The sequence below is a fragment of the Micromonospora matsumotoense genome, assembly GCF_050951065.1.
Lineage (GTDB): Bacteria > Actinomycetota > Actinomycetes > Mycobacteriales > Micromonosporaceae > Micromonospora > Micromonospora matsumotoensis.
Genome location: NZ_CP192025.1, coordinates 1 through 56,047, shown reverse-complemented (window position 1 = coordinate 56,047; position 56,047 = coordinate 1). Strand labels below are relative to the sequence as shown.

Below are 56,047 nucleotides of genomic sequence, written 5' to 3'. Positions count from 1 at the left end.
TGACCAGGGGGCTTGTTCGCTCGCGCCACCCCCGCGCCTGCACCGGCAGGCGTTCCCGCCCCGGTGCCCACCGGGTCTGCACGTACAGGATCCCTGGACCGGGGAGGTCGGGCCGCGCAGCCCGCCCCTAGGCCAGCAGGCGTTCCTCGTCCGGCAGCAACCGGATGCCGCCGCGCCGACACACCTCCGCCAACCGCTCACGCACCTCGGCGGAGCCGCTGCTCGCGGCCAGCCCGACCAGGGCCTCGACCACGTCCCGCCGGTCCTGCCCGGCCTCCCCGGCGGCCACCGCCACCGCGAACCACTCCGCCGCCAGTTCCCGGTCCCCCCGCTGCTGCGCCACGGTGCCCTCGATCAACGCGCACACCCCCTCCTCCGCCCGGACCGGCCCACCCCCGGCCGGGCGACCCGCGGCCGTCCCCGCCTCCATCCCGGGCCGGGCCCCGGACGGCCCCGGACGACCGTCGCAGCGCAGCTCGGCGAGGACCTCGGCCGCCTCGTCCACCCGGCCCGACCGGGCCAGCGCCAGACCCACCGTGCCGAGCACCCGCCGCCGGTGCCCCGGGTCACCCACCCCGACCAACGCGGCGACCACCCGTCGACCCTGCTCCACCGCGTCGCCGTGGCGGCCCTCCAACCGGGCCACCTCGGCCAGGTCGGCGCGGGCCAGCAGGCGCAGTCGGGGCTCCCCGCACTGGGCGGCCAGCCGGTCCACCGCGGCGAGTCGACGCCGGGCCGCCGGTAGGTCGCCGAGGCGGATCTCGTGCCAGGTCAGGTGGTGCTGGGCCACCGCCATGTCCCGGGTCCGGCCATGCCGGGTGGCCAGCGCCAGCACCGCGTGCGCCTGCTCGGCCGCCTCGTCGTACCCGCCGGTGGCGACCAGCAGGGTGCCGAGGACGGTCCGTGCCGCCAGCTCCCCGGCCACGTCGGCCCGCCCGGCGAGCACCGCGAGCGCGGCGCGGGCGGCGGGCAGTTCCTGGGCCGCCGCGCCGTGTTCGGCGGCGAGCCGGGCCACCCCGAGCAGCGCCCACGCCCGCAGCACCGGATCGGCGTCGGCGGTACGGGGGTCCGCGAGCAGCCGGCGCAGCCACTGCCGACCGCTGACGTCCCGTCCCCGCATCCGCCACCAGCGGGTCAGCCTGACGGCCAGCCGCAGCGCGGTGACCGGGTCGTCCCCGGCGGCGTGCGCCAGCGCCGCGCCGATGTCCCCGGTCGCCTCGTCGAGCCGACGTGCGGCCGTGGGCTGTCGCGCCCCGACCAGGTCCGGCGTGGTGCGGGTCACCAGCCGGGTGATCACCACCGCGTGCCGGCGTCGCATGGCGGTCAGCTCCCCCCGGCCGGCGGCCTGCTCGATGGCGTACTCGCGCACCGCGTCGAGCAGGCGGAACCGCAGCGGCCCGGCACCCCCGACGCTGAGCAGGCCCAACTCGACCAACCGGTCGAGCAGGGGCACCGGATCGACCACCGCCGCCGGGTCCCGGTCGACCTCGTCGGCGAGCAACTCTTCGGCCAACTCCACCGACCACCGGTTGGCAAAGACCGAGAGCCGACGCAGGGCGGCCTGCTCCCCGTCGTCGAGCAGCCGGTAGCTGGTGGCCACCGCCTCCCGCAGGGTCACCGCCACCGCGGTCCGGGCCGGTTCGGCGGTACGGCCCGACGGTGCGGCCTCCCAACCCCGGCCGCCGAGTTCCGGGCCGGCCAGGTCGAGCACCCGGTCGCCGTACCGGTCGAGGAGTTCGGGCAGGTCGAGAATCCGTCCCCGGGCCGCCATCAGCTCGATCGCCAGCGGCAGGCCGTCGAGCCGACGGACCAGCGCGGTGAGGGCGGGCAGCTCCTCGGGGCCGGGCGGTTCGGGGCGGACCCGGGTCAGTCGGGCGGTGAACAGGGCCGCCGCCGGCCAGCGGGCCAACTCGTCCGGGTCGACCACGTCGGCCGGGGGCACCTCCAGCGGGGCCACCGGGCGGACGAGTTCACCGGGGAGCCCGACCGGGTGTCGTCCGGTCACCACCACCCGCAGGGTGGGTACCGCCGTGACGAGCAGGTGCAGCACCTCGGCCACCGGGTCGGGGGCCCGCTCGACCGCGTCCACCAGCAGCAGCGCCGGGCGGCCCCGGAGTCGGGCGGCCAACTCGGCGAGCCGGGCCGCGCCGAGCACCGCGCAGGCCGCGGCGAGCACGTCGTTGCCGTCGGAGCCGCTGCCGACCAGCACCCCGGCCACCCCGCCGGGGTGGGCGTCGGCCACCGCGTGCGCCACGGCCAGGGCGAGCGCGGTCTTACCCACTCCGGCCAGGCCGACCAGGCTCAGCACCGGGGGCGAGCTGTCGCCGGTGAGCAACCCGGCCAGCTCGGTCAGCTCCCGTTCCCGGCCGATCAGCGCGACGGCCGGGGGGAGCGCCATCGGCGTACCCGGGAGGTCGAGGTCCCGCAGGACGGCGCCGACGACCGGTCGGTGCGGCAGCCTGGCGGTGTCCCGGCCGGTCGGGCCGACGACGGCCTGGCCACGGGCACTGGCCAGGAAGCCGGTCCGGGCCGGGCCGGTCAGGCCGAGCGCCCCGGCGATCAACTCGGCGGTGGTGCGTTGTGGCCGGTGCGACCGGCCCCGCTCCAGGTCACGGACCGTCCGCACGCCGACCCCGGCCCGTTGCGCCAGGTCGATCTGGGTGAGACCGGCAGCCAGGCGGTGGGCCCGCACCAGCTCCCCGATCGGGGTACGACCACCCGCGCCGGGCAAGTGATCATGATCCGGGGTCATGGGCAGGAAGAGTACGGACGGGATACGACGCCGGGCAGCCCTTCGTCGGCCTACTGACGAAGGGCTGCGGATACCCGACAATTCGCCGTTGCCGCGCCGCGCTCCGCCCGATCGGGCGGTACGGTCACATGCCCAGGTCGCGAGCGATGATCATGCGCTGCACCTCGGACGTGCCCTCGCCGATCTCCAGGATCTTGGAGTCCCGCCAGAACCGGGCCACCGGGTACTCGTTCATGAAGCCGTAGCCGCCGTGGATCTGGGTCGCCTCCCGGGCGTTGTCCACCGCGACCGTGCTGGCGTGCAGCTTGGCGATCGCCGCCTGCCGCTTGAACGGCTCACCGGCGAGCATCCGCGCGGCGGCGTCGTAGTAGGCCAGCCGGGCGGTGTGCGCCTTCAGCTCCATGTCCGCGATCTTGAACTGGATGGCCTGGTAGTTGCCGATCGGCTGACCGAACGCCTGGCGTTCCTTCGCGTACTTCACCGACTCGTCGACGCAGCCCTGGGCGAGGCCGACGGCGAGGGCGGCGATGGCGATCCGACCCTCGTCGAGGATCCGCAGGAACTGCGCGAAGCCCCGCCCCCGCGCGCCGAGCAGGTTGGCCGCCGGCACCCGGCAGTCGTCGAAGGTCAGCTCGTGGGTGTCCGAGGCGTTCCACCCCACCTTGGAGTACGCCGGCGCGACGGTGAAGCCGGGCGTCCCGGACGGCACGATGATGGTGGAGAGTTCCTTCGTACCGTCCGGGTTGGTGCCGGTGACGGCGGTGACGGTGACCAGGGCGGTGATGTCGGTGCCCGAGTTGGTGATGAACGCCTTCGACCCGTTGATCACCCACTCGTCGGTCGAGGGGTCCAGCACCGCCCGGGTCTGGGTGCCGCCCGCGTCCGACCCGGTGCCCGGCTCGGTCAGTCCGAACCCGGCCAGCGCCTCACCGCTGAGCAGCTTCGGCAGCCACCGCTCCTGCTGCGCGGCCGTACCGAAGCGGAAGATCGGCATCGCGCCGAGGGAGACCGCCGCCTCCAGGGTGATCGCCACGCTGGAGTCGACCCGGGCCAGCTCCTCCAGGGCCAGGCAGAGCGCGAAGTAGTCGCCGCCCATGCCGCCGTGTTCCTCGGGGAAGGGCAGGCCGAACAGCCCCATCTTGCCCATCTGCCGGACGATCTCGTACGGGAAGGTGTGCTGCTCGTAGTGTTCGGCGATCACCGGGGCGACCGCCTCGCGGGCGAAGTCGCGCACGCTCTCCCGCAGCGCCTCTTGCTCCTCGCTGAGCCGGAAGTCCATCGGTTCCTCCTGTACGGGTACATCCCCCCGGACGCTCGTGACGCCGGGGACGGCGGATCGGGTGGGCGGCCGGTCGGACCGGGGATGACGACGGGGTGACGGGTCGGGCCGGGACCGGGGTGACGACGGGGGTGGCGGGTCGGGGCCGGCCGGTCAGACCGGGGTGACGCCGTGCCGGCGGCGGGAGAAGTGCCGGTCCTTGCTGCGGGCGGCGGTGAACCGGCGGACGAGGTCGGCGCGCAGCTCGTGCGGCTCGACGATCGCGTCGATCACCAGCTCGCTGGCGAGCCGGACCACGTCGATGTCCCGCTCGTACTCGGCCCGCTTGGCGGCGACGAAGGCGGCCCGCTCGGTCTCGTCGACGATGGCCGCGATCTTGTTGGCGTAGACGGCGTTGACGGCCGCTTCGGCGCCCATCACCGCGATCTTCGCGGTGGGCAGGGCGATCGTCGCGTCCGGCTCGAAGCCGGGGCCGGCCATCGCGTAGAGGCCCGCGCCGTACGCCTTGCGGACCACCACACAGATCTTGGGTACGGTCGCCTCGGAGATCGCGGTGATCATCTTGGCCCCGTGCCGGATGATGCCCTGCTTCTCCACCGCGCTGCCGACCATGAACCCGGGCACGTCGGACAGGAACAGCAGCGGCACGTTGAACGCGTCGCAGAGCTGCACGAACCGGGCCGCCTTGTCGGCCGAGTCGACGAAGAGCACGCCGCCCTTGAACATCGAGTTGTTGCCGACCACGCCGACGACCTCGCCGTCCAGCCGGCCGAACCCGATGGTCAGCTCCTTCGCCCAGAGCGCCTGGATCTCCAGGAACGAGCCGTCGTCGAGCAGGCCCTTGACGTACCGGCGCATGTCGAACGCCTGCCGTTCGCTGACCGGCACCAGCGCGGCGAGATCGACCTTCTCCGGCGCGGCGACGGCCGGCGCGGCCGGCGGCTGCTGCTGCCAGTTGGACGGCAGGTAGGAGAGGTAGTCCTTCACCACGTCGAGCGCGTCGGCCTCGGTCTTGCACAGGAAGTGGCCCACGCCGGACTCGGCGCAGTGCACCCGGGCCCCGCCCATCGCCTCCAGGGTGGTCTTCTCCCCGGTGACCATCTCGACCATCCGGTCGGAGCCGAGGTACATGCTGGCGTTGCCGTCGACCATGGCGACCACGTCGCAGAACGCCGGGATGTACGCCCCACCGGCGGCGCTCGGCCCGAACAGCGCGCAGACCTGCGGGATCGCCCCCGAGGCCCGGACCTGGTTCCAGAAGATCTTGCCGGCGCCGCGTCGACCGGGGAAGAGGTCGACCTGGTCGGTGATCCGGGCGCCGGCCGAGTCGACCAGGTAGACCATCGGCACGCCGGTGGAGTAGGCCCGTTCGATGATCCGGATGATCTTCTCGACGGTGCGCGCGCCCCAGCTGCCGGCCTTGACCGTGGAGTCGTTGGCCATCAGGCAGACCGGCCGGCCGTCGATGGTCGCCGTGCCGGTGACCACGCCGTCGGCGGGCAGCCCCTCGGCCAGGGCGTTGGCATAGAGGCCGTCCTCGACCAACGAGCCCTCGTCGACCAGGAGGGCGACCCGTTCCCGGGCGAAGAGCTTGCCCTTGCCGGCGTTCGCCGCGTGGTATTTGTCGGCTCCGCCGGAGCGGGCCCGCTTGCGTAGCTGCTCCAGTGCCGCGCCGTCGAGCGTCACGCCGACCCCCTCGCCCCGCGCCTCGTGGACGCACCCGACCGCCGTGCCGCCGACGCGATGATGGACGCGCCGACCAGCCTGAACGATCGTTAGGTTAGCGCATCCGGGCCCCGGCGGGCCACCCGACCGACTTCCGCCCTGGATATTGATACTCAACTATCAGTATGGCTAGGCTCCTGACACCCCCTCCGGATTGGAGTGAGTCATGAACTCACGCATCAAGCGCCTCGCCGTCGCCGCCCTGGCGACGGCGACCGCGACCCTCGGCCTCACGGTCGCCAACCCCGCGCCCGCCTCCGCCGCCATGACCATCTGCTACAACACCAGCCAGGCGCCGAGCTACGCGGGCATCGCCAACCAGGCCGCCTCGATCTGGAACAACGCCACCAACAACCTGACCCTCACCGCGAACTGCGGCACCAACCTGCGGATCTACCAGATCACCGGCGGCGGCTCGTACGCCCAGCGCACCAGCCTCGGCAACGGCCGGGTCTACATCGACACCCAGCAGGCCGCCCAGTACAGCCCGCTGCGGATCATGACGCACGAGATCGGGCACATCCTCGGCCTGCCCGACAACTACAACGGCAACTGCGCGATCCTGATGTCCGGCGGCAGCGCCGGCACCAGCTGCACCAACCCGTACCCGAGCACCACCGAGGCGAACCGGGTCAGCAGCCTGTTCGCCGGCACGCTCAGCGCCACCGACCGCAGCAGCGGCACCGGCAGCCAGATCTTCCGGGACAGCTGGCCGGGCCTGCTCACCGTGGGCTGATCCACCGACCGGTACGACGGAGGGGCCGGCACCGCGCCGGCCCCTCCCGCCGTCCGGCACGGCCCGGTTCCCGGGCGACGCCGACACCGTCGGTGCCACCCGCAGGCCGATGCCGCCGTGCCGGCGCGACCGGGTCGACCGGGTCAGCGGGCGGTCAACCGGGTACGCGGCCCGGCCCGGAGCACCCCGGACGGCAGCCGCTTGCCCAGCAGGCCCTCGGCCAACTCGGCGACCCCGATCAGGGCGTCCAGGTCGATGCCGGTGTCGATGCCCATGTCGTGCAGCATGTGCACCGCCTCCTCGGTGGCCAGGTTCCCGCTCGCCCCCGGCGCGTACGGGCAGCCGCCGAGGCCGCCGACGCTGGCGTCGAACTCGGTGATCCCCAGCTCCAACGCGGTCAGCAGGTTCGCCAACGCGGTGCCCCGGGTGTTGTGGAAGTGCAGCAGCACCGGCACGTCGGCCTCACGGTCGCGGACGGCGGTGACCAGCTCCCTCACCCGCCGGGGCGTACCCATGCCGGTGGTGTCGCCGAACGCGACCCGGTCGGCGCCGTCGCGGACCACCCGCTCGACGATCCCGGCGACCCGCGCCGGGTCGACGTCGCCCTCGTAGGGGCAGCCGAAGCTGGTCGCCACGATCACCTCGGCCCGCGCCCCCGCCCCGTGCAGCAGGTCGATCAGCACGGCGATGTCGTCGAGGGACTCGGCGGTGGAGCGGTTGACGTTGCGCCGGTTGTGCGTGTCGCTGGCCGAGACCACCACCTCGATCTCGGTGAAGCCGGCGGCCAGCGCCCGCTGGGCACCCCGGGTGTTGGGCACCAGCGCCGAGTAGCGCACCCCCTCCACCTTCCCGGCCCGCCGCCACACCTCGTCGGCGTCGGCCATCTGCGGGATCGCCAACGGGTGCACGAACGACACCGCCTCGATCCGCCGTACCCCGGTGCCGGAGAGGGCGTCGAGCAGCCGCACCTTGGCCTCGGTGGGGATCGGCTCCTCGTTCTGGAGGCCGTCGCGCGGCCCGACCTCCCGGATCGACACCGCCGCTGGCATCTTACTCATGGTCACCTCGCTGTGACGTGGGGTCGCCGGGGACTCGTCCCGGGCCGCCGCCCCTCGTGGGGACGACGACCGGCGACGCCGGACGACCGGTGGCCCCTCCAGGGAACCACCACGCCGCCCACCGCCGCCACGCCACCGGCGGGTGTCGGGCCACCGGCGGGTCTCGGGCCGCCCTGTCGGGCCGAGCCGACTGTCGGGCCACGCCGGCACCCGGGTCGCCGCCCCGACGACCCCTCCCGCCCGGCGGTCACCGGCCCGACGACCCCTCCACCAGCTCGGCGGCGCTGCGCACCACCGCGACGACCACGCCCGCCCAGGCCACCGCGTCCTCCCGGCCCAACACCAGCGCCATCGCCACCGCACCCTCCGCGAACAGCGACATCGACCGCAGGTGCCGGCCCGCCCGACGACGGTCGAGGCGCGGACGCGCGCCGTTGGTCAGTCTTCCGCTTCCCATGTTCTCCGCCCCAGGACGCTTGACCGGCGATGGCGTCTCCACCGCCCGGGTGGTGCGTCCGGCTCCCGCCGCACGTCCGACTGCACGTGCGGCGACGGAACCGGTCGTACGAGGGGGACAACGACGGGTCGGGTCGCGCCGCACGCCGTTCTGGCCGGGCAGGATCGGGCGGGCGGCCAAAGTGGAACGTTCGACGACGGCTGCGGCGGCACCGGGCCCGGGCGCGTGCCCGGACCGTCCTACCCGGACGGTCCCGCCGGCCCTACCCGGACAACCACCCGGCCAGAAACTGACCACGGACACAGGCCGGGACACTCACGATTTGCTGATGGAGGGTACGAATACCTTCCCGAGGCAGACGGCTCCGCACGAAAGGTCCCCCATGGCCCCCCACACCAGCACGCCGTCCCCGGCCCGGGGGCGGCACCAGCGGCACTGGCTCGTTCCGCGCGAGCACCTGGCCGCCGGCTACGCGGCCCGGTACGGGTCGCCAGCGGTGTCCGAGTACGCCCTGGCCGTCCGCGACCTGGTCGAGCGGGCGCCGGAGATCGGGGCGGTCGACACCTGGAGCAGGCTGGCCGAGCGGATCTGCCGGAACCGACCGGGCCGGGACCGGGACACCTGGCGCAAGCGGCTGTCCCGGCACTTCACCACCGAGACGAAGGGCCCGCCGTGGCAGACCGTGGTGCTGGTGGTCGAGTGCACCGTCGCGGCTGCCGACCGGGCGGCCACCCTGAGCCGCTTCGAGCGGCTCTACGAGGCGGCCCGGGGTGAGCCGCCGACGGACCGTCGACCGACCGATGTCCGGCGCCACCCGCACAGCCCCGGGCCGCAGCCGACCGCTCCCGACGGGGCGACCCCCACGGGCGACGCTGGTCGGCTCATCGCCCAACTCCGCTCGGAGAACGCCGTGCTGCGGCGTACGCTGGCCGCCCGGGAAGCCGAGAACGACCTGCTGCGCGCCACCATCAAGGCCGCCGACAGGACGACCCCGAAGGGACGCCCCCACCGACTCCTCGACGGCGGCGACCGCCCGGAGGACCCGCCGGGACGGGAGGCGGCCCTGCTCGACGGGCTGGCGCGCAAGGACCGCAACCCCGGGCACTTTCCCGCCGGCCCGACGTCGACCAACGACGCACCGGCCGGCCGGCACCGTCCGCCCCGGATCGATCCGGTGACCCCCCGGATCGACGTCATCGGCACCCCCACGCACCGCCCGGTGCCGCGCCCGCACCTGCCCGGTGGGGTCCGGCCGACCTGACCACGGGGTCCGGGCCGGCGGACCCCGTGATCCCGGACGGGGTCAGCGCATCCGGCCGACGATGCCGGTGTCGTAGTCGCCGGAGACGAACTCCTCGTTGTCCAGCAGCTCGGCGAAGAAGGGCAGGTTGTTCTTCGGGCCGGCCAGCGCGAAGGCGGCGACGGCCGACCGGGCCCGGGTCAACGCCTCGGCCCGGTCCGCGCCGGTGACGACGAGCTTGGCCAGCAGGCTGTCATAGAACGGGGTGACCGTGTTGCCGGCGACGTAGCCGGAGTCGACGCGTATCCCCTCGCCGGTCGGCTCCACCCAGGTACCGATGACGCCGGGGCCGGGCAGGAAACGCAACGGGTCCTCCGCGTTGATCCGCAGCTCGATCGCGTGCCCGCGCGGGGCCAGCGCGTCCGGGTCGAAGGTCGGCGGCAGGCCGGCCGCGACCCGCAACTGCTCCTCGACCAGGTCGATGCCGTAGACCAGCTCGGTCACCGGGTGCTCCACCTGGAGCCGGGTGTTCATCTCCAGGAAGAAGAACTCCTGCGTGGCGGGGTCGAGCAGGCATTCGACGGTGCCCGCGTTGCGGTAGCCGACCGCCTCGCCGGCCCGCACGGCGGCGGCCAGGAACCGGGCCCGCAGCTGCGGTGACACCGCCGGGGAGGGGGACTCCTCGACCAGCTTCTGGTTGCGCCGCTGCACCGAGCACTCCCGCTCGCCGAGCGCCACCACCCGGCCGTCGGCCAGGCCGAGGATCTGCACCTCGACGTGACGCACCCGGGGGAAGTACCGCTCGATCAGCACCGAGCCGTCGCCGAACATCCGCTCGGCGAACGCGCGGACCTTGTCGTACCCGGTGCGCAGCTCGGCCTCGTCGGCGGCCACCTGCATGCCCATCCCGCCACCACCGGCGGCGGCCTTGACCATCACCGGGTAGCCGATCTCCGTGCCGGCGGCGACCGCCGCCGCCAGGTCCGCGGCCGGCTCGGTGGTGCCGGGCGCGACCGGCACCCCGGCCGCCGCCATCAGGTTCCGCGCGTTGATCTTGTCGCCCATCGCGGTGATCGCGTCCGCGCCGGGCCCGACCCAGATCAACCCACGGTCCCCGACGGTACGGGCGAAGTCGGCATTCTCCGACAGGAAGCCGTAACCGGGGTGGATCGCCTGCGCACCGGTGGTCTCGGCGGCGGCGAGGATCGCCTCGACGTTGCGGTAGCTCTGGGCCGGGTTCGCCGGTCCCACGCACACCGCCTCGTCGGCCTCGACCACGAACGGCAGGTCGGCGTCGACCTCCGAGTGCACCGCGATCGCACGGATGCCGAGCCGCTTCGCGGTACGGATGATCCGGCGGGCGATCTCGCCCCGGTTGGCGACCAACAGCGACTCGATCATGTTTCCTCCAGCGTCCAGGGGTAGGGACGGTTGCTCGACGTCCAGGGGTGAGGACGGATGCCAGGAAACCACGATCGGGTCGTCGGTCACGACTCGGGCGGGAGTGTCGGGGGTGGCCCGGGGCGGGGCAGGTGCTCCGGTCAGGAGTCGGTCTCGGCCAGCAGGGCGGCCAGCGCGGCGGCCCGCAGCAGTGCCGCCCGACGCCGCCGGTCGACCTCGCCGCCGAGGAACGGGGTGGAGTTCATCAGGCCGAACGCGGCGTGCGCCAGCACCCGCGCCTCACCGTCGGGCAGCCCGGGGTGCAGGGCGGTCAGCACGGTCACCCACTCCTCGACGTACAGCCGCTGGAGCTTGCGGATGCGGCGGCGCGGCTCCTCCGGGAGACGGTCCAGCTCGTGCAGGTGCAGGGCGATCACGGCCGGGTTGGCCAGCGCGAAGTCGACGTGGAAGTCGATCAGCGACTCCAGCGCGCCACGGGGGTCGCCGGGGCGGCCGGCGGCCCGGTCCCGGCCGCCGTCGAGCAGGCCCTCGCTGACCGGGATCAGCGCGGCGGCCAGCATCGCCTCCTTGCCGGCGAAGTGGTGGTAGAGGGCGGGACCGGTCACCCCGGCCGCCGCGCCGATGTCGTCCATGGAGACCCCGTGGTAACCACGGGCGGCGAAGAGCCCGACCGCGATCTCCAGGATCTCGTCGCGCCTCGACCGGCGCCGGCCCGCGCTGCCCGCGCTGCCTCTAGCCTGCTGCCCCACAGTCACCAGGCAAGCGTAGACCTCGGGGCGGACACCGGGTGCCCTCGGTTACCCGCCGGTTCACCAGGCGGACAGTGCCCGGTCGGCGCGCACCGACGTTGATCGCCGGACGGCACGGCCCAGCGCCCCTAGCCTGGAAGGGAAGACATGCCGGAGGGAGGGCGCGATGAGGGTACGGCTGCCGGACCGGTCGCTGCTGCTCGCCGCGGGCCTGCTGGTCGGTGCCGGGATCTTCGACCTGCTGGCCGGGATCGGCGACGTCGGCAGCGGCGACGTGTACGCCTCGCTGCACGCCGACGGGCTGGTCTTCTACGACCTAACCGGTTGGGCCGGGCTGCACGTGGCGAGCGGAGTGCTGCTGGTGCTGACCGGCCTGGTCATCGCGCTCAGTCGGGGCCGCTGGGTCACGGCCGCCCTGGTGGTCGGGGTGGCGGTCGTCGTCGTCCACCTGCTGTTCGCGCCGTACCACCCGATCGAGGCGTTGATCGTGGTGGGGCTGACCCTGGCGGCCGTGCGGCTGGCCGTCCGACACCGCCGTGGCACCCGGGTCAGGCCGGCTGACAGACCCTCCCGGTGAAGGACGGGTCCGGCTGACGTCTGTCGTTCCAGGCCGGATTGATCCGGATCGCCAGCGGGGGCGCCTGCCAGCCCGCTCCGAGCTGCTGGAGCAGCGGATACTCCTGACGTTTCCGGCTCTCCGGCACCCCGGCGAGGAAGTGGATCAGACGGTCCTGGACCAGCGACCGACCCAGCAGCCCGCCGTGCACCCCGGGCGTCTGGAAGACCGGGATGCCGGTGTAGTCGCCGGGTGGGGCCTCGGTGGCCGTGGTGGTCGGCAGGAAGGCCATCATCCGGACGCCCGGCACCGGGCACATCAACTGGTTGCGGTAGAACGGCGCGTTGTCCAGCAGGGACCGGATGAACGGTTCGTCCGGGCCGGTGCCGGTCCCGCCGAACACGTCGACCACCCCGAACAGGGCGCGCAGTTGCCAGCCGGTGACCAGCCCCCAGCCGTGGGGCGTCCCGGGCGGCGGATAGTAGGCCCGCCCCGCGTTGATCAACGGGCTGAACATGACCAGGGTGTCCACCGCCGCGTGCGGTCGCTGCGCGAGGTAGGTGCGGGCCAGCATCGCCCCCTCGCTCTCCCCGATCAGGGCGACCGGCCGACCGGTACGCCGGTGCAGCCGGTCCACCTGGGTCTCCAACAGCGCGGCCCCGCTCTCCAGCGACCGGACGGTGTCCCCCGGCTGGTAGGGCAGTGGTCGGCCGTCCCCCGCCAGCCCCCGGTAGGAGAAGTGCTCCACGTTCGGATCGACGGGCGGGGTGCCGTCATAGGCGGAGCTGTGCCCGGCGAGGACGATCACCGCGTGCCGGACGTCCGCCGGCAGCCGCTGACTGAGCACCACCTGCTCGATCGTCACTCCGGTCGGGACGATCTGCACCAGCGGGGGAATCGCCAGCGGGACGGCGAGGGCCAGCAGGACGGCGATCGGGGTGGCCGGCACCCGGGCCCAGCGCACCCGGGGGGTCAGCACGGCGACGTGCACGGTGCGTTCCCAGAGCAGCCCGTTGGCGATCCCGGCGAGCGCCGCGACCGGCACCGTCCACCAGCCGGGGACGCTCCAGCAGAGCGCGCCGGCCACGGTGATCACCACGAAGTTCAGCAGCGACCAGCCGACCAGGGCGATCGGCGGCAACCCGCGCCACCAGGGCTCGACCACCGCAGCCCGTTGCAGGAACGGGGCGAGCAGGAACATCGGCAGCAGTGAGGCCAGCAGCACCCAGGAGAGCGCGACCACCGAGGCCGCCACCGAGATCAGCGCCCACGGCGAGACCAGCACGGTGACCACCGCGGACAGGGCGAGGTTGCGGCCGAGCAGCCAGCGCAGGCCGGGTCGGGCCGCCTCGGCGGGCCAGGCGAGCGCGACCAGCCCGGTGGTGAGCAGCCCACGGAACACGATCAGCAGCAGCAGCCCGACCAGGAACTCGGGCCACGAGTCGTGATAGACGTACAGCCAGCGCAGGTCGTGATAGCTGTCGTACGGCCAGACGGCGGTGACCTGGGAGGACAGCCCTTCGGCAGCGACGAAGCCGAAGTGGACCAGCAGCACCGCCTCGATCGCCGGTGGCACGGCGGCCAGGGCGCACAGCGCCAGCAGGCGGGGTCGCGGTCTACGCACGCCCTCTCCTCACCAGGTAACCGGGGCTCCCCTAGCAGGTTCCCCTGCCCGACGACCGCGTGTCGGGTTTACCGCCGAACTACCGCCGACCGGCTCACCGCTCGTCCCCCTGCCGGAGGGTCGTCGCGCGCTGCTGGAGGCCGGCGAGCCGCAGCGCGATCCGGCGGCACCCCGGACACCGCGCGCAGCGCCAGGTCCCGCAGCGGACGGCCGGCGGGCGGCAGGGTGGCGAGCCGGGTCAGCCGGGCGGCGAAGCCGACGACCTCCTCGGCGGGCGGCCGCCGGGTGGCGGCGTAGTCGTCCAGCACAGTGTCGGGGTGGCCGGCGAGGACGTCGCCGAGGGTGACACCGAGGGCGACCGCGTCGCAGATGCCGAGGTTCATCCCCTGCCCGCCGGCCGGGCTGTGCCCGTGCGCGGCGTCGACGGCGAGCAGCGCCCGGCCGTGCCGGTAGTGGTCGGCGATCCGGTGGTGGACGCGGAACCGGGAAATCCAGAGCACGTCGGTCAGCCGGTCCGGCCGCCGGGTCGGGCCGCGTTCGTCGAGGAGCGCCTGGAGTCGGGCGGCATCCGGGTCGCGGGGCGCGTCGGCGACGGCGGCGACCGCCCCCGCGGCGTCGTGGTCCAGGCCGCCGGGCCGCAATTGGGCGGATGTTGCGGTGTCCCGAGGCTGGGATACCGCAACATCCGCCCAGGCGCGACCCAGCCCGGCGCGACCCAGCCCGGCGCGACCCGGACCCAGGCCGGGCGCGGCCGGGTCGTCGGGGTGGGTGGTCAGCCGGCCAGGCCACCGGGCTGGTCGCCCCTGACCACGGGGGCCCGGACCAGGTTGCCCCACTCGGTCCACGAGCCGTCGTAGTTGCGCACCTGCGGGAAGCCCAGCAGGTGGTGCAGCACGAACCAGGTGTGGCTGGACCGCTCACCGATCCGGCAGTACGCCACCACGTCGTCGGCCGGGCTCAGCCCGAGCTGGTCGGTGTAGATCGCCCGCAGCTCGTCGGCCGACTTGAAGGTGCCGTCGTCGTTGGCGGCGGACTTCCACGGCTTGCTCACCGCGCCCGGGATGTGCCCGCCGCGCAGCGCGCCCTCCTGCGGGTAGTCCGGCATGTGCAGCATCTCGCCGGTGTACTCGCCCGGCGAACGGACGTCGACCAGCGGCCGACCCGCCGCCACGTGCGCCATCACCTGCTCCCGGTACGCCCGGACCGGCGCGTCGTCGCGCTGCGGCACCGGATAGTCGGCACGCGGCCGGGCCACCTTGTCCCGGGTCAGCTCGCGCCCCTCGGCGACCCACTTCTGCCGGCCACCGTCGAGCAGCCGGACGTCGGCATGCCCGAACAGGGTGAACACCCACAGCGCGTACGCGGCCCACCAGTTGAAGTTGTCGCCGTAGAAGACGATCGTGTCGCCCCGGTCGATGCCCTTGGCGGCGCACAGCTCGGCGAAGCTCTCCGCGTCCAGGTAGTCCCGGGTGACCTGGTCGTTCAGCTCGGTGTGCCAGTCGACCTTGACGGCCCCGGGGAGGTGACCGGTGTCATAGAGCAGCACGTCCTCGTCGGATTCGACCACGACGAGACCCTCGTCGCCGAGGTGCTCGGCCAACCACTCGGTGGTGACCAGCCGCTGCGGGTCGGCGTACGACTGGAGGCGGGGATGCGGATCACTCGGCACAGACATGATCCCCAAGTTACGCCGGAATCCGGGGCGTCGACCGCCAATGGGACCGGACCGGCTCGGCCGACCCGCCCGGACGCGACCGTGCCCCACCAGCCGACGCACCCGTCGAGCGGGCCGGGCAGACCATCCCCGAGGAGCCGGTCAGATCGCGTCGCGCTCCACCGACCCGCCCGGTCAGGCGCGACGGTGGACCAGGCGGCCGGCGACGACGGTGGCGAGGCAGCGGCCGTCGTCGGCGAAGACGGCCAGGTCGGCCCGGCCGCCGACAACGAGTGCAGGGGGTCGTACCGCGTCGAGGACGGCGACGTCGTTGCGGGCCGCCGCCGCGCGTACCGCCGGGTCGGTGAGGTGTGCGGCGAGCACCGCGCCGACGCCCGACCGCAGCAGCGCGTGCACCCGTTCGCGCGGGCTGGGGGCCGGCGGCAGCGGCCCGTCGTGCACCAGCGCCGGCCCGAGGGTGCCGGGCCACCGCCGCACCCGCACCATCGGGTACGCCTGCGTCAGCTCCCCGGTCGGGCCGACCGCCTCGATCCGGTCACCGTCGACCAGCACCGCCCAGCCCGACAGCGGCCCACCGTCGCCCGGGACCGGCTGATCCGACAGCGGCCCGGCGGAGACTGAAGCCGGCCGGTGCGACGACGCATCGACGTCAGCCGAGGCCGGCTGGTCCGGCGGCGGCCCGCCAGAGACCGGCACCGCCCGGCCCGACAGCGCATCGTCCCCCGACGTCGCCCGGCCCGACAGCGCATCGTCCCCCGACGTCGCCCGGCCCGACAGCGCGTCGTCCCCCGACGTCGCCCGGTCCGACAGCGCATCGTCGTCGCCCGGCACCGGCCGGACCGGTGGCGGCTCGTTGTCGTGGGTGAGGCGCAGCAGGGGGGCGGTGTGCAGGGTGCGCACGGTCAGTCGGCCAGCGGGCCGAGGATCGGGCGCTTCGCGGTGACCGTGTCGCCGGAGGACCGGCCGGTGAGCCGACGGGTGATCCACGGGGCCAGGTGCCGGCCGACCCAGCTCAGGTCGGCGGCGCGGGCGGCGAGCCAGGGGGTGGCGGCCGGGTGCTCCGGCACCATCAGCCACTCCTCGTCGCAGCCCACCCCGAGCGCGGTCAGCACCTGGCCGGCGACCCGCCGGTGCCCGGCGGCGGACAGGTGCAGCCGGTCGGGGCTCCAGAGCATCGGGCTGAGCCGGAACGTGTCGTCGGAGAACAGGTCGATCAGGATCGCGCCGTGCCGCTCGGCGATCTCGCCGATGATCCGGTTGATCAGCGCGATCCGGGGTGAGACGAGGCGCTGGCCGGGCAGCCGGGCCAGCACGTCGGCGAACCGGAAGAGGATCACGTCGGCGCCCCCGGACCGCAGCCGGCCCACCACGGCGTCGAACCGGGTGGCCAGCGCGTCCGGGTCGAAGGTACGGCGCAGCACGTCGTTGCCGCCGGCCGCGAAGCTGACCAGGTCGGGCTTCATGGCGAGCGCGGAGGGCACCTGCTCGGCGACGACACTCGGGAAGAGCCGGCCCCGGATGGCCAGGTTCGCGTAGCCGAAGTCCGGCCCGGCCTCGGCAGCCAGCCGGGTCGCCACCAGGTCCGCCCAGCCCCGGTAGGTGCCGTCCGGGTAGGCGTCGTCCATGCCCTCGGTGAAGCTGTCCCCGACCGCCACGAAGCTCTGCCAGCGCACGCCGCCCCCTCATGCCCTCGTTGACTGCGGCGACCAGTCTGTCACCGGCCAGCCTTCGCCTGCCGCCGCCCACCATCCGAACGTGGCCCAGGTCATCTCCCGCCACCCCATACCCTTGATCCACTCACCTGCCGCACCGTTGATCCACCCACGGGCGACGTTGATCCCCACCTTCCGCACCGTTGATCCCCCACCATCCGCAAGGTTGATCCACTCACCCGGACCGACGTTGATCCACTCGCACGGGCCGACGTTGATCCACTCACCTGAGCTGAAATAGCGGTATTTCACACCTTCGGATACCGCTATTTCGGCCCCATGCCGCCGCCCACCCCGACCAGCCCGGCCCGACCCCGGCCGGCCCGGCCCGAGCAACCCAGCCCGACCAGCCCAACCCGGCCCGGCCCGGCCCGAGTAGTCCAGCCCAGCCCGACCAGTCCAGCCCAGCCCGGCCCGGCCCGACCAGCCCAACCCGACCAGCCCAGCCCGACCAGCCCAAGCCGGCCCGTCCAGCCCAGCCCGGCCCGACCAGCCCGACCAGCCCGGCCCGAACGATTCGGCCCGGCCGGCTCAGCCCGGCGGGGACAGGGGCGGGGCGCCCGGTCGCCGGCGGTAGGGGGCCCAAGCGACGAAGCGCTCGAACAGGTCACGCGGCGTCGGCCCGTCCTGCGGGTTCAGCCGGAACAGGTCATGGCTCGCCTCGTGATAGAGCCCGGACAGATAGACGGCCAGGTCGACGAGGTGTGCGTCGTACTCGATGCGGAGCAGCAGCCGGGCCTCGGCGCACGGCCACGGGCCGCCGCAGGCCCGGCACACCCACAGCGGTCGCAGCGGCAGGTGCGGCCGGCCGCCCGGCGGATGGGCGCGCGGCCGGTCGGCATACGGGCCGAGGCGTGGCACTGGAAACGAACGGGAGTTCACCGGTCTCGACCTCCTGTGGTGGTGGGGGTGGGGCCGCCCCTGCACGGGGGGTCACGGGCGGCCCCGGCGCGGGCCGGACGGAAGGCGACCCGCTGGTGACATTCTGGTGATGACACCACTACTCTCGGAAGGCATCGACGCCGGGCTGGGCGAGGTCGGGTCGACGGCGAGGGCCGTCCGGTCAGACCGGGGAGGCGGCCGGGACAACCGTGGAGGACGTGTGGAAAGTGAACCGACCGCCGAGCTGATCCGGGCACAACTGCGCAGACTGCGGCTGCACGCGGAGCTGAGCCAAGGAGGAGTTCGGCAAGCTGGTCCACTTCTCCGGCTCCCAGATCTCCGCCATCGAGCTGGGCCAACGCCCGTTCGACCGGCTGTTCCTGAAACGGGCGGACGAGGTCCTGACGACCGGCGGGCTGCTCACCTCACTGCTCAGGCTGGCCGAGCGCTACTCGCAACCGAACTGGTTCCGGCCCTGGCTGGAGGCCGAACGCCAGGCACAGCAGCTCTGGTGTTACCACCCGACGCTCGTCCCGGGTCTGTTGCAGACGGAGAACTACGCCCGTGCGGTGCTCCGAGCCGACGACATGCTCAGCGACGACGAGGTGGAGCGGCGGCTCGCGGTCCGGTTGGACCGGCAGAGCGTGCTCAGTCGTTCGCAGCCGCCGAAGCTGATCGCGGTGGTCGAGGAGGCGGTGCTCCGGCGCGCGGACGAGAGCTTCCGGGGCCTGATGGTCCAGCAGATCGCCCACCTTCTGGAGTGCGTCGACCAGCCGAACGTCAGTGTCCACGTGATACCCGCCGAGGTCAGCACCCACGTGGGTCTCGCCGGCCCGTTCACGCTGGCGCTCGGCAACGACAGCGGTTGGGTCGGTCATCTGGAGAACCAGCTCAATGGCACCACGATCGACAAGGACGGGGAGCTGACTATCCTGATCTCGCGGTGGGAGAGCGTCCGCAGCGAGGCCCTGCCCCACAACCAGTCGGCACTGCTGATGAAGGAAGTGATGACGTCATGGAGCTGACCGGTGCCACCTGGCGCAAGTCCACCCGCAGCGGCAACGGCGAGTGCGTCGAGGTCGCCGACGACCTGCCCGGCGTCGTCGGGGTGCGCGACAGCAAGGACCCGACCGGTCCCGTCCTCACCTTCGACCGCCAGGCCTGGCGGTCGTTCGTCACCGCCACCGGCAACGGTGTCGGCACCCGCTGACCCGTCCCGGCCCGACGAGGGCAGCCGGCTACGTCGGAGGCCGGCGGCTACGTCGGAGGCCGGCGGCTACGTCGGAGGCCGGCGGCTAGGCCAGGCGGTAGACGGAGACGTGGGAGCGGGATTCGGCGGTGAACTCGCCGCCGGTCCAGTCCGCGTGCCGGCTCTCCAGGGCGAACCCGGCGAGCTGCGCCATCAGATCCAGCTCGGCGGGCCAGATGTAGCGGTGCGGGGTACGGAACAGCTCCGCCTGCCGGCCGTCGGCGAACCTGAAGTGGTGCGACACTACGTGCTGCGCCAGCACGTCGTAGGTGTCCAGGCCGAGGTAGCCGGGTTCGGAGTGCCAGACGACGGCCTGCTGCCCGGGTGGGAGTTTGCGCAGCTCGGGCACCCACAGCTCGACGACGAACCGGCCACCGTCGCCGAGGTGGCGGGCGGCGTTGCGGAAGCACGCCACCTGCTCGGCCTGGCTGAGCAGGTTGGCGATCGTGTTGTAGACCAGATAGACCAGTGAGTATTCGCCGGGGGCGACGGCGGTGGCCATGTCTCCGGCGACCACCGGGATGGTCTGCGCGTCCACCTTGGTCCGGAGCTGCGCGATCATCGGGGCGGACAGTTCGATGCCGGTGACCGGCACCCCTCGGGCGGCGAGCGGGACGGCCACCCGGCCGGTGCCGATCGCGAACTCCAGCGCCGGCCCGTCACCCGCAAGCGCAGCGAGCCGGTCCACCGTGGGCCCCAGCACCTCAGGGGCGAACATCCCGTTGCCCGGCGTGTCATACCGCCGGGCAGCCTCCCCGTCCCAGATCTCCTCCTGCCGCATACACCGACAATCACCACCCCCCACCCTCTCTGTCCACCGATTTCCCCCCAGCGCCCCCACCCCGGCCGCCCGCCGCCGGCCCCCGCCGGCCCCGCCCGCCGCCGGCCCCCATCGTGGGTGATCAAGAAGTTTGTGGGCCTACGAGCTGAAAATTTGACGCAAACCTCTTGATCAACGCGACAGGGGCGGGCGGTGCGAAACGGGTCGCCGGGAGGGTGGGCGGGTTCTAGGCTGCCCGGATGCTGCTTCGTACGTCGACCACCCTGCTGCGGACCCTGCGGGAGGACCCGGCGGACGCGGAGGTGCCGAGCCACCGGCTCCTGCTGCGCGCCGGTTACATCCGTCGCGTCGCCCCGGGCGGGTACGCCTGGCTGCCGCTGGGCAAACTGGTGCTGGACCGGGTCACCGAGATCGTCCGGTCGGAGTTGGCCGCGATCGGCGACCAGGAGGTGCACTTCCCGGCGCTGCTGCCGGCGGAGCCGTACCGGACCAGCGGCCGGTGGGCGGAGTACGGCGACGACATCTTCACCCTCGCCGACCGACGGGGTGCCGAGCACCTGCTCGCCCCGACACACGAGGAGATGGCGACGCTGCTGGTCAAGGATCTGGTTTCGTCCTACCGGGACTTCCCGCTGACGATCTTCCAGATCCAGACGAAGTTCCGCGACGAGGCCCGCCCCCGGGCCGGGCTGCTGCGCGGACGGGAGTTCCTGATGAAGGACGCCTACTCGTTCGACCTGGACGACGAGGGCCTGCGCGAGTCGTACGCCCGGCACCGGGCCGCGTACCGGCGGGTCTTCGGCCGGTTGGGGCTGGACCACACGGTGGTGCAGGCGGTCTCCGGGGCGATGGGCGGGTCGGCCTCGGAGGAGTTCCTGGCCACCACCCCGGTCGGTGAGGACACCTACGTCGGCTGCACGGCCTGCGACTACGCGGCGAACACCGAGGCGGTGACGACCCCCGCCCCGCCCGCCGGTGACCCGGATTCGCACCTACCCGCCGAGGTGCACGACACCCCGCAGACCCCGACCATCGCCGCCCTGGTGGCGCTCGCCAACGACCGGAAGCTCGCCGGGCGGCACGACTGGACCGCCGCCGACACCCTGAAGAACGTGGTGCTGACCGTACGCCGGCCCGGCGCGGAGGCAGCCGAGGTGCTGGTGATCGGGCTGCCCGGCGACCGGGAGGTGGACCTCAAGCGGGTCGCGGCAGCGCTGCACCCGGCCGCCGTGACGGTCTTCGACGACTGGGCCGCCCACCCCGGGCTGGTCCGGGGCTACCTCGGGCCGCAGGTGCTGGCCGGGCTCGGCCTCCGCTACCTGGTCGACCCCCGGGTGGTCACCGGCACCGCCTGGCTGACCGGGGCCAACGAGCCGGGGCGGCACGCCACCGATGTGGTCTGCGGACGGGACTTCGCGCCCGACGGCACCATCGAGGCCGCCGAGGTGCGCCCGGGTGACCCCTGCCCCGCCTGCGGCACCACCGGGACCACCGGAGCCGGCGACGGCGGCGGCGGCGGCGAGCTGACCATGCGGCGGGGCATCGAGATCGGGCACATCTTCCAGCTCGGCCGCCGGTTCACCGACGCGTTCGCCCTCGACGTGCTGGGCGCGGCGGGCAAACCGGTCCGGCCCACCATGGGCTGTTACGGCATCGGGGTGTCCCGGGCGGTCGCCGCGATCGCCGAACAGCACCACGACGAACGGGGGTTGGTCTGGCCGGCGGCGGTCGCGCCGTGCGACGTACACCTGGTGGTGGCCGGGAAGGGGCCGCAGCTCGACGCGGCGCTCGACCTCGGCGGTCGGCTGTCGGCCGCCGGCCTGCGGGTGCTCGTCGACGACCGGGCCAACGTCTCCGTCGGGGTGAAGTTCGCCGACGCCGAGCTGATCGGCATCCCCCGCGCCGTCGTGGTCGGCCGCCGACTTCCCGAGGGGTACGTCGAGCTGCGTGAGCGGGCCACCGGCGGGCACGAGGAGGTCGCCTGGGAAGGCCTGGTCGACCAGCTTCTACGTCGGGTTCGCGGCGGCGGGGTGTAGCGGACGTGCCACGGGGTATCGAAGTGGGATCGTCCAAGGGTGGTTGTTGTGCGGAGGGCTCTCATGTACCGGGTCAGTGACGTGATGACGAAGCAGGTGGTCTATCTGTCGGCGGAGACCACCCTGGACGAAGCGGCCAGGGTGATGAAGGAGGCCGACATCGGGGACGTGGTGGTCACCGACGGCTCCACGCTGGCGGGCCTGCTGACCGACCGGGACATCGTGGTGCGGGCGGTCGCCGAGTGCAGCGACCCGGCCAGCACCTCGATCGGCTCGATCACCACCCGGGAGGTGGTGATGATCGAGCAGCACGCCACGGCCGGCGAGGCGGTGGCGTTGATGCGCGAGCGCAACATCCGACGCATCCTGGTCTGCGACAACGAACGCAAGCTCGTCGGCATCGTCTCCCTGGGCGACCTGGCGATGCAGCTCGACCCCAGCTCGGCGCTCGCCGACATCAGCGAGGGCGCACCGAACAACTGACCCGCCCGGGGCGGGCGACCCACGACCGGTGTGGTCGCCCGCCCGGCACTCCCTCGTCCCGGCTCCTTCCCGCCCGCACACGGGCGGTACGGCAGTCTGGTGGCAGACCCACGCGGGGTGCGGCGGTAGCCTGGCGGGATGTCCGAGATGCCGACGAGGCTGGCCGAGATCGTCGGGGAGTTCACCGACGCCCCCCGCGACGTGGTGCTGGAGATGCTGCTGGAGTACGCCGACGTGATCCCGCCGCTGCCGGCCGGGGTGGATCGCGACGACCTGGAGCAGGTCCCCGAGTGTCAGACGGCGTTCTTCCTGCGTGCCGAGGTCAACCCGGACCGCACGGTGACCACTCTGTTCGACTGCCCGCCGGAGGCGCCCACCACCCGGGCCTTCGCCGGCATCCTCGCCGAAGGGCTGGCCGGGGCGAGCGCCACGCAGGTGCTGGACGTGCCGGACGACCTCTACCAGCGGATGGGCCTGGCCCAGGTGATCAGCCCGTTGCGGGTGCGCGGCGGCACCGCGATCCTGGCCCGACTCAAGCGGCAGGTGCGGGAACAAGCTGGCTGAGCTGGGGGTTGTCTCCGATCATGGAGATCGAGATCTACGCCGACGTGGTCTGCCCCTGGTGCTACATCGGCAAGCGCCGCTTCGAACAGGCCCTGGCGTCGTACGACGGCGAGGTGACCGTCCGGTACCGGCCGTTCCAACTGGACCCGACGCCGGTGACCGCGCCGCAGCCGCTGCTGGACGCGCTGGCCGCGAAGTTCGGCGGCCAGGAACGGGCCCAGTCGATGGCCGGGCAGGTGACCCAGGTGGCCGCCGAGGTGGGGCTGACGCTGAACTTCGACCGGGCGGTGAGCGCCAACACCTTCGACGCGCACCGGTTGGTCCGCTTCGCCGACGGGCACGGCCGGGCGGGTGACGTGGTCGAGGCGCTCTACCGGGCGCACTTCACCGACGGGGTCGATGTCGGCTCACCCGAGGCGCTGGTCGCGCTGGCGGTCTCCGTCGGGCTGGACGAGACGGAGACGCGCGAACACCTGGCGTCGAACGAGGGCCGACGCGAGGTGGCCGCCGACCTGGCCGCCGCCCACCAACTCGGGGTGAGCAGCGTGCCGACCTTCGTGCTCGCCGGCAAGTACGGCGTCACCGGAGCGCAGGAGCCGGAGACCCTGCTCGCCGCGCTGACCGAGGTCGCCCAGCGCGAATCGGCCGGCTGACCCCGCAAGACCGGCACCTCACCGAGGTCAAGCTGCTGACGCGTCCCCGCTCCCAGCCCGGCACACACAGGACGACCTAGCCCGGCCGAGCTAGGTCGACCGGGCCGAGCGGGGTGGGGTGGGCTGGGTGGGCTGGGCTGGGCTGGGCTGGCGCAGGGTGCGGCGACCCCCATCAGACATCGACGATCATGATGTTTCACGTGCAACAACATCGATGATCGTGATTTGCTAGGCGGGTCGGGCCAGGCCCTCCACCACCCGCGCACCCGGCAGTGCGCCGAGCGCCGGCCCGGGGAGGGCGATCTTGCTGTGCCGTACGCCGGAGCCGATGATCACGTGCGGGGTGGCGATCACCCGGGCGTCGACCAGGATCGGCCACGATTCCGGCAGCCCGATCGGGGTGATCCCGCCGTACTCCATCCCGGTCGCCTCGACCGCGTCGGCCATCGGGGCGAAGCTCGCCTTGCGGACGTCCAGCGCCCGGCGGACCACCCCGTTGACGTCGGCCCGGGTGGTGGCGAGCACCACGCACGCGGCGTACCGGATCTCGCCCTCCCGCTTGCCGGCGATCACCACACAGTTCGCCGACACGTCCAGCCCCACCTCGTACGCGGCACAGAAGGCCGCCGTGTCGGCCAGCGTGGCGTCGATCGGCGCGACTAGGACGTCGTCGACGTCGACGGGCGCCTCCGCCGACCACTGCGCCAGCGCGGCGGCCACCGGCGTCGCCAGCAGGTCGGATCGGGTCCGGGCGGGCTCGGTCTTCAACGTTCCCATCACGGCAGCGATCCTCGCACCTCACGCCGCAGGCCACCCGCCGGGGCACGCCCGCAGGTCGTCGTGGACGCCGCAGGCCGCCGGGCACGCCGCAGGCCGCCGGGCACGCCGCAGGACGCCGGGGATGCCGACCGACGGCCGGCCGACAGGGCCGACAGGGCCGACGGATCAGTTGCCGCCGAGGAAGGAATTCTCCTGCAGGAACGCCCGGTCGTCGGCCGTCGCCGACCGGCCGACCCGCAGCACCTGCGGCCGACGGGCCTCCAGATCCTCCATGCCGTGCCGCACGGCGAGGCGGATCACCCCGTAGAGGAAGACCAGACCGAACACGTAGAGCAGCACCGTGACGACGAAGACCAGCATGGCGTCACGGTAGGCAGAACGTGAACCCGCGCCCGGCTCATCTTCGGCCGGGTCCCCCGTACGTGTCGACCAGGTAGTCGGACCAGGTCCGGCGGCCGGTCGGGACGGCGGTCGTGGTCAGCCCACCCGCCCGCAGCTCCCGACCCAGCCGCCCCGGCAGGCGCACCGGCAGCAGTGGACCACGGGACCGCCGGGCCGCCCGCCAGGCCCGTACCGCCTCGTCGAAGCGGAGCACCTGCGGACCGCCGTACTCCTCGACCCCGGTCAGCGGGCCGGCGGCGAGGCGGTCCGCGAGCCGGGCGGCCACCTCGTGCTGGTCGACCGGCTGGGCCAGCACCGCCGGGTCACCCGGTACCGGGCCGAGCCGGCCCGCCGCCCGCAACAGCCGGTCCAGGAACACCGGGAACTGGGTGGCCCGCAGCACCGTCCACGGCACCGGTCCGGCAGCCACCACCTGCTCCGCCGCCTCCTTGTGCCGGTAGTACGGGATCGGCACCCGGTCCACGCCGACGATCGAGACGTACAGCAGATGGGCCACGCCCGCGTGCCCGGCGGCCAGGACCAGCCGGCGGGTGCCCAGCACGTCCACCCGGTGCGTCCGGGTGCCGCCACCGGGCCGGGAGGCCAGGTGCAGCACCGCGTCCATCCCGGCCACCGCCTCGGCCAAGCCGGCCCCGGTGTCCAGGTCGGCGACCACCCAGTCCGCCGCCGGGTCGTGCCGGGGCCGCCGGCTCATCGCCCGCACCGTGAATCCGTCGGTACGCAACCGGGGCAGCACCGCCCGCCCCAACGTCCCGCCGGCACCCGTCACCAGCACCCGCATCCCGTCTCCCTCCGCCAACCGCCCGACGGGCCGGCCACCCGGAACGTGACACGGCCCCCGGCCTCACCTGAGCAGGTCGACGACGGTCAACGCGAGGAAGAAGACGACCACCGCCTCGCTGATGATCCACGAGTGCCGGTCCGCCCAGTCGCGCATCCGGGGCAGCGCCCGGTCCGCCCGGTCACCGAGCAGCAGCAACGCCAGCAGCGGCAACGCGAGCAACAGCAGGGTCAGCAGCATGAACGGCACCAGGTGCCACCACGACAGGCCGTGCCGGGCCGCGCTCGCCCCCACCGTCACCATCGTGAGGTCGTCGGAGGGCATCACCACGAAGAGCAGCAGTCCCAGCCGGAGCGCGTACCCGAAGCCGGCGTGCTGGAGGCGGCCCATCCACTTCGGCTCGCCGGAGGAGTGCCGCCGGACGAACACCACCACCGCCAGCACCACCAGCAGCCCGAGCACCACCCAGTCGATGGCCGTCTCGACCGGGCTGCGGCCACCCCCGCCGGCCGCGCCCTTGATCACCCGGAAGACCAGCCAGGCGAGGGTCGTACCGACGACCACCACGATCGCGGCGCCGGTCAGGAAGCCCAGCGACGCCCGACGGGGCCGGTCGCCGGAGGCGAGGAAGACCGCCGCCACCAGCTGCGTACCGGCCACCATCACCACGGCCATCGGCAGGATCGTCAGGAAGTTCATCGCCCACCATCCTCCCGGTCACCCCGGTCGACCAGGCGGGATTCGATGGATCAGGCGGGATGTCCCCGGCCCGGCACCACCCGGCCGGCGAGCAGCGCGCCGAGCAGCGCGCAGCCCACCGCCACGGCGAGCGTCCCCGCGTAGCCGGCCGGACCGGGCGTCGTCCCGGCGGCGAGCACCGTGCCGGTCAACGCCAGCACCGTAGCGGTGAACAGCGAGTCGGCCAGTTGCAACGACGAACTGTTGCGCCCCTGCTCGTCGGGGGTCGACAGGGCCAGGGTCAACACCGACAGCGACGGGTACGCCAGGCCCATCCCCAGACCGGCCACCGCCCAACCGGCCACCCCGACCGCCACCGGCACCGCCGGCCAGACGGCGAGGGTGACCGTGGCCGTGCCCGCCGCCACGCAGGCCAGGCCCCACCGGGGCAGGGTCGCCGAGGAGCGCGGCGGCGGCAGCCGCCCCTGGAGCCAGGAACCCACCGACCAGGACAGCGCCCCGACGGTCAGCACCAGGCCGGCGGCGGTCGGCGAGAAACCCCGCTGCCGGGACAGCATCAGCGGGATGACCACCTCCGCACCGGCGAAGGCCGCCGCCGCCAACCCGCGCAGACCCACCACCGTGGGCAGGCCCCGGGCGGCCCGCAGGAACCCCGCCGGGAGCAGCCGGGGCGCGCAGACCCCCAGACCGGCGAGGGCCACCGCCACCAGGGTCACGGCGAACGCGCCGCGCTGCTGCCCCCCGTGGTGCAGCAGTGCGGCGCTCACCCCCGCCCCGGCCGCCCAGCCGATCCGGGCCGCCGCGCCCGCCGGTGGCCCGGCCGGCGTCGGCCGGTCGAGCGTGCGCAGGCCCGACTCGACCAGCAGCACCGCCGGCAACGCCACCACCGGCACCGCGAGGAAGACCCACCGCCAGCCCAGGTGTTCCACGATCAGCCCGGCCACCGCCGGCCCGACCAGCGACGGGATGACCCACGCCGCCGCGAACGCGGCGAAGACCCGCCGCCGCAGCTGCTCCGGGTACGCCTGCCCGACCACCACGTACAGCGCGACGGAGAGCAGCCCGGACCCGAAGCCCTGCACCGCCCGACCGATCACCAACGTGCCCATCGCGTCGGCGCTCCCGGCGACGAGCAACCCGACGACGAACAGCCCCACCCCGCCCCACATCGGGGCGCGTGGTCCCCGGGCGTCGCACCAGATGCCGGAGAGCACCATGGCCAGCACCCCGGCGGCGAACGAACCGCCGAAGGCGAGCGCGTAGAGCCCCAACCCGTCCAGCGCGCGGGCCACCGTGGGCATCGCGGTGCCCACCGCCAACGCCTCGAAGGCGAGCAGTGACACCAGGGCGACGCTGCCCACCGTCATCGCCCGCAGCCGGGGATCGTAGAGGCGGGCCGCCGGGGCGAGGGTGGCGGTCACCGAACGGCCCCGGCCCGGGGCGGTACGTCAGGCATGCGCCCAGCCTGCGACCTGCACCCTGGTTCAGGTCAAGGGTGAGCCTGGTCTCGTCACGCCGATTCCAGCGCCTCCCCGAGCCCCTTGGCCAGCCCCGACAGGTGCTGGTCGGCGAGCAGGTGGCCGGCGGTGATCACCAGGGCGAGCGGCCACTCGATGACCTGGAGGGCGGCGAGCACCCCCAACCCGGCGTAGTAGGCGATCTTGTCGGGCGGTGGCACCGCCACCTCGCCCAGCATCGGCACCTCCACCCGTCGGGTGTATGCGCGGACCATCTCGTGACTGCCACTGAGGTGACGCGTGATCGTGCTCATCCCGGCCTCCTGCCGACTCGTCGGGTCGTCAGCCGGATTCCACCGGCACCGCCGTCCATGCCCCGCCACCGGCGGGAACTTCCCCCGCCCGGAGGGCATAACGGATGCCCTACCGGGAAGCCAGGCCGCCTGACGAACGCAGGAGGCGCGATGGCGTACGGCGGCAGTGGGCGGGGCCGACGCATCGGCCGCACCGCTCGATGACCACGCTGGGCCGGATCGCCGGCCGGGTCCTCCCGTCGGTGCCGGTGCCCCCGCTGCTCGCCGACGCGTCCCGCACCGCCGGTTCGGCCGCCGGACGGCTGGCCCGGGTGGCCGGGCTGACCCGCCGCCGGGTCTGGTCCCGCGACGGTCGGCACCACATCGAGGTGCACGGCGTCTGCCAGGACGGCGGCGACCGGCTGGCCCGTCAGGTCGAGGCGGCGCTGGAACAGCTCCCCGGAGTGGCCTGGGCCCGGGTGAACGCCCCCTCCGGCCGGGTGGTGGTGGCCGTCGAGGAACCGAGGCCGAAGCTGGCGGCCCTGATCGACACGGTGGCCCGGATCGAGCGGGTCTGCCCGCACGAACCGGACCCGGAGATCCCGCCCCCGCATCCGCCGGAGGACGGGCCGCGTACCCCCCGGACCCTCGGCGCGCTCGCCTCCGACGCGCTCGGCCTGACCATCTCCGCCGCCACCCGGATCCTGCCGTTCACCCCGATCCCGGGGGAGGTGGCCGGCCTGCTCACCGCCGTCGACCTGCACCCGAAGCTGCACGACCTCGCCGGCCGGGGGTTGCGCGCCGACCCGCGCACCGAGGTGCTGTTCCCGCTCGCCGAGGCGGTCGTGCAGGGCCTGACCGGCGGCTGGGCCGGCATCGTCCTCGACGGCGCGCAGCGGATCGTGCAGTGGGGTGAGGCGCGCGCCCAGCTCGCCGCTTGGACCCGGGCCGAGCCGGGGCTGACCGGTGACCCGGAACGCGCCGTCGCCCGCTCACCCGGGGCCCAGCGGCCCTGCCCCCGCCCCGACGGCCCGGTCGAACGGTACGTCTCGACGATGCTCGCCACCGGGGCTGCCGCCGGTGCCGCCGCGTGGCCCGTCGCCGGGCCGAAGCGGGCCGCCGCGCTCGGGCTCGCCGCACTGCCCAAGGCCCCCGGCAGCGGCCGTGAGGGGTACGCCGCCGAGCTCGGCCGGGTGCTGGCCCGGCGCGGCGTGATCGCCATGGACCGTAGCGTGCTGCGGGAACTCGACCGGATCGACACGGTGGTGCTGGACTCGGCCGTGCTCGGTTCAGCCCGGGGTGTCCTCGCCGACCTGGCCCCGGTGTCCGACACGGACACCGGTGAGGTGGTCGGGCGGGCGTTCGCCCTCTTCGACCCCGACCACCCGGACGACGTCCACGAGGCGGACGGCTGGCGGCTCGGACCCCTGGCCGACCTCGACGCCGACGACCCGGGGGACACCCCGGACAGCCGGCGGCTGCGCGCGGCGGGCGGCCCGCTGCTCGGTCTCGTCCACCACGGCAGCCTCACCGCCGTCGTCCGGGTCGCGCCCGAACCGGCTCCCGGCGTCGACGCGCTGACCGCCGCCGCCCGGCACGCCGGCCTGCGCCTGGTGGTCGGCGGCGACGACCCGCAGCGGTACGGCTTCGCCGATGCGGTGCTGCCCGGCGGGGACCGGCTCGCCGGGTCCGTCCGTACGCTGCAACGCGACGGCGCGGTGGTGATGTTGGTGTCCGGCGACCGGGCCGCGCTGGCCGGCTCCGACTGCGGGCTCGGGGTGGCCGCCCCCGAGGACCTGCCGCCGTGGGGCGCCCACCTGCTCGTCGGCACCGACCTGCGGATTCCCGCGCTGCTGATCGAGGCGGCCGGGGTGGCCCGACGGATGACCGGGCAGAACATCCGCCTCGCCATGGCCGGCACCGGGCTCGGCGCGTTGGGGGCGTTCACCGCCGCGGCACCGCAGCTGCCCGGCCGCAGCCTCGCCGCCGTCAACGGCGCGGCGGCGCTGGCCTTCGCCAACGGCGTGTGGCGGGCCCGCCGGCTGCCCGACCCGGCCGAGGCACCGGCGGCGGCCACCACCGCCTGGCACCTGATGCCGGTGTCGGCCGTGCTGCGCCAACTGGACACCACCCCGGATGGACTGACCGGTGCCGAGGCGCAGCACCGGCACCGCGCCGACCCGGATGCGGCCGCCGGCCACGTCAGCCTGTTCCGGGCCTTCGTCGACGAGCTGGCCAACCCGCTCACGCCGGTGCTGGCCGCCGGTGCGGTCCTCTCCGCGGCGTTCGGCTCACTGGTCGACGCGGCCCTGGTCGGCGGCGTGGTCGGCGGATCGGCGCTGGTCGGGGCGGTGCACCAGCGCAACACCGACCGGGCGCTCGCCGAGTTGCTGTCCCGCTCGGCGGTCACCGCACGGGTGCTGCGGGACGGGGCCGAGCGGGTGGCCGCCGCCGAGGAACTGGTCCCCGGCGACGTGGTGACCCTCGGCCCGGGGGACGCGGTGCCGGCCGACTGCCGGGTGCTCACCGCCGGCGGGTTGGAGGCCGACGAGTCGTCGCTGACCGGTGAGTCGTTGCCGGTGACCAAGGGGGCCGATCCGGTGGTCGCCGCCGCCCTGGCCGACCGCACCTCGATGCTCTACGAGGGCACCACCATCGCCGCCGGTCACGGCACCGCAGTGGTGGTGGCGACCGGTGCGCAGACCGAGTCCGGCCGGAGCCTCGCGCTGGCCCGCCAGGCCCCGCCGGAGAGCGGTGTGGAGGCCCGGTTGGGCACCATCACCCGCTCGGCGATCCCGTTGGCCGCCGGGTCGGCGATCGCGGTGGCCGGGGCGGGGCTGCTGCGGGGCGTACCGCTGAGTCAGACGGCGGCGACCGCCGCGAACCTGGCCGTGGCGTCGGTGCCGGAGGGGCTGCCGTTCCTGGTCAGCGCGGCGCAACTGGCCGCCGCGCGACGGCTGGCCGCGCACGGCGCGCTGGTCCGCAACCCGCGCACCATCGAAGCGCTGGGCCGGGTGGACGTGCTCTGCTTCGACAAGACCGGCACCCTCACCGAGGGCAAGCTGCTGCTCGCCGGGGTCGGCGACGACGGCCGGTTCGCCGATCTACACGGCCTCGACGACCGGCTGCGCCGGGTCCTCGCCGCCGGGCTGCGCGCCACCCCCTACGCGGACGATCCCGAGGAACTGCCGCAGCACACCGACCGGGCGGTCCGGTACGGCGCACGGCAGGCCGGGGTGACCGAGCAGACCGGCGCGTCCGGTTGGGCGGCGGTCGGCGGGTTGCCGTTCGAACCGTCCCGGGGTTACCACGCCACCGTCGGCCGGACCGCCGACGGGCTGCTGCTCAGCGTGAAGGGTGCCCCGGAGACGGTGCTGCCCCGGTGTGGTGCGTGGCGGCTGCCGGGCGGCCGGGACGAGCCGCTGGACGCCGAACGCCGGGACCGGCTGCACACCGTGCTCGCCGGCCGGGCCGGGGCGGGGCACCGGATCCTCGCCGTGGCGGAGTGCCGGGCCGGTGCCGAGGCGGTCACCGACGACGAGGTGCGGGGGCTGGTCTTCGTCGGCTTCCTCGCCCTCGCCGACGGGGTACGGGAGAGCGCCGCCCCGGCGGTCCGTCGGATCCGGCAGGCGGGCGTGCACACCATCATGATCACCGGGGACCATCCGGCCACCGCCGAGGCGATCGCGTCGGCGATCAGCCCGGAGACCGACGGCCAACGGGTGGTCACCGCCTCCGAGCTGGACCAGTTGGACGACGCGGCGCTGGGTGAGCGGCTGGGCCGTACCGACGTGGTGGCCCGGTGCACCCCGGCGCACAAGGTGCGGATCATCCAGGCGTTGCAGAAGTGCGGGCGTACCGTGGCGATGACCGGTGACGGCGCCAACGACGCCCCGGCGATCCGGCTGGCCGACGTGGGCATCGCCCTCGGCCAGCGGGGCACCCCCGCCGCCCGTGCCGCCGCCGACCTGGTGGTCACCGACGACCGGTTGGAGACCATCATCGCCACCCTGGTCGAGGGGCGGGCGATGTGGTCGTCGGTACGCCACGCGCTGAGCATCCTGGTCGGCGGCAATCTCGGCGAGATCGCGTTCAGCGTGCTCAGCGCCGCCGTCACCGGCCGGTCGGCGCTCAACGGCCGGCAACTGCTCCTGGTCAACCTGCTCACCGACCTGGCGCCGGCACTGGCCATCGCGGTCCGGCCCCCCGACGCCGACCACGCCGACGGGTTGCTCCGCGAGGGGCCGGACGCCTCCCTCGGCGGCACCATGACCCGGGAGATCGGGCTGCGCGCCGCCGCCACCACCCTGGGGGCGACCGCCGGCTGGACGGCCGCCCGGTGGACGGGCCGGGAACGGCGGGCCGGCACGGTGGCCCTGGTCTCGCTGGTCGGCACCCAACTGGGGCAGACCGTCCTCGCCGGTGGCACCAGCCCGACGGTGCTCGCGTCGACCGCCGCCTCCGTCGGCGTGCTCGCCGCCGTGGTGCAGACACCCGGGTTGAGCCAGTTCTTCGGTTGCACCCCGCTCGGCCCGGTGGGCTGGGGCATCGCCGCCGGTTCGGCGCTCGGCGCGACCTTTGCCAACGGCGCGCTGACCCGCCTGGTGGAGCACCTGCCGGGCCCACCCGTCCGCTGGCCGGCCGCGTCGGACTCCGGCTCCTCCTAGACCGTCGCGCCGCTGGTCAGCCGGGCGGGGCCCAGGTGGCGGCGGCGCGTCCCAACCGGTCGTTGATCGCCCGGCCGACCCCCTCGTCGGGGACCGGCTCGGCGAGGATCTCGCTCACCCCGGCCGCGTCCAGCCGGTGCAGCGCATCGAAGAGCCGGGCGGCCGCCTCGGTCACGTCACCGGTGGGCGAGAGCACCTCGACCGCCGCGTAACCCGCCGCCGGGCCCTCCCGAAAGGCCAGGAACCCCCGCCGGACCCCGTCGTCCGGCGTCGGCCCCGCGCCCGCCACCACCCGCAACGGGGTACGCGGCGCGTAGTGCGCGGCCAACGTACCCGGTGCCACCGGCTGCCCGGAGCTGCCCGGACGGACGGTCACCGGGCCGACCGCCGCGACGAGTTCCTCCACGGCGAGCGCCCCGAGGCGCAGCACCACCGGGTGCGGGCCGCGCGCGTCCACGATGGTCGACTCGATCCCGCACCGGGTGGGGCCGCCGTCGAGCACCACGTCGACCGCCGCGCCGAGCCCGTGCACGACATGCTCGGCGCGGGTGGGGCTGAGCTGCCCGAACCGGTTGGCGCTCGGCGCGGCCACCGGCACCCCGGCAGCCCTGATCAACGCGCGGGCGGACGCCTCGTCGGGCACCCGGACAGCCATGGTGTCGAGGCCGGAGGTGACGATCGGCGGGATCGCGGCCGGCCGGTCCACGATCAGGGTGAGCGGCCCCGGCCAGAACCGCTCGGCCAGCGCCGCCACCGGCGGGGGCAGCGCGCCGACGAGGGCCGGCAGGTCGGCGGCGTCGGCCAGGTGGGTGATCAGCGGATCGAAGCCGGGCCGGGCCTTCGCCTCGAAGATCCGCGCCGCGGCCCGGGCGTCCAGCGCGTTCGCGCCGAGCCCGTAGACCGTCTCGGTGGGGAAGGCCACCAACCCGCCGGCCCGCAGCACGGCGGCGGCCTCGGCGATGCCGTGCGCGGCGGGCAGGACACGGGGGACGGCAATGGTCACGCCCTCGACGCTAGCCTGCCGCCCCGGCCGGGGCCGGTGCGGGTGGCGGTCGTCCACGCAAGGGTCGTCGTGCACGCACGGGCGTCGTCGGCCAGGCCGGTGCCGTCCGAGGTCGCCCGCCAGCCGGGCCCGGTGCCGTCGAGGGCTGCCCGCCGGTCGGGGCGAACGACGCGCGTGGCGGACCGGTTTCCGCCCAGCAGACGCCGCCCCGGAACTCGACGCCCGGGACACCGTCGACGACCCGGCTGAGGTCCGCGACGGAGGCGAGCGCCAGGGTGAGGTCACCGCGCAGCTCCGCGTCGGCGGACGGCAGGTCGTCCTCCTCCTGCGCCCAGTCGATGTCGGCGGCGCGCAGCTCGGCGACCGCGTGGCCGGTCAGCGCGGCCGGGTCGGTCACCGCGATGTCGATCCGGCAATGGAGTTGGAGACGCCGGCTGCCCGGGGCACCCTCGGTCGTCATGTGGCTCAGCGACGGCGACGGGACCGGCGCAGCGCCCAGATGCCCCCGCCGACGGCCAGCACCGTGGGCACCAGGCAGCAGAGCATCAGGACGATCAGGTGCCACGGTTTGATTGCTCCCATTGCCGAGAGGCTAGGGGACGGGCGCCGACCGCGCCGCCCCGGTCCGTTGCGCGCGGCCGGTCCCGCTGGGGAGGATTGCGGGCATGCTCCGCTCGCCGCACGCCCTCCTGTTGGACTTCGGTGGCGTCCTGGCCGATGCTCCCCCGCAGCCACCCGCCCCACCGCAGCTCGTCCGGCGGCTGTCCCACCTCGTCGGCGGTGCGGTGCCGGAGCGGCAACTCGCCGCCGACCTGGCCGAGGGCGCACGGAGCTATTCGGCCTGGCGCGACGGCGCGGGCCGGGAGGCCGAACCGGTGGAGCTGCCCCACTCCCGGGTCTGGGCGGAGTTCGTCACCCGGTCGTGGCCCCGCGCGGCCCGGGACGCCGTCGACCGGGAGGCGACCCCCCTGGCGTACGCCTGGGCCCGGCGGGCGGACTGGGCGGTGCGCCCGGGTATCCCCGACGCGCTCCGGGCGGCCACCGAGGCGGGCCTTCCGTTGGCCGTGGTGAGCAACACCCTCTGCGGTGCCGCGCACCGGGACTTCCTCGCCGGCGCCGGGCTCGCCGGGTTGTTCGCCGCCCAGTTCTACAGCGACGAAGCCGGCCCCCGGAAGCCCAACCCGCGACTGGCGCTGTTGGCGGCGGAGGCCGTCGGGGTGCCGATCGACCGCTGCTGGTTCGTCGGCGACACCCTCGGTCGGGACGTCGAGTGTGCCCGCCGCGCCGGGGCGGGCGCGGCGATCCTGATGCGCTCACCCCGCACCGACCGGGAACCGCCGCATCCCGCCGTCACCCCGGACGCCCGGGTCGATGACGGTCACGGCCTGCTCGCCCTGCTGCGGCAGGCCCGAGGCTCCGTCGGCTGAGGACCGACTCGCCCGCACCGTGTCGTACGGAGGCACCGGGAGCATCACTACGACATCCCGTATTTTGGCGGGTTCCCCTTCGCTGTCGGCTGGTAGGAATACCGCGACCGGGCAGCGTTCCCAGCGAAGGGTGGAATGGTGGCTGACGCGAGGAACCCGACCCGACACGTCGTCCTCATGGTCGACATCGAGCGTTACAGCGCGCGGAGCAACGTGCTCCAACACCGCGCACAGCAAGCACTGACAGAAGTCATGCAGGCAGCCTGGGACGAGTTGGGCATCGTGCTGCCCGAGACGTTGCGCCAACAGAGCGGTGACGGCCAACTGGCGGTCCTGCCCCCGGGGGCCAGTGAACGGCGGGTCCTCCGGCTCGCGTCGGTTCTCGACCGGTTGTTGCGGGAGCACAACCAGGGCCTGTCCGCTGAGGCCCGGGTCCGGATGCGACTCGGCGTCCACCACGGACTGGTCCATCTCGACAGCGCGAACGGCTTTGCCGGCAGCGCGGTGGTGACCGTCTGCCGACTGGTCGACTCGCCGCAGCTCAAGAGCATGCTGCGCCGTTTTCCCCGGGCGCAGGTCGCGCTCGTCGTGTCGGACCTGATCTATCAGGACGTCGTTCGCGAGTACCAGGACCTGCCGCAGGATCAGTTCCTGCGGATCAACGCCAGCCTGCCGGACAAGGGTTTCGAGAGCTCCGCCTGGATCTACGTACCGGGGGAGAATGCCGCCGCGTCGACCGTGCCGGACGCACTTCCCGCCGACCCACAGGGAGAGATCGACCTGAACCGGATGGACCGCTCCGCGGAGCCCGACGCGCCGCATCTGCCGACGGTCGGGCAGGTGTTCCAGCACATCACGGCGCAGGGGCCGGCCGCGTTCGGCAACGGAAACACCGTCACGACGTACGGTTCCGCCGACGACGCACAGCCGGGCCGGTCATCGCGGTGAGTGCCATTGATCCCCCTGCCGACGAGGAGTCGGAGCCTCCCGTCCCGGCCACCGTGAACGTCTACTCCGGGAACACCTCCCACGGGCCGACTGCCATCGGTTACCGCAACACCATCAACCAGGTGAACTACGGGAGCGTTCCGCCCACCCACTCGCGCGACGTCGTGTTGTCGAAGGCTCTGGAGACCCTGGCCGACGAGGTGGCGGTACGACGCCAGCGGGACGAGGAACGCAGCGGGGTGCTCAGCCGTCCGTTGCCGGCGCGATGGGCGGCAACTGCGATGGCCGAGGCGTCGATGGGCGAGGTCACCTGGTCATCGCTCGGCCTGACCCCGGCCCAGCCTCCCGCCGGCGGACTCGACGATCTCGCCGACCTGCTCACCCGCCAACTGCCTCACTGCCGCCTGGTGATCCTCGGCGCGGCAGGGTCGGGCCGGACCGTGCTGGTCACCCGGCTCGTCGGCCTCCTGCTCAAGGAGCGGCTAGCCGGTCAGCCGGTTCCGGTGATGTTGCCCGCCGGGTCGTGGAACCCGGGCAAGCAACTGCTGCGCGACTGGATGGCGGAGCAACTGGCCCGGGACCACCCGCACCTGCGGGCGTCAGCACCCCTGTCCGGCCCGTGGAGATACTTCGCAGGGCTCCGCAAGCGCCGAACGCTGGCGGCCTACCTGGTCGACAGGAACCTTGTGCTGCCCATCATCCATGACCTGGACATGATCGGTGACGGGCTGCGCGAAGAGACGATGAACGCGCTGCACGAGCGGGGAGCCGAGGCTCCGTTGGTGGTGACCAGCCTCGTCGCGCCGTACCGGAAGGCGGTCGAGAGCGCGGAACGCGGGCTGTCCCGCGCTGCGGTGGTCGAGGTGCTGCCGCTCACCTTCGCCGACATCCGGGCGTACTTCGCCCCCGAAGGGGGGAACGGACGGTGGCATCAGGCGTTCCTTGAGCTGGATGCCGATCCCGAAGCACCCCTGGCCAGCGCCCTGCGCACGCCATTGCTGGTCTGGCTGGCCCGTACCACCTACGCCGGCGCCGCCGCCGCCGACCCGCGCGAGTTGTGCGACCGGGGCCGGTTCCCCGATCAGGCCGCCATCGAGAATCACCTTCTCGACGGCCTGTTGTCGGTCGCCTACCCACGACAGCCGACGCCGGCCCGCCGGCGGGACACCGACGAGACCTGGCATCCCGACGATGCGAGGCGATGGCTGCTCTTCCTCGCGCGGCACCTGCAGGACACGGACACCCACGAGATCGCCTGGTGGCAGCTGCACCGGACGATGAGGTTCCTCCGGCCGATCCAGTACGCGGTGACGCTTCTGCTGTTCTGGGCGTCGATATGGCTCGCACACGGCAATCTCGTCGTCGCTGTCCTGTTCGCGGCCATCAGCATGCCGGTTGTGGTGAGTGAGCGGCTCCGTACGCGATTCGGTTTGGTCCCAGCCGCACCGATCTACCGGGTGCAGGTCAGCGGACGCAGGGTGCGACACCTCGTTCGTACGACGTCCGTCAGCCTCCTGCTGGCGTTGTTGCTGGCCGGGTCGGGAGCGGTGGTGTGGCACCTGTCGGGTGACGCACTGCCGGGCATCATCGGCGGGCTCGGCCTGATGTTGTCGGCCGTGGTCGTTCCCGTCTGGGACCACTATCGACGCAGGGTCTACGACCCGTCCCGCGAGATCATGATCGCCGAGGATCCCGCCCGCGCGGACAACCCCCTCTCCACCTTGCGGGCCGACCGCAGATCGGTGCTGGGACCTGCCGGCGCACTGCTCCTCATGGGGGCCTCGCTGGCGCTGCTGCTCGGTGGTGGATCGTGGCCGCAGGCCGCCACCATCCTCGCGTTCGCGATCGGCTGGGTGGGCTTCGGTGCCTGGACCGAGTTTGCGATCGCTCGGGCCATCCTGGCGATGCGAGGTCGGCTGCCCTGGCGGACGATGGCCTTTCTCCGCGACGCGGCCGGGCGGGGCGTGCTCCGCCAGGTGGGTGCCACCTACCAGTTCCGCCACCCGCGGCTTCGTGACCGATTGGCTGCCGATCCGTCCTCACCGCACGTTCCGGTAGCTCCTTCCACCACCTAACCCTGCGGTAGCGCATCGTCCACCGACGACGCCCCCGCCACCTGATGAACCCCGACGACAGCGTCGAGCGGTAGGGCCGAGTAGACGTGCGGGAAGGAACCGCCGTCGGGGGCATCCTCCCAGCGCACCGCCGCGCCGAGAAGCCGGGCGTCGAGAGCGGCGACCACGAGCGCCGGCTCCTGCGCGAAGAACCGCAGCGCGGTCGCACCCACCTGCTCGCGGGAGGAGCAGTGGATGAAACCGCTGCTGTGGTCGAACGGCGAGCCGTCGAAGCGGCCGACGGTCTCGAACTCGGCCCACTCGGCGGGCAGGAGAATCTTGTAGATCAGCACGTCCCAGGATGGCAGATGACCACCCGGTCCGCAGCCACCGGTCCCGTCAGCGCTCCGAAGTTGACAGCTCACCTTGGCTCATGCCAATAATAGTTGGCATGAGCCAAGGTGAGATATGGGAGACTTGAGCGGCGATCGGCTGGTCGAGGTTCTCGCCACGTTGGCCAGCCCGCACCGGCTCCGCGTGCTCGCCGCGTTGACCGGCGGACGCGCCTACGTCTCACAGCTCGCCCGCGATCTGGGCATCAGCCGTGCGCTGTTGCAGGTGCATCTCAAGAAATTGGAGCGGGCCGGGTTGGTCACCGCCCATCTGGAGTTGTCCGGAGACGGCAAGGCGCTCAAGTACTACGAGGTCACGCCGTTCTCGCTGCACCTCACGCCCGACGTGGTGGCGGCTGCCGCCGCGACCCTGAGCACCGCCGGAGACGGCGACGCCCCACCGAAGGGAACCAGTTAGATGGACGCTGCCTCGGTCTTCCTGATCGTCGTCGCCGCCGTGCTCATCTCGGTCGTCTGGTACGCGGGCGTCCGCAAGCGGACCGAGGTGTCGAGCGAACTGCAGCGGCAGTACGCCGAGCAGGCCGCCGAGACACAGCGGCTGCTCACCGAGATGAGCGCGCAACTGGCGGACCTGCACCGGCGTACCGCCGACATGCAACGCATCCTCAAAGACGCCGAATGACCACGCTCGGGCTCTCCCCGCCGGTCACCCTCCTCAACGTCCCCAACGCCATCACCGCCGTACGGACGGCCGGCTCCTTCGGGCTCGCGGTGGCGGCGCTGACCCACCGCAACGCCCACCTGCTCGTCGCCGCATACCTGATCTACTGGGTCGGTGACATCCTCGACGGTGTCGCCGCCCGCGCCCTGGGGCAGGAAACCCGCACCGGCGCGGTCTTCGACATCGTCGCCGACCGGGCCTGCACGTCGGCCTGCGCTGCGGCACTCGTCGTGCTGCGGCCCGAAACCGCGCTGCCGATCGCGGTGTTCCTCGTCCAGTTCATGGTCGTCGATCAGCTGCTGAGCCTGATGTTCCTGCGCTGGCCGCTGCTGAGCCCGAACCACTTCGCCTGCGTCGACCGCCGCATCTACCGGTGGAACTGGTCTCCGGCGGCGAAGGCACTGAACACCGCAGCGGTGGTGCTCCTGGCGATCTTCGCGCCGACCGCCGTCGCCGTCACCTTCGCCCTCGGCGTCGCCGCAGTGAAGGTCGTCTCGCTGGTGTCCGCCGCCAATCTGCCGGTCAACCCGCCGCCCACCCGGCCATGATCGCCGTTCTGGCGGCGGCGGCCGTCGGGCTCCTGTCGGCGTTCCTGCCGTTCACCCCGGCCGAGCCGTACCTGATGGCGGCCGTAGCGACCACCGGCACGCCGCCCGTGGCGCTCGGCGTCGCCGCCGCAGCCGGTCAGACCGCCGGCAAGTTCCTGATCTTCCTCGGTACGCGCGGCGCGATCCACTCACCCTGGCTGCGACGCCGGCTCAGCAGGCGGACCCCGACCGGGCGGAAACCAGCGGGCCGGTGGGGGACGATGCTCGCACGCCCGAAGGCGGCCGGCGCACGACTCGTCGAGATGATGGAACGCCCCCGCCAGGCCATCGGTGTGCTGTTGGTCAGCGCGGTAACCGGATTTCCACCGCTGCTGGCCACCAGCGTCTACCTGGGTCGCACGCCGCTGCGTCCGGTCGCGTTCGCGGCGACGTGCCTGCTGGGCCGTACGATCCGCTTCGTCGCGATCGCACTGGTGCCACGGCTCGCCGGCTACTGAGCACCGGCCGCCGCCCGGTCCGGTACCCGACAACATCCGCAACGCGGTCCGCCGAGCGGAATGACGGTCCGACAAAGGTTCGCGCATTGTGCGGACGCACGTCAGCGGGTGGAGCCCCAGGGGGCTCGAACCCCTAACTCACCAGCGGCTGTGGACGTCGACCACCCTCAACCGCTGTACACACTCCAGCCGGCCTTCACCGGCTCGTACGAGGTGATTTCGCGCCCCTACTGACTCGCTAGCGACCGATGACAACGTTCGATCGAACGAGGAAGACGAGAATGAGGAGAAGGCCCCGTGAACTGCACGGGAGCGGAGTGGAGCCCAGGGGACTCGAACCCCTAACCCCTGCCTTGCAAAGGCAGTGCTCTGCCAGTTGAGCTAGGGCCCCTGGGCGGACCAGGCCGCCGGGTGCTGGCCGGAGCCGACGGTCAGCGCAGATCGGGCGAGGTGGTCGCCTCGTGCCAGAGGGCGCGCTCGTCGTTGGAAGCCTTGACCTTCTTGGCCACCACGGCGGCGACACCGATGATGCCCACCAGGAACAGCAGCTTCTTGAACATGGGGCGACCCCTCGCGCTCGACTCGACTGCTCGTCGGAACTGTGTGCGGTGGGGCTAGCTGGAATCGAACCAGCGACCTCAGAGTTATCAGCTCTGCGCTCTAACCGACTGAGCTATAGCCCCGCGTAGCGACGAGCAAGGTTAACCCATCGCATCGTCCGCTCCCAAATCGGGGTGGCCGATGCTCCCGCGCCATCCCGACCGTACCGGCCACCCGGCAAACGGGCGAGCCGATTCCGGCGGGGGCGGGGTGGGAGATCCGCTCCATCAACGCGATCCAGGGGTGTCCGCGCCAGCGCGGACACCCCTGGATCGGCCCATGAGCGCGGAGACGGTCCGGCGGGTCGGTGGGAAGCACGACGCCGGGGCGACCGCTGTGCGCGGTGCCCCGGCGTCGGGTCGGATCAGTAGCGCCCGGCGGGCGGGCGCCGTTCGGATCAGTCGCGCTCGGCGAGCGTCAGCTCGATCCCGCCGACCAGGTCGGCGCAGACGTTGTAGACGAACGCGCCGAGGGTGGCCAGCGCGGTGAACAGCACCACGTTGACCAGCCCGACCAGTGCGGACGTCAGGATGACGCCCTTGGCGGTGATCTGGAAGCCACCGTCGGCACCCTGCCCACCGCTGGCGCTGACCAGGTCGGTCAGGCTGTCGTTGACGCTCTGGAAGACACCCATCGCGTCCAGCGCTAGGTAGAGCACCGAGGTCGCCACGACCACCACGATGAACAGGACCACGGAGACGGCGAAGGCGAACTTCATCACGGACCACGGGTCGATCCGCTTGAGGTTCAGCCGGGCCCGGCGCGGCCCCCGGGAGGCGGCCGAACTGACCGAGGTACGCGCGGCGCGTACCGCGTCACCCACCCGGGCGGCACCGACGGCGGCCGGGCCACCGAGGCCCGGTGGCAGCCCACCGCCGTTGGCGGGCCGGGCGTTACCCACGCCTGCGGCGGGACGCCCGGGTTCCGGGGACGGCCGGAACCCGCCGCCGACCTTCGGCTGGGTGCCGGTCGTGGACGGTGAGGCGGCTGCCCCCACCGAGATCGGCTGTGTCGTGTTGCTCGACCTGGCCGCAGCGGCCACCGGCGGGGTGGCGGAGGAGGGCGCGTCGGTGCCCGTCGTCGGGGGCTGCTCGGTCGTCCCCGAGTCCTCACCGGGCTTGTCCGGCGGCGGTGCCATGCCGGGTGCCCGGGTGAACTTCGGGGCAGGCGCGTCGGCGGGGACGGTCGCCCGGCCCACGGCGGCGCGGCCGGCGGGGGTTGTACCGCTCTTGGCGGCCTCCTCGTCGACCGGGGTGGCCGAGGTCCCCTTGTTCCCCGACTTCGCCTGTGTCTCCGTCATTCAACTAGTCCTGTTCGTCAGGCTCGTCGGCATTGCGAGCAATCGCCACGATAGTCACGCCGTCCGGGAGGTCCATCAGCTTGACCCCCATTGTGTTCCGGTCACGGGTACGGCGTACAGGCTTCACCGGAGTCCGAATGACGCCGCCGTTGCTGGTGATCGCGAACAGCTCGTCGTCCGGGTCGATCACGACCGCGCCGACCAGACCACCGCGGCGCTCGGTGATCTTCGCAGTCAACACGCCCTTACCTCCCCGACCCTGGACCGGGTATTCCTCGATCGGGGTGCGTTTCGCATATCCCCCGTTCGTGGCCACCAGGACGTCCAGACCCTCCCGGACGACCTCCATGGCCAGCAGGACGTCGTCGTCGGTGAAGCGCATGCCGATCACGCCCGAGGTGGCCCGGCCCATCGGGCGCAGCGCCTCGTCGGAGGCGTTGAACCGGATCGCCTGCGCCTTCTTCGAGACCAGCAGCAGATCCTGCTCCGGCGCCACGAGGACGGCACCGACCAGCTCGTCCTCATCGCGCAGGTTGATCGCGATGACGCCGCCGGACCGGTTGGAGTCGAACTCCTCGAGTCGGGTCTTCTTCACCAGGCCGTTTCTCGTGGCCAGTACCAGGTAGGGAGCCACCTGGTAGTTCGGGATTTCGATGATCTGCGCAATCTGCTCGTCCGGCTGGAAGGCGAGCAGGTTGGCCACGTGCTGGCCCTTGGCCACCCTACTGGCCTCGGGCAACTCGTACGCCTTGGCCCGGTACACGCGGCCCTTGTTGGTGAAGAACAGAATCCAGTCGTGCGTGGAGCATACGAAGAAGTGGCTGACGATGTCGTCCTGCCGCAGCGTTGCGCCGCTCACGCCCTTGCCGCCGCGCCGCTGGGAGCGGTAGAGGTCGACCTTGGTGCGCTTGGCGTACCCGGTGCGGGTGATGGTGACCACCACGTCCTCGCGGGCGATCAGGTCCTCCATCGAGACCTCGCCGTCGAACGGGATGATCTTCGTACGCCGCTCGTCGCCCCACTTCGCGACGATCTCGCTCAGCTCCTCGGAGACGATCTTCCGCTGCCGCTCCGGCTTGGCGAGGATGTCCTTGAGGTCGGCGATCTCGATTTCCAGCTTGGCCAGGTCGTCCAGGATCCGCTGCCGCTCCAGCGCGGCCAGCCGGCGCAGCTGCATGTCCAGGATCGCGGTCGCCTGGATCTCGTCGATCTCCAGCAGCCGGATCAGGCCCTGCCGGGCGTCGTCGACGGTGGGCGAACGCCGGATCAGGGCGATCACCTCGTCCAGCGCGTCCAGCGCCTTGGACAGACCGCGCAGGATGTGCGCCCGCTCCTCGGCCTTGCGCAGCCGGAACGCGGTCCGCCGCCGGATCACCTCGATCTGGTGCTCGACGTAGTAGCGGAGGAACTGGGCCAGGTTGAGCGTGCGCGGCACCCCGTCGACCAGCGCCAGCATGTTGGCGCCGAAGGTCTCCTGGAGCTGGGTGTGCTTGTAGAGGTTGTTCAGCACCACCTTGGCGACCGCGTCGCGCTTGAGCACCAGCACGATCCGCATGCCGGTACGCCCGGAGGACTCGTCCCGGATGTCGGCGATGCCGGCGAGCTTGCCCTCCTTGATCAGCTCGGCGATCCGCTCCGCCAGGTTGTCCGGATTGACCTGGTAGGGCAGCTCGCTGACGACCAGCGCCGGCCGGCCCCGCTTGTCCTCCTCGACCTCCACCACCGCGCGCATCCGGATGGACCCGCGACCGGTCCGGTACGCGTCCTGGATGGCGGACTGACCGACGATCAGCCCGTGGGTGGGGAAGTCCGGGCCCTTGACGATCTCCAGCAGCGCTTCGAGGGTGGTCGCTTCGTCGGCCTCCGGGTTCTCCAGGCACCACTGCACCGCCGCGCCGATCTCGCGCAGGTTGTGCGGCGGGATCTTGGTGGCCATCCCGACCGCGATGCCCTCGGAGCCGTTGACCAGCAGGTTGGGGATGCGCGCCGGCAGGATGGTGGGCTCCTTGGCCCGGCCGTCGTAGTTGTCCTGGAGATCGACGGTGTCCTCGTCGATGTCCCGCAGCATCTCCATCGCCAACGGGTCGAGCTTGCACTCGGTGTTGTGGCTGACGAAGCCGTCGGAGACGAAGGAGTGGTCCTCGGTGTCCACCCGGACGCTGTAGACCGGCTGCACACCCGCATCGGCGACCTCGGCCACCTCGGCGTAGTAGAACCGCCCGTCGACCAACGGCTCGACCACGTCGAGCACCTCGGTGTTGGTGATCCGGGCGGCGATCTCGTCGCGGTCCCGCTCCCAACGCTCGATCCGGTCGACGTTGTGCCGACGCAGCCAGTCCCGCTCCGTCCAGCGCTGCGCGCCGTGCTCGCGGATGAAGTCACCGACCAGCGGCACCTGGTCGCTGGAGAGCGCCGTGCTGCTCGCCGGCACCGAGGCCAGCTCGGCCTCCAGCTTGGCCTGCTTGCGGCCGAGGAAGCCGACGTGGGCGGCGAAGATCCGGGCGTCGCGCCGGTTGGTCACCACGACCTTGATCTCGCCGTCGTCGTACCGGGTCCGCCGGCTGATCACGCCGAACTCCAGCAGCAACTGCTGGACCTCGCGGGCCAACCGCTCACTGCGGGTCGAGTACGAGACCTGGATGGTGTTGCGCGGCAGCAGCGAGGACGATCCGTCGCCCTCGAACAGCGCCTGGAGGAACGCGCGCTTGATCGCCGCAGGCCCCTGCCAGACGAACTCGGGCACGAACTTCGCGGCGCTACGGGCACCGATCAGCTCGCCGAGGACGCTGGCGCGCAACGCCGAGAGGTTCTGGACGTCCATCTCGTGCAGCACGCTGCCGGAGGCGATGGTCCGCTCGCTAACATGACGTGGTCCACCGACCGCGAGATCGTAGGCGGCGAGGACCCGGACGAAGAACTCCCGGTCCACGTTGTTGAAGCCGGCCCGCCCCTCGGACACCCAGCCCTCGCCGACGAAGGCACCGGCGAGCACGGCCGCCTCGACGTGCTCCAGCATCGGGTAGCCGATCTCGTCCGGCACCGTCCGCTGGAGGACCACCCGGTCGCCCGGGGAGATCTCGGCGAGCAGCTTCCAGAGCAGGGTCGGCACCCCGGCCACGTCCACCAGGCAGAGCACCGGGTGGTTGTGGGTGCCGGTCAGCTCGTACCCCTCGCGGGTGCGCAGCCGCAACGTCGGGTGCTCGCCGGAGTGGAAGAACTTCGAGGCGCGGACCAGGTCGCCGTTACGGTCCCGGACCTTCAGGTCGACGTCGGTCTCGCTGTTCGGCGCGGCGTCCGGCACGACGTCGGCGATCCGCACGCTGCCGACAGCCGTACCAATACGGACATTTGCCGTCAAACAGTAACGCATCGCCGCAGCCGGATCATTTCCGGGCGAACCGAAGTTGCCGTTGCCGTCGACCAGGGGGTAGCGCAGCGACCAGGGCTGAGCCATCCGGACCAGCGCGTCATAGATGGCCGAGTCACCGTGCGGGTGGAACTGCCCCATCACGTCGCCGACGACCCGGGAGCACTTCACGTAGCCCCGGTCCGGCCGGTAACCCGAGTCGTACATGGCGTAGAGGATCTTGCGGTGGACCGGCTTGAGCCCGTCCCGGACGTCCGGCAGTGCCCGCCCGACGATCACGCTCATCGCGTAGTCGAGGTACGAGCGCTGCATCTCGACCTCAAGCCCGACCGGCTCGATCCGGTCGTGCTGGACGACCGCCGCGACTGGTGTCTCGGGGGTCTCCGGCTCGTTCGGGGTGGACTCGGGAGTATCGGTCACTGTTAACCCTTATCAGACTCAGAGTCGTGTTCGTGCTGTGGATAACGTTGTGGAAAGCGGCCAAGCTGTGGATAACCCGGTGGTCGTGGGCCGGCCGGTGAGCCACCGGCCGGCCGACGACGTCAGATGTCGAGGAACCGCACGTCCTTGGCGTTGCGCTGGATGAACGAGCGGCGGGCCTCGACGTCCTCACCCATCAGCACGCTGAACAGTTCGTCGGCGGTGGCGGCGTCGTCGAGGGTGACCTGACGCAGGGTCCGGGTCGCCGGGTTCATCGTGGTCTCCCACAGCTCGGGGTAGTTCATCTCGCCGAGACCCTTGAACCGCTGGATGTCGTCCGGCTTGGCGTTGGGCTTCTTCTGCTGGCGCAGCGCGATCAGCCCGTCGCGCTCCCGGTCGGAGTACGCGTACTGCGCGTCGTCACCCTTCCTGTTCCACTTGATCTTGTAGAGCGGCGGGGCGGCCAGGTAGACGTGACCCAACTCGACCAGCGGACGCATGAAGCGGAACAGCAGGGTGAGCAGGAGCGTCTGGATGTGCTGGCCGTCGACGTCGGCGTCGGCCATCAGCACCACCTTGTGGTACCGCAGCTTCTCCATGTCGAAGTCGTCGTGGATGCCGGTGCCCAGCGCGGTGATCAGCGCCTGGACCTCGTTGTTCTTCAGCACCCGGTCGATCCGGGCCTTCTCCACGTTGAGGATCTTGCCGCGGATGGGCAGGATCGCCTGGGTACGCGGGTCGCGACCCTGCTTGGCCGAGCCGCCGGCCGAGTCGCCCTCGACGATGAAGACCTCGGACTCGCGCGGGTCGGTGGACTGGCAGTCGGCCAGCTTGCCCGGCATCGAGCCCGACTCCAGCAGCGACTTGCGCCGGGCCAGCTTGCGCGCCTGCTGGGCGGCGATCCGGGCCCGGGCCGCCTGGGACGCCTTCTGGATGATCGTCTTGGCCTCGGCCGGGTTCCGGTCGAACCAGTCGACCAGCCGGTCGTTGCAGACCCGCTGCACGAAGCTCTTGACCGGGGTGTTGCCCAGCTTGGTCTTGGTCTGGCCCTCGAACTGCGGGTTGGCCAGCTTGACCGAGATGATCGCGGCCAGACCCTCGCGGATGTCCTCACCGGAGAGCTTCTCGTCGCCCTTGAGCAGCTTCTTGTCCGCGCCGTAGCGGTTGACCACGCTGGTCAGCGCGGCCCGGAAGCCCTCCTCGTGAGTGCCGCCCTCGTGCGTGTTGATCGTGTTGGCGAAGGTGTAGACCGACTCGCCGTACGACTCGTTCCACTGCATGGCGATCTCGACCGACATGCCTTCTTCTTCGGCGGCGAACTCCACCACCGTCTTGTGCATCGGGTTCTTCGAGGCGTTGAGGTGCCGGACGAAGTCGGCGATGCCGCCCTCGTAGTAGAAGGTGACCTCGCGGGGCTTGCCCTCCTCGCCCTCCGCGACCCGCTCGTCGAGCAGGTGGATGGAGAGGGCGCGGTTGAGGAAGGCCATCTCCTGGAGGCGGCGGTAGATGGTCTGGAAGTCGAAGTCGGTCGTCTCGAAGACGTCCGGGTCCGGCCAGAAGGAGACCGCCGAACCGGTGCGGTCGGTCGTCTCGCCCTTGTCCAACGAGTCGGGCTTGGAGTTGTGGTACTGCTGCCGCCAGACGAAACCGGACTTGTGGATCTCGACAGCCATCCGGGTGGAGAGGGCGTTCACCACGGAGACGCCGACGCCGTGCAGACCGCCGGAGACCGCGTACGCCTTGCCGTCGAACTTGCCACCCGCGTGCAGCACGGTCAGCGCGACCTCGACACCCGGCTTCTTGAGCTTCGGGTGCAGGTCGACCGGGAAACCACGGCCGTTGTCGGTGACCCGGACCCCGCCGTCGGCGAGCAGCACCACGTCGATGGTGTCGCAGTAGCCGGCGAGCGCCTCGTCCACGGCGTTGTCCACGACCTCCCACACCAGGTGGTGCAGACCGCGCTCGCCGGTCGAGCCGATGTACATGCCGGGCCGCTTGCGGACCGCCTCCAGTCCTTCGAGGACGGTGATCGACTCTGCGCCGTACTCCTGCTTGTCCTGCGCTGCCACCCTCGGCCACTTTCTCGCACCATCCGCGCCGGGGCGCGGGAGCGCGGGTTCGGCGGACAGGACACGACGTCGGCGCACACGGGCGACGCCCGGAGGGCGGCCGCGGATCGTGCGCGCCGGTCGCCGCGGTTGCCCGCGGATCGCGATCGGCCAGACCCGACCCGGGACGTTGATCAAGGGCCGGTGAAGGCCCCTGTCCGTCGCACCGCGTCAGGTCGTCGTCTCACCGTCAATCTTACTGTGCGCACACGACAGAACCGCCACTCGGCACCCCTTGAAGGCGGCTGAGACCCTCATAGCCGGCCGAATCTCGCTGTCCGCGACTCCCCCTACACGCCCCGGCTCGGCCCCCGTGCCCACCGCCACGGAATCGACCGGCTCGCCGGGCGGCCGGGGGTCGCGCCCGGAGGCGGCCGTACCGTAGCTTTGCGGCGCGCGGCAAAGCTGCCCGTCTTGATCTTTTCCCCCCGTAACCGGGACGATGGACCCGATCGACCCGACCCGTGCTCTCGAGAGGTGACACCCGATGGGGCTGGACAATGTCGCGGTGCACTGGCCGCGGACCGGCCGCTTCTACGACCCGGTCGCGCCGGCCGAGTTCGTCGACTTCGGCGAGATCGTGGACGTCCCCCGGATCTCCGCGCCGACCGCCGCGCTCGCCGAGCACATCGCCAAGACGGGCACGGTCCGGGCCACCGCCTACACCGAGCTGGTCGACCTGATCCTCGGGCTGGAGAATGTGCTCTACGCCACCGACGCCGCCGCCGAGGACGAGGACCCGGTGATCGACCCGGACGGTTGCGCCTGGATCGCCGGCGGGGTGGAGAAGTTCGTCGTCCAGCACCGGCCGCACGGCGAGACGGTGACCTTCGAGTCGGTCAGCGACGTGCTCGGCGCGCTGCTCGGCGACGGCCGCCTCGCCGAGCAGCAGCTGCGCTGGCTGGGCAGCCGGCTCGACCGGCTGCGCGACGAGAACGGTGACCCGCCGCAGTGGGACTTCACCTGCGCCGAGCTGGGGGTGCTGGCCGCCTTCTACCGGCGCTGCGCCGACCGGGGCTTCGCGGTCTATGCCGACGCCGAACCCGGTCGCCGTCCCCTCCCGCAGATCTGAGGTTGCCGACCCCGCGCCCCGGCCTGGCCGTCGCCCGGCCGTGCGGCGTGTGTCGCTAGCCGCCGGGCGTCGGGGTCGCCGACCCGGCGGGCGGAGGGCCGGCCGCCACCGCGCCGTTGGCGGCGGCGATCACCCGGGTCAGCGCCCCGTGCAGGTCGCGTAGCTCGGCCAGCGGCAGCCCGAGCCGCGCCACGATCGCCGGGGGGATCTGCTCGGCGCGCTCCCGCAGCGCCCGCCCGCTCCCGGTGACCGCGCCCGAGGTGCAGGGCGCGGTGCAGGGCGGCTCCCGGCAGGCCCGGGACGCCTGGAAGGAGGACCTGGAACGACGCAAGCAGTGGAGCCGCGACCAGCGGGAACGTAAACGCGCCGAGCGGGAGGCCCGCCGCGCCGAACGCTGACCGTCAGCCGTAGGTGTCGCGCGGTCCGCGGCCGCGTACCCGGCGCGGGCCCCGGGACCAGGACGGTGCCGCCGGCCCGTGGATGTGCAGCTTGCGGACCACGTTGTGGCCGACCTCCCCGGCGATCCGCTTCAACAGCGAACCGGCGAGCAGCCGCAACTGGGTGGCCCACGCGGTCGACCGCGCCTCCACGGTCAGCTCGCCGTCCTCCAGCTTGACCGGGCGGCTGTGCTGGGCGATCTCCGCCCCGACGACCTTCTCCCAGGCGCCGAAGACGGTCGCCTCGGCCGCCGGTTGCTGCCAGCCGCGCGCCTTCATCAGCCGCTCCAACACCGCACCCAACGGCTGCGGGTCACGCGGGTCCGGCCCCGGCCCGGAATAGCCGCGCAACCGCCGGCCGCCACCGTCGGCCGCGCCGGTGACCCCCGGGCGACGGTTGCGGGCCGCCGACTCCCGCCGGGCCCTCGCCGCGTCCAGCACCGCCCGCGCCAGCTCCGGTCCGGACGCACCCGCCGCGCCGCCCGCGGGGCCACCCGCTCCGACGGCGGCCCCCGCGCCTGCCGAACCGCTGCCGGTCGCTGGACCGCCGGTACCCCCACCCGGCGCGGCGTCCGCACCGGTGCCGGCCGGTCGGGCCCGGGCACCGCCCGCGCCCCCACCGGCTCCCCCGGGGGTACGCGCACCACCTGCCCCGCCCGAGGAGGTACGCCTCGCACCGCCCGTCCCCTTCCGGGGCCCGGCGGGTTGCTCCGGCTCAGTCGACACGGCGGACCGTCCCGTCGCCCACCGCGTACCGGGCGCCACGCAGGGCCGCCGGCACGTCGTCGTCCACCGCACAGGTCACCAGCAGCTGGCCGGCCCCGCCGACCAGTTCGGCCAGTCGTTCCCGCCGACCCGCGTCCAGCTCGGCGAAGACGTCGTCGAGCACCAGCACCGGCTCGATCCCGTCGGCGCGCAGCAGGTCGTACCCGGCCAGTCGCAGGGCCAGCGCGTACGACCAGGACTCGCCGTGACTGGCGTACCCCTTGGCGGGCAGCGGGCCGAGGGTGAGGACGAGGTCGTCACGGTGCGGCCCGACCAGGGTGGTGCCCCGTTCGATCTCGGCCGACCGGGACTCCGCCAGCGCGCCGGTCAACGCCTCGGCCAGCACCGCGCGGTCGGCGGTCGGCCCGGTCAGCTCCACCGACGGCCGGTACGCGATCCCCGCCGCCCCCGCGCCCGCCGCCACCGCGTCGTACGCCTTCGCCACGTGCGGGGTGAGCGCGGCGACCAGTTCGAGCCGGCCGGCGAGCAGCTCGGACCCGTGCTGCGCCAGGTGGGCGTCCCAGACCGCCAGGGTGGACAGGTCACCGCCCCGCGACCCGCCTGTCTTGCGGGCCAGGTACGCCGTGCGCAGCAGGGCGTTGCGTTGCTTGACCACCCGTTCGTAGTCGGCACGCACCCCCGCGTACCGGGGCTGCCGGAGCACCAGCAGGTCGTCGAGGTAGCGGCGGCGTTCGGCCGGGTCACCCCGGACGAGTTCCAGGTCCTCGGGGGCGAAGAGCACCAGCCGCAGCGCGCCGATCACGTCGCGGGCCCGCCGGGCCGGTGAGCGCCCCAGCCGGGCCCGGTTGGCCTTCCCGGGGACGATCTCCAGCTCGATCAGGAGTTCCCGGCCGTCGTGCACCACCGCGCAGCGGATCACCGCCGAGGTGGCGCCCAGCCGGACCAGGGGGGCGTCGGTGGCGACCCGGTGCGAGTCCAGGGTCGCCACATAGCCCAGCGCCTCGGCCAGATTGGTCTTGCCGACGCCGTTCGCCCCGGTCAGGACGTTCGGCCCCGGCTCCAGGTCGACGCCGACCCGCTCGTACGAGCGGAAGTCGACCAGTTCGAGCCGGCGGACGTACACAGCCTGTGGATGCCGCTCAGCGCTTGTGCACGGCGTGCCCACCGAACTGCTGGCGCAGCGCGGCGACCGCCTTCATCGCGGGTGAGTCGTCCTGCCGGGAGGAGAACCGGGCGAACAGGGCGGCGGTGATGACGTTGAGCGGGACGGCCAGCCGGATCGCCTCGTCGACCGTCCAGCGCCCCTCACCGGTGTCGTCGGTGTAACCGGTCAGCGTGGCCAGCGACGGGTCCTCGTCCAACGCCCGGTCCAGCAGGTCGAGCAGCCAGGACTGGACGACGGTGCCCTCCCGCCAGGACTTGATGATGCCGGGCACGTTCGTCACCATCTCGGCGGCGGACAGCAGCTCGAAGCCCTCGGCGTAGGCGTGCATCAGGCCGTACTCGATGCCGTTGTGCACCATCTTGGCGTAGTGGCCGGCGCCGACCGGGCCGGCGTGCACGAAGCCGAAGTCACCGGCCGGCTTCAACGCCTCGAAGATCGGCATCAGGTGGTCGACGTGCTCCTGCGCGCCGCCGACCATCAGGGCGTAGCCGTTCACGTTGCCCCAGACGCCGCCGGAGACACCGACGTCGACGTAGCCGATGCCCCGCTCGGCCAGCCGTTCGGCCCGGGGGGCGTCGTCGCTGAACCGCGAGTTGCCGCCGTCGATGATGATGTCGCCCTCGCCCAGCACCTCGGCGAGCGCGTCGATGGTCGCGTCGGTGACGGCAGCGGGCACCATCACCCAGACCGCCCGGGGCGACTCCAGCTTGTCGGCCAGCTCAGCGAGGCTCGCGACGTCGCTGCGGTCGGCGTTGCGGTCGTAGCCGACCACCTCCTGCCCGGCGGCGCGCAACCGCTCGCGCATGTTGCCGCCCATCCGGCCGAGTCCTACCAGGCCGAGCTGCATCTGCCCCTACCTCCGTGCGTCTGGGTGGTGCCGGTGCGCGGTCAGCGGGACACGCGGATCGGCATGATGAGGTACCGGTACCCAGAGATGACCTCGCCATCCTCACCGGCGGGCGAAATCACCGCCGGCTTGAAGGCGTCCACGAACCGCAGCAGCGCGTACTGGGCCCCCAGGTTGGCCAGCCCGTCGATCAGGTACTGCGGGTTGAAGCCGATGGTCAGCGGCTCGCCGGTGAAGGTGGCCTCCATCGCCTCGCTGGCCCGGGCCTCCTCGGTGCCACCGGCCTCGACGACCAGTCCGTCGGAGCTGAAGCTGAGCAGCACCGGCGTGGTCCGCTCGGCGACCAGGGCGACGCGCTTGACCACCTCGATCAGGGTGCTCACCGGGACCCGTGCCTCGGCGTTGCTGTTGGCCGGGAAGAGCGAGCGGACCGGCGGGTAGTTGGCTCCGTCGAGCAGTCGGCTGGTGGTCCGGCGGGTGCCGCCGGAGAAACCGATCATGCCTTCGCCTGCGCCGCCCTGGGACAGCGCCATGGTCACCTGACCGCCGAGCGGGCCGAGTGCCTTCGCGGTGTCGTTCAGGGTGCGGGCGGGGACCAGGGCGTTGATGCTGATGTCGGGGTCGTCCGGGTTCCACTCCATCTCGCGCAGGGCGAGCCGGTAGCGGTCGGTGGCGAGCATCGCCAGGGTGCCCCCGGAGAGTTCCAGCCGGACGCCGGTCATCATCGGCAGCGTCTCGTCCCGGCCGGCGGCGATGGCCACCTGGGCGACGGCGGCGGCGAACGCGGCGGCCTCGACGGTGCCCGCGCTCTCCGGCATCTCCGGCAGGGCGGGGTAGTCCTCCACCGGCATGGTCGGCAGGGTGAACCGGGCGCTGCCGCAGACCAGCTCCAGGTGGGCACCGACCGCGGCGATGTCGACCGGCTTGGCCGGCAGCGCCTTGGTGATCTCGGCGAGCAGCCGGCCGGAGACCAGGGCGGCGCCGTCGGCATCGCCCTGCACCTCGACGGTCACCTGGCTGGAGACTTCGTAGTCGAAGCCGGAGACCTGGAGGTTGCCGTCGGTGACCCGCAGCATCACACCGGCGAGCACCGGTACGGACGGCCGGCTGGGCAGGCTCTTGGCGGTCCACGCCACCGCTTCGGCGAGCGCGTCGCGCTCTACTCGGAACTTCATCAATGCCTCCGCGTCGACGTCAGCGACAACTCTCTCATGCCGACCGCTGCCCACCGTCCCGCCCGACCGTGCGGGTACCCATCGCACCTTAGGGCGCGTGGGCATCGGCTGTGCGTCCGACCCCGTGCTTCCGGTGCCGGGCCGACTGCCGACGGCAGTGCTGCGCCCGATCCACAGGAAGTCCAACGGTGATGATTGGTTTTTGATTCTTAGAAGAGATAACTACATCGTCTTCATCGCACCTGTGCAAACTGTGGGTAACTCGCGTCGTGGCAGGTCAGACACGTTATCCACCGGTGTGTTCGCTGTGGAGAACCCGGGGGTAAACCCGGTCGGCCGTCCACAGGCACCCGCTGTCCCCAGCGTTGTCCACCGCCGTCCACCGGTTGTCCACCGGTTATCCACCGGGTTTACCCCCAGTGCTGTGGACGACGGCGTCGGCCCGGAGCCGGGTCGTCCCCAGAACCTTCAACAGGTTGCCCACAGGCCCTCCGTCGGCTGTGGACCGCGCACCGGTTGTCCCCAGCCGTCCACAGCATCGTCCCCAGGGTTTATCCACAGTCTGTGGGTAACCGGCTCCGGACAGAGCGTGGTTATCCACCGGCTGTGGAACAGGGGGTGTGGACAACCGGGCCGTCCTGTGGACGAACGTGACGTGTCATCCACAGATCGTGGGCCCTCGACCCGGTGCAGGGTCAACCCACCGGGGGCGTGCCGACGCGAAGACGCCCGGCCGAGATGGTCGGCCGGGCGTCGATGAAGCGGTGGGAGTGGCGTACGTCTCAGGTGTTCTGCTTGATCCGGTTGGTCAACTCGGCGATCTGGTTGTAGAGCGAGCGCCGCTCCGCCATCTGCTGCCGGATCTTCCGGTCGGCGTGCATCACCGTGGTGTGGTCCCGGCCGCCGAACGCCTGCCCGATCCGGGGCAGCGACAGGTCGGTCAGCTCGCGACACAGGTACATGGCCACCTGGCGGGCGTTGACCAGCACCCGGGAGCGCGAGTGCCCGCGCAGGTCCTCCAGGCTCACCCCGAAGTACTCCGAGGTGGAGACCATGATCTGGTCGGCGGTGATCTCCGGGCCGGCGCCGTCGGGGATGAAGTCCCGCAGCACCTCCTCGGCCAGCGACAGCTCGACGGTGGACCGGGTGAGGCTGGCGAACGCGGTGACCCGGATCAGCGCCCCCTCCAGTTCCCGGATCGAGTTCGACACCCGGGAGGCGATGAACTCCAGCACGTCCGGCGGGGCGTAGAGCCGCTCCTGGGCGGCCTTCTTCTGGAGGATCGCGATCCGGGTCTCCAGGTCGGGCGGCTGGATGTCGGCGAGCAGCCCCCACTCGAACCGGGTCCGCAGCCGGTCCTCCAACGTCGCCAGCTGCTTCGGCGAGCGGTCGGACGTGATCACGATCTGCTTGTTGGCGTTGTGCAGGGTGTTGAAGGTGTGGAAGAACTCCTCCTGGGTCCGCTCGCGGTTCTCCAGGAACTGGATGTCGTCGATCAGCAGGATGTCGACGTCGCGGTAGCGACGCTGGAACGCGCTGGTCTTGTCGTCCCGCAGGGAGTTGATGAAGTCGTTGGTGAACTCCTCGGTCGAGACGTACCGGACCGAGCGGGCGTTGCCGAGCGTCTGGGCGTAGTGCCCGATCGCGTGCAACAGGTGCGTCTTGCCCAGCCCCGAGCTGCCGTAGATGAACAGCGGGTTGTACGCCTTGGCCGGCGACTCGGCCACCGCGACGCTCGCCGCGTGGGCGAACCGGTTGGACGAGCCGATGACGAACGTCTCGAACATGTACTTCGGGTTGAGGCGGTTGCCGCTGCCCTCCGTACCGCGTCGGTCACCGCCACCGGGTCGATGGTCGGCACCGGCCCGACCGGGCCCGCTGTCGGTGGCGCCGTCGCGGGCCAGGCCGCGCGGACCCTGCTGGTCGCGCGGCGGCCGCCCCTGGTCCCGGTACGCGGGCTCGTAGCCGCGCGGATCGGTGTCCGGCTCGGGGCGGTGGCGTTCCTCGAACCCGCGCCGTTCGGGGGCGGGGTGGTCCATCCGTGTCGGTTCGGCGAAGCCGGCACCGAACAGGGTGTCCTGACCGCCGTCCCGGCTGGACGGGACCCTGGCGGGACGGTGTCCGTCGTGCTCCGGCGGCCCGGCCGGCGGCGGCCGCTCCCCGGGCTGCTCCGGCGGTGGCCCGGCATCGCGCTGGTACGACGGCTGCGGCTCGTCGTAGACCGGCGGCCGGAATCCGGGATAGTCGTCCACGGCCGGGCCGGTCTCCACCGGGGCGGATTCCGGTCCGCTGCGGTAGAGGGTGCCGGCCGGCCGCCCGGCGGCGTCGTCGGCGATCCGCACGGTGACCGCGACCTGTATCGGTCGGCCCAGCCGGCGGGTGAGCGCCTCGGTGATGGCCGGTCGCAGCCGCGACTCGATGACGTCCCGGGTGAAGGCATCCGGCACGGAGAGCAGCGCGGTGTCCTCGACGATCGCCCGCAAACGGGTCAGTCGGAGGTAGGCACGCTGCTGGGCGGAGATGATCTCGTCGGCGAGTTCGTCCGTCGCCGCAGTCCACACCGCGGCAAGGTCGATCGTTCCGGCCAC

Annotated in this window: 52 protein-coding genes, 2 tRNA genes and 1 pseudogene; 19 read left to right on the top strand and 36 right to left on the bottom strand. The window is 72.7% G+C overall.

The features are described 5' to 3' along the window. Positions 1–127: 127 nt before the first annotated feature. The 3 genes from ACQP1S_RS00275 to ACQP1S_RS00265 form a co-directional block, all read right to left on the bottom strand. Positions 128–2,752, bottom strand: coding sequence for an ATP-binding protein (locus ACQP1S_RS00275; protein ID WP_432901913.1), 2,625 nt, complete (start codon positions 2,750–2,752; stop codon positions 128–130). A gap of 124 nt (positions 2,753–2,876) precedes the next feature. Further along, positions 2,877–4,031 (bottom strand): acyl-CoA dehydrogenase family protein, encoded by a 1,155-nt coding sequence (locus ACQP1S_RS00270; RefSeq protein WP_432901911.1) that lies wholly within the window; start codon positions 4,029–4,031, stop codon positions 2,877–2,879. 153 nt (positions 4,032–4,184) lie between these two features. Next, positions 4,185–5,717 carry an acyl-CoA carboxylase subunit beta gene (locus ACQP1S_RS00265; protein ID WP_091253319.1) on the bottom strand — a complete coding sequence of 511 codons (1,533 nt, stop codon included), beginning with the start codon at positions 5,715–5,717 and terminating at the stop codon, positions 4,185–4,187. A 205-nt stretch (positions 5,718–5,922) separates the two neighbouring features. Between ACQP1S_RS00265 and ACQP1S_RS00260 the strand changes: the two genes are divergently transcribed. Beyond that, positions 5,923–6,492, top strand: a complete 570-nt coding sequence (locus ACQP1S_RS00260) for a snapalysin family zinc-dependent metalloprotease (protein WP_432901909.1) — start codon at positions 5,923–5,925, stop codon at positions 6,490–6,492. A gap of 143 nt (positions 6,493–6,635) precedes the next feature. On the opposite strand, the gene ACQP1S_RS00255 is transcribed toward ACQP1S_RS00260, so the two are convergent. Further along, positions 6,636–7,550, bottom strand: a complete 915-nt coding sequence (locus tag ACQP1S_RS00255; RefSeq protein WP_432901907.1) for a hydroxymethylglutaryl-CoA lyase — start codon at positions 7,548–7,550, stop codon at positions 6,636–6,638. 247 nt (positions 7,551–7,797) lie between these two features. Continuing rightward, positions 7,798–8,007 carry a hypothetical protein gene (locus ACQP1S_RS00250; protein ID WP_432901905.1) on the bottom strand — a complete coding sequence of 70 codons (210 nt, stop codon included), beginning with the start codon at positions 8,005–8,007 and terminating at the stop codon, positions 7,798–7,800. 382 nt (positions 8,008–8,389) lie between these two features. On the opposite strand from ACQP1S_RS00250, the gene ACQP1S_RS00245 reads away from it, so the two are divergent. Continuing rightward, complete coding sequence (locus tag ACQP1S_RS00245; RefSeq protein ID WP_432901903.1) at positions 8,390–9,268, top strand: hypothetical protein; 879 nt, start codon at positions 8,390–8,392, stop codon at positions 9,266–9,268. Positions 9,269–9,310: 42 nt separating this feature from the next. On the opposite strand, the gene ACQP1S_RS00240 is transcribed toward ACQP1S_RS00245, so the two are convergent. Beyond that, positions 9,311–10,648 (bottom strand): acetyl-CoA carboxylase biotin carboxylase subunit, encoded by a 1,338-nt coding sequence (locus tag ACQP1S_RS00240; protein WP_432908498.1) that lies wholly within the window; start codon positions 10,646–10,648, stop codon positions 9,311–9,313. Positions 10,649–10,788: 140 nt separating this feature from the next. Then, entirely contained in the window at positions 10,789–11,403 is a 615-nt protein-coding gene (locus ACQP1S_RS00235) for a TetR/AcrR family transcriptional regulator (RefSeq protein WP_091253311.1), read from the bottom strand. A 160-nt stretch (positions 11,404–11,563) separates the two neighbouring features. Between ACQP1S_RS00235 and ACQP1S_RS00230 the strand changes: the two genes are divergently transcribed. Then, a complete protein-coding gene (locus ACQP1S_RS00230; protein WP_432901901.1) occupies positions 11,564–11,974 on the top strand; it encodes a DUF7144 family membrane protein in 411 nt (136 codons plus the stop codon). Here the strand turns inward: ACQP1S_RS00230 and ACQP1S_RS00225 are convergent. The 7 genes from ACQP1S_RS00225 to ACQP1S_RS00195 form a co-directional block, all read right to left on the bottom strand. Continuing rightward, complete coding sequence (locus ACQP1S_RS00225; RefSeq protein ID WP_432901899.1) at positions 11,946–13,577, bottom strand: hypothetical protein; 1,632 nt, start codon at positions 13,575–13,577, stop codon at positions 11,946–11,948. The genes ACQP1S_RS00230 and ACQP1S_RS00225 overlap by 29 nt on opposite strands. A 68-nt stretch (positions 13,578–13,645) precedes the next feature. After that, a complete protein-coding gene (locus tag ACQP1S_RS00220) occupies positions 13,646–14,218 on the bottom strand; it encodes an FAD-dependent monooxygenase (RefSeq protein WP_432901897.1) in 573 nt (190 codons plus the stop codon). A gap of 131 nt (positions 14,219–14,349) precedes the next feature. Beyond that, the gene (locus ACQP1S_RS00215; RefSeq protein ID WP_432901895.1) at positions 14,350–15,252 is read right to left on the bottom strand and encodes a sulfurtransferase; all 903 of its coding nucleotides are present in this window, start codon (positions 15,250–15,252) and stop codon (positions 14,350–14,352) included. Positions 15,253–15,426: 174 nt separating this feature from the next. Continuing rightward, the gene (locus ACQP1S_RS00210) at positions 15,427–16,152 is read right to left on the bottom strand and encodes an imidazolonepropionase-like domain-containing protein (RefSeq protein WP_432901893.1); all 726 of its coding nucleotides are present in this window, start codon (positions 16,150–16,152) and stop codon (positions 15,427–15,429) included. A gap of 2 nt (positions 16,153–16,154) precedes the next feature. Next, positions 16,155–16,925 carry an SGNH/GDSL hydrolase family protein gene (locus tag ACQP1S_RS00205; RefSeq protein ID WP_432901891.1) on the bottom strand — a complete coding sequence of 257 codons (771 nt, stop codon included), beginning with the start codon at positions 16,923–16,925 and terminating at the stop codon, positions 16,155–16,157. Between the two features lie 9 nt (positions 16,926–16,934). Beyond that, positions 16,935–17,216, bottom strand: coding sequence for a hypothetical protein (locus ACQP1S_RS00200; protein ID WP_432901889.1), 282 nt, complete (start codon positions 17,214–17,216; stop codon positions 16,935–16,937). 279 nt (positions 17,217–17,495) lie between these two features. Further along, the gene (locus ACQP1S_RS00195; protein ID WP_432901887.1) at positions 17,496–17,846 is read right to left on the bottom strand and encodes a hypothetical protein; all 351 of its coding nucleotides are present in this window, start codon (positions 17,844–17,846) and stop codon (positions 17,496–17,498) included. A gap of 220 nt (positions 17,847–18,066) precedes the next feature. Between ACQP1S_RS00195 and ACQP1S_RS00190 the strand changes: the two are divergent. Both ACQP1S_RS00190 and ACQP1S_RS00185 read left to right on the top strand, forming a co-directional pair. After that, positions 18,067–18,871 (top strand): annotated as a pseudogene (locus ACQP1S_RS00190) (helix-turn-helix domain-containing protein). After that, positions 18,862–19,056 (top strand): DUF397 domain-containing protein, encoded by a 195-nt coding sequence (locus ACQP1S_RS00185; RefSeq protein WP_091249277.1) that lies wholly within the window; start codon positions 18,862–18,864, stop codon positions 19,054–19,056. The pseudogene ACQP1S_RS00190 and the gene ACQP1S_RS00185 overlap by 10 nt, the downstream one beginning before the upstream one ends. A gap of 85 nt (positions 19,057–19,141) precedes the next feature. Here ACQP1S_RS00185 and ACQP1S_RS00180 read toward each other — a convergent pair whose 3' ends face one another. Continuing rightward, a complete protein-coding gene (locus ACQP1S_RS00180) occupies positions 19,142–19,876 on the bottom strand; it encodes a class I SAM-dependent methyltransferase (RefSeq protein WP_432901885.1) in 735 nt (244 codons plus the stop codon). A 239-nt stretch (positions 19,877–20,115) separates the two neighbouring features. Here ACQP1S_RS00180 and ACQP1S_RS00175 point away from each other — a divergent pair, with 239 nt between their 5' ends. From ACQP1S_RS00175 to ACQP1S_RS00160, 4 genes are all read left to right on the top strand, one after another. Continuing rightward, positions 20,116–21,912: a proline--tRNA ligase gene (locus tag ACQP1S_RS00175; protein WP_432901883.1), complete on the top strand. Its 1,797-nt coding sequence runs from the start codon at positions 20,116–20,118 to the stop codon at positions 21,910–21,912. A 63-nt stretch (positions 21,913–21,975) separates the two neighbouring features. Then, positions 21,976–22,395 carry a CBS domain-containing protein gene (locus tag ACQP1S_RS00170; RefSeq protein WP_328341649.1) on the top strand — a complete coding sequence of 140 codons (420 nt, stop codon included), beginning with the start codon at positions 21,976–21,978 and terminating at the stop codon, positions 22,393–22,395. A gap of 138 nt (positions 22,396–22,533) precedes the next feature. After that, positions 22,534–22,959, top strand: a complete 426-nt coding sequence (locus ACQP1S_RS00165) for a SufE family protein (RefSeq protein ID WP_091249266.1) — start codon at positions 22,534–22,536, stop codon at positions 22,957–22,959. 20 nt (positions 22,960–22,979) lie between these two features. After that, positions 22,980–23,612 carry a DsbA family oxidoreductase gene (locus ACQP1S_RS00160; RefSeq protein WP_432901880.1) on the top strand — a complete coding sequence of 211 codons (633 nt, stop codon included), beginning with the start codon at positions 22,980–22,982 and terminating at the stop codon, positions 23,610–23,612. Positions 23,613–23,840: 228 nt separating this feature from the next. Here ACQP1S_RS00160 and ACQP1S_RS00155 read toward each other — a convergent pair whose 3' ends face one another. From ACQP1S_RS00155 to ACQP1S_RS00130, 6 genes are all read right to left on the bottom strand, one after another. Beyond that, positions 23,841–24,389, bottom strand: a complete 549-nt coding sequence (locus tag ACQP1S_RS00155; protein ID WP_091249259.1) for a YbaK/EbsC family protein — start codon at positions 24,387–24,389, stop codon at positions 23,841–23,843. A gap of 168 nt (positions 24,390–24,557) precedes the next feature. Continuing rightward, the gene (locus tag ACQP1S_RS00150; RefSeq protein WP_091249256.1) at positions 24,558–24,752 is read right to left on the bottom strand and encodes a hypothetical protein; all 195 of its coding nucleotides are present in this window, start codon (positions 24,750–24,752) and stop codon (positions 24,558–24,560) included. A 37-nt stretch (positions 24,753–24,789) separates the two neighbouring features. Continuing rightward, a complete protein-coding gene (locus ACQP1S_RS00145) occupies positions 24,790–25,575 on the bottom strand; it encodes an SDR family oxidoreductase (RefSeq protein ID WP_432901878.1) in 786 nt (261 codons plus the stop codon). A gap of 63 nt (positions 25,576–25,638) precedes the next feature. Next, positions 25,639–26,274 (bottom strand): GAP family protein, encoded by a 636-nt coding sequence (locus ACQP1S_RS00140; protein ID WP_432901876.1) that lies wholly within the window; start codon positions 26,272–26,274, stop codon positions 25,639–25,641. 50 nt (positions 26,275–26,324) lie between these two features. Further along, positions 26,325–27,695 (bottom strand): MFS transporter, encoded by a 1,371-nt coding sequence (locus ACQP1S_RS00135; RefSeq protein WP_432901874.1) that lies wholly within the window; start codon positions 27,693–27,695, stop codon positions 26,325–26,327. A gap of 89 nt (positions 27,696–27,784) precedes the next feature. Next, positions 27,785–28,045 carry a hypothetical protein gene (locus ACQP1S_RS00130; protein ID WP_091249246.1) on the bottom strand — a complete coding sequence of 87 codons (261 nt, stop codon included), beginning with the start codon at positions 28,043–28,045 and terminating at the stop codon, positions 27,785–27,787. Between the two features lie 200 nt (positions 28,046–28,245). Between ACQP1S_RS00130 and ACQP1S_RS00125 the strand changes: the two genes are divergently transcribed. Continuing rightward, positions 28,246–32,691, top strand: coding sequence for an HAD-IC family P-type ATPase (locus ACQP1S_RS00125; protein ID WP_432901872.1), 4,446 nt, complete (start codon positions 28,246–28,248; stop codon positions 32,689–32,691). Between the two features lie 16 nt (positions 32,692–32,707). Here the strand turns inward: ACQP1S_RS00125 and ACQP1S_RS00120 are convergent, their stop codons facing one another. Continuing rightward, positions 32,708–33,670 carry an L-threonylcarbamoyladenylate synthase gene (locus ACQP1S_RS00120; RefSeq protein ID WP_432908495.1) on the bottom strand — a complete coding sequence of 321 codons (963 nt, stop codon included), beginning with the start codon at positions 33,668–33,670 and terminating at the stop codon, positions 32,708–32,710. 34 nt (positions 33,671–33,704) lie between these two features. Further along, positions 33,705–34,154: a hypothetical protein gene (locus ACQP1S_RS00115; RefSeq protein WP_432901870.1), complete on the bottom strand. Its 450-nt coding sequence runs from the start codon at positions 34,152–34,154 to the stop codon at positions 33,705–33,707. A 205-nt stretch (positions 34,155–34,359) separates the two neighbouring features. Between ACQP1S_RS00115 and ACQP1S_RS00110 the strand changes: the two genes are divergently transcribed. From ACQP1S_RS00110 to ACQP1S_RS00100, 3 genes are all read left to right on the top strand, one after another. Then, positions 34,360–35,121 carry an HAD-IA family hydrolase gene (locus tag ACQP1S_RS00110; RefSeq protein ID WP_432901868.1) on the top strand — a complete coding sequence of 254 codons (762 nt, stop codon included), beginning with the start codon at positions 34,360–34,362 and terminating at the stop codon, positions 35,119–35,121. Between the two features lie 177 nt (positions 35,122–35,298). After that, positions 35,299–36,069: a hypothetical protein gene (locus ACQP1S_RS00105; RefSeq protein WP_432901866.1), complete on the top strand. Its 771-nt coding sequence runs from the start codon at positions 35,299–35,301 to the stop codon at positions 36,067–36,069. After that, positions 36,066–38,144 (top strand): hypothetical protein, encoded by a 2,079-nt coding sequence (locus ACQP1S_RS00100; protein WP_432901864.1) that lies wholly within the window; start codon positions 36,066–36,068, stop codon positions 38,142–38,144. Before ACQP1S_RS00105 ends, ACQP1S_RS00100 begins: the two co-directional genes overlap by 4 nt. On the opposite strand, the gene ACQP1S_RS00095 is transcribed toward ACQP1S_RS00100, so the two are convergent. Then, on the bottom strand, positions 38,141–38,476 hold the full coding sequence (locus ACQP1S_RS00095) for a DUF952 domain-containing protein (protein WP_432901862.1): 336 nt from the start codon (positions 38,474–38,476) through the stop codon (positions 38,141–38,143). The genes ACQP1S_RS00100 and ACQP1S_RS00095 overlap by 4 nt on opposite strands. A 115-nt stretch (positions 38,477–38,591) precedes the next feature. Here ACQP1S_RS00095 and ACQP1S_RS00090 point away from each other — a divergent pair, with 115 nt between their 5' ends. Genes ACQP1S_RS00090 through ACQP1S_RS00075 form a run of 4 tightly spaced genes read left to right on the top strand, consistent with a single transcriptional unit; the run spans position 38,592 to position 40,242 of the window. Continuing rightward, a complete protein-coding gene (locus tag ACQP1S_RS00090; protein ID WP_091249225.1) occupies positions 38,592–38,933 on the top strand; it encodes an ArsR/SmtB family transcription factor in 342 nt (113 codons plus the stop codon). Then, a complete protein-coding gene (locus tag ACQP1S_RS00085) occupies positions 38,934–39,158 on the top strand; it encodes a hypothetical protein (protein ID WP_091249222.1) in 225 nt (74 codons plus the stop codon). After that, complete coding sequence (locus ACQP1S_RS00080) at positions 39,155–39,745, top strand: CDP-alcohol phosphatidyltransferase family protein (protein WP_432901859.1); 591 nt, start codon at positions 39,155–39,157, stop codon at positions 39,743–39,745. Before ACQP1S_RS00085 ends, ACQP1S_RS00080 begins: the two co-directional genes overlap by 4 nt. Then, positions 39,742–40,242, top strand: a complete 501-nt coding sequence (locus ACQP1S_RS00075) for a hypothetical protein (RefSeq protein WP_432901857.1) — start codon at positions 39,742–39,744, stop codon at positions 40,240–40,242. The genes ACQP1S_RS00080 and ACQP1S_RS00075 overlap by 4 nt, the downstream gene beginning before the upstream one ends. Before the next feature lie 318 nt (positions 40,243–40,560). On the opposite strand, the gene ACQP1S_RS00070 is transcribed toward ACQP1S_RS00075, so the two are convergent. From ACQP1S_RS00070 to gyrB, 6 genes are all read right to left on the bottom strand, one after another. After that, positions 40,561–40,633: transfer RNA gene (locus tag ACQP1S_RS00070), tRNA-Ala, on the bottom strand. Positions 40,634–40,673: 40 nt separating this feature from the next. Further along, on the bottom strand, positions 40,674–40,802 hold the full coding sequence (locus tag ACQP1S_RS00065; protein WP_218108253.1) for a DLW-39 family protein: 129 nt from the start codon (positions 40,800–40,802) through the stop codon (positions 40,674–40,676). 49 nt (positions 40,803–40,851) lie between these two features. After that, positions 40,852–40,925 (bottom strand) — tRNA-Ile (locus ACQP1S_RS00060). Between the two features lie 314 nt (positions 40,926–41,239). Next, a complete protein-coding gene (locus ACQP1S_RS00055; protein ID WP_432901855.1) occupies positions 41,240–42,142 on the bottom strand; it encodes a DUF3566 domain-containing protein in 903 nt (300 codons plus the stop codon). Between the two features lie 4 nt (positions 42,143–42,146). Beyond that, positions 42,147–45,929 (bottom strand): intein-containing DNA gyrase subunit A, encoded by a 3,783-nt coding sequence (gyrA, locus tag ACQP1S_RS00050; protein ID WP_432901853.1) that lies wholly within the window; start codon positions 45,927–45,929, stop codon positions 42,147–42,149. 122 nt (positions 45,930–46,051) lie between these two features. Next, positions 46,052–47,998: a DNA topoisomerase (ATP-hydrolyzing) subunit B gene (gene gyrB / locus ACQP1S_RS00045; RefSeq protein WP_091249187.1), complete on the bottom strand. Its 1,947-nt coding sequence runs from the start codon at positions 47,996–47,998 to the stop codon at positions 46,052–46,054. 526 nt (positions 47,999–48,524) lie between these two features. On the opposite strand from gyrB, the gene ACQP1S_RS00040 reads away from it, so the two are divergent. After that, on the top strand, positions 48,525–49,109 hold the full coding sequence (locus tag ACQP1S_RS00040; RefSeq protein ID WP_091249184.1) for a hypothetical protein: 585 nt from the start codon (positions 48,525–48,527) through the stop codon (positions 49,107–49,109). A gap of 55 nt (positions 49,110–49,164) precedes the next feature. On the opposite strand, the gene ACQP1S_RS00035 is transcribed toward ACQP1S_RS00040, so the two are convergent. After that, the gene (locus ACQP1S_RS00035) at positions 49,165–49,302 is read right to left on the bottom strand and encodes a hypothetical protein (RefSeq protein WP_432901851.1); all 138 of its coding nucleotides are present in this window, start codon (positions 49,300–49,302) and stop codon (positions 49,165–49,167) included. Between the two features lie 52 nt (positions 49,303–49,354). Here ACQP1S_RS00035 and ACQP1S_RS00030 point away from each other — a divergent pair, with 52 nt between their 5' ends. Continuing rightward, entirely contained in the window at positions 49,355–49,507 is a 153-nt protein-coding gene (locus tag ACQP1S_RS00030; RefSeq protein ID WP_432901849.1) for a hypothetical protein, read from the top strand. Between the two features lie 3 nt (positions 49,508–49,510). On the opposite strand, the gene ACQP1S_RS00025 is transcribed toward ACQP1S_RS00030, so the two are convergent. The 5 genes from ACQP1S_RS00025 to dnaA all read right to left on the bottom strand — a co-directional run bounded on the left by ACQP1S_RS00025 (position 49,511) and on the right by dnaA (position 56,047). After that, complete coding sequence (locus ACQP1S_RS00025) at positions 49,511–50,272, bottom strand: DUF721 domain-containing protein (protein ID WP_432901847.1); 762 nt, start codon at positions 50,270–50,272, stop codon at positions 49,511–49,513. Next, positions 50,262–51,395: a DNA replication/repair protein RecF gene (recF, locus tag ACQP1S_RS00020; protein WP_432901845.1), complete on the bottom strand. Its 1,134-nt coding sequence runs from the start codon at positions 51,393–51,395 to the stop codon at positions 50,262–50,264. The genes ACQP1S_RS00025 and recF overlap by 11 nt, the downstream gene beginning before the upstream one ends. 16 nt (positions 51,396–51,411) lie before the next feature. Continuing rightward, on the bottom strand, positions 51,412–52,284 hold the full coding sequence (gene gnd / locus ACQP1S_RS00015; protein WP_091249172.1) for a phosphogluconate dehydrogenase (NAD(+)-dependent, decarboxylating): 873 nt from the start codon (positions 52,282–52,284) through the stop codon (positions 51,412–51,414). 41 nt (positions 52,285–52,325) lie between these two features. Beyond that, entirely contained in the window at positions 52,326–53,459 is a 1,134-nt protein-coding gene (gene dnaN / locus ACQP1S_RS00010; protein WP_091249170.1) for a DNA polymerase III subunit beta, read from the bottom strand. Positions 53,460–54,241: 782 nt separating this feature from the next. Then, positions 54,242–56,047, bottom strand: a complete 1,806-nt coding sequence (dnaA, locus tag ACQP1S_RS00005) for a chromosomal replication initiator protein DnaA (protein ID WP_432901842.1) — start codon at positions 56,045–56,047, stop codon at positions 54,242–54,244.

Bases quoted from the DNA above. Each gene is read 5' to 3' on its own strand.
- ACQP1S_RS00230 (WP_432901901.1), top strand. From the start codon at position 11,564: ATGAGGGTACGGCTGCCGGACCGGTCGCTGCTGCTCGCCGCGGGCCTG.
- ACQP1S_RS00180 (WP_432901885.1), bottom strand. From the start codon at position 19,876: ATGCGGCAGGAGGAGATCTGGGACGGGGAGGCTGCCCGGCGGTATGAC.
- ACQP1S_RS00080 (WP_432901859.1), top strand. From the start codon at position 39,155: ATGACCACGCTCGGGCTCTCCCCGCCGGTCACCCTCCTCAACGTCCCC.
- ACQP1S_RS00145 (WP_432901878.1), bottom strand. From the start codon at position 25,575: ATGCGGGTGCTGGTGACGGGTGCCGGCGGGACGTTGGGGCGGGCGGTG.
- ACQP1S_RS00160 (WP_432901880.1), top strand. From the start codon at position 22,980: ATGGAGATCGAGATCTACGCCGACGTGGTCTGCCCCTGGTGCTACATC.
- ACQP1S_RS00155 (WP_091249259.1), bottom strand. From the start codon at position 24,389: ATGGGAACGTTGAAGACCGAGCCCGCCCGGACCCGATCCGACCTGCTG.
- ACQP1S_RS00130 (WP_091249246.1), bottom strand. From the start codon at position 28,045: ATGAGCACGATCACGCGTCACCTCAGTGGCAGTCACGAGATGGTCCGC.
- ACQP1S_RS00040 (WP_091249184.1), top strand. From the start codon at position 48,525: ATGGGGCTGGACAATGTCGCGGTGCACTGGCCGCGGACCGGCCGCTTC.
- ACQP1S_RS00255 (WP_432901907.1), bottom strand. From the start codon at position 7,550: ATGAGTAAGATGCCAGCGGCGGTGTCGATCCGGGAGGTCGGGCCGCGC.
- ACQP1S_RS00110 (WP_432901868.1), top strand. From the start codon at position 34,360: ATGCTCCGCTCGCCGCACGCCCTCCTGTTGGACTTCGGTGGCGTCCTG.
- ACQP1S_RS00185 (WP_091249277.1), top strand. From the start codon at position 18,862: ATGGAGCTGACCGGTGCCACCTGGCGCAAGTCCACCCGCAGCGGCAAC.
- ACQP1S_RS00090 (WP_091249225.1), top strand. From the start codon at position 38,592: ATGGGAGACTTGAGCGGCGATCGGCTGGTCGAGGTTCTCGCCACGTTG.
- ACQP1S_RS00260 (WP_432901909.1), top strand. From the start codon at position 5,923: ATGAACTCACGCATCAAGCGCCTCGCCGTCGCCGCCCTGGCGACGGCG.
- ACQP1S_RS00215 (WP_432901895.1), bottom strand. From the start codon at position 15,252: ATGTCTGTGCCGAGTGATCCGCATCCCCGCCTCCAGTCGTACGCCGAC.
- gnd (WP_091249172.1), bottom strand. From the start codon at position 52,284: ATGCAGCTCGGCCTGGTAGGACTCGGCCGGATGGGCGGCAACATGCGC.
- dnaN (WP_091249170.1), bottom strand. From the start codon at position 53,459: ATGAAGTTCCGAGTAGAGCGCGACGCGCTCGCCGAAGCGGTGGCGTGG.
- ACQP1S_RS00275 (WP_432901913.1), bottom strand. From the start codon at position 2,752: ATGACCCCGGATCATGATCACTTGCCCGGCGCGGGTGGTCGTACCCCG.
- ACQP1S_RS00170 (WP_328341649.1), top strand. From the start codon at position 21,976: ATGTACCGGGTCAGTGACGTGATGACGAAGCAGGTGGTCTATCTGTCG.
- ACQP1S_RS00250 (WP_432901905.1), bottom strand. From the start codon at position 8,007: ATGGGAAGCGGAAGACTGACCAACGGCGCGCGTCCGCGCCTCGACCGT.
- ACQP1S_RS00270 (WP_432901911.1), bottom strand. From the start codon at position 4,031: ATGGACTTCCGGCTCAGCGAGGAGCAAGAGGCGCTGCGGGAGAGCGTG.
- ACQP1S_RS00165 (WP_091249266.1), top strand. From the start codon at position 22,534: ATGTCCGAGATGCCGACGAGGCTGGCCGAGATCGTCGGGGAGTTCACC.
- ACQP1S_RS00055 (WP_432901855.1), bottom strand. From the start codon at position 42,142: ATGACGGAGACACAGGCGAAGTCGGGGAACAAGGGGACCTCGGCCACC.
- ACQP1S_RS00085 (WP_091249222.1), top strand. From the start codon at position 38,934: ATGGACGCTGCCTCGGTCTTCCTGATCGTCGTCGCCGCCGTGCTCATC.
- ACQP1S_RS00125 (WP_432901872.1), top strand. From the start codon at position 28,246: ATGACCACGCTGGGCCGGATCGCCGGCCGGGTCCTCCCGTCGGTGCCG.
- ACQP1S_RS00150 (WP_091249256.1), bottom strand. From the start codon at position 24,752: ATGCTGGTCTTCGTCGTCACGGTGCTGCTCTACGTGTTCGGTCTGGTC.
- ACQP1S_RS00240 (WP_432908498.1), bottom strand. From the start codon at position 10,648: ATGATCGAGTCGCTGTTGGTCGCCAACCGGGGCGAGATCGCCCGCCGG.
- ACQP1S_RS00065 (WP_218108253.1), bottom strand. From the start codon at position 40,802: ATGTTCAAGAAGCTGCTGTTCCTGGTGGGCATCATCGGTGTCGCCGCC.
- ACQP1S_RS00140 (WP_432901876.1), bottom strand. From the start codon at position 26,274: ATGAACTTCCTGACGATCCTGCCGATGGCCGTGGTGATGGTGGCCGGT.
- ACQP1S_RS00175 (WP_432901883.1), top strand. From the start codon at position 20,116: ATGCTGCTTCGTACGTCGACCACCCTGCTGCGGACCCTGCGGGAGGAC.
- ACQP1S_RS00115 (WP_432901870.1), bottom strand. From the start codon at position 34,154: ATGACGACCGAGGGTGCCCCGGGCAGCCGGCGTCTCCAACTCCATTGC.
- ACQP1S_RS00105 (WP_432901866.1), top strand. From the start codon at position 35,299: ATGGTCGACATCGAGCGTTACAGCGCGCGGAGCAACGTGCTCCAACAC.
- ACQP1S_RS00075 (WP_432901857.1), top strand. From the start codon at position 39,742: ATGATCGCCGTTCTGGCGGCGGCGGCCGTCGGGCTCCTGTCGGCGTTC.
- ACQP1S_RS00245 (WP_432901903.1), top strand. From the start codon at position 8,390: ATGGCCCCCCACACCAGCACGCCGTCCCCGGCCCGGGGGCGGCACCAG.